Origin of the sequence: Sphingomonas sp. NCPPB 2930, from assembly GCF_042867205.1 — a bacterium.
In the GTDB taxonomy this organism is placed as follows: Bacteria; Pseudomonadota; Alphaproteobacteria; order Sphingomonadales; family Sphingomonadaceae; genus Sphingomonas.
Genome location: NZ_JBHZQU010000022.1, coordinates 1 through 51,249, shown reverse-complemented (window position 1 = coordinate 51,249; position 51,249 = coordinate 1). Strand labels below are relative to the sequence as shown.

General features: G+C 64.0%; 47 protein-coding genes. 18 read left to right on the top strand and 29 right to left on the bottom strand.

Annotation, left to right across the window (positions count from 1 at the left end; genetic code table 11):
* Positions 1–101: 101 nt before the first annotated feature.
* Positions 102–1,145: a DNA replication/repair protein RecF gene (recF, locus tag ACFX59_RS17185; protein ID WP_387434079.1), complete on the bottom strand. Its 1,044-nt coding sequence runs from the start codon at positions 1,143–1,145 to the stop codon at positions 102–104.
* 354 nt (positions 1,146–1,499) lie between these two features.
* Between recF and ACFX59_RS17180 the strand changes: the two genes are divergently transcribed.
* The gene (locus ACFX59_RS17180; protein ID WP_387434076.1) at positions 1,500–2,852 is read left to right on the top strand and encodes a phospholipase D family protein; all 1,353 of its coding nucleotides are present in this window, start codon (positions 1,500–1,502) and stop codon (positions 2,850–2,852) included.
* Positions 2,853–2,886: 34 nt separating this feature from the next.
* On the opposite strand, the gene ACFX59_RS17175 is transcribed toward ACFX59_RS17180, so the two are convergent.
* The 16 genes from ACFX59_RS17175 to ACFX59_RS17100 form a co-directional block, all read right to left on the bottom strand.
* Positions 2,887–3,345 (bottom strand): hypothetical protein, encoded by a 459-nt coding sequence (locus tag ACFX59_RS17175; protein WP_387434073.1) that lies wholly within the window; start codon positions 3,343–3,345, stop codon positions 2,887–2,889.
* Between the two features lie 11 nt (positions 3,346–3,356).
* Positions 3,357–3,890, bottom strand: coding sequence for a hypothetical protein (locus ACFX59_RS17170; RefSeq protein WP_387434070.1), 534 nt, complete (start codon positions 3,888–3,890; stop codon positions 3,357–3,359).
* The gene (locus ACFX59_RS17165; protein ID WP_387434067.1) at positions 3,890–4,717 is read right to left on the bottom strand and encodes a TIGR04255 family protein; all 828 of its coding nucleotides are present in this window, start codon (positions 4,715–4,717) and stop codon (positions 3,890–3,892) included. The genes ACFX59_RS17170 and ACFX59_RS17165 overlap by 1 nt, the downstream gene beginning before the upstream one ends.
* Before the next feature lie 67 nt (positions 4,718–4,784).
* Complete coding sequence (locus tag ACFX59_RS17160) at positions 4,785–6,992, bottom strand: AAA family ATPase (RefSeq protein ID WP_387434064.1); 2,208 nt, start codon at positions 6,990–6,992, stop codon at positions 4,785–4,787.
* Positions 6,989–7,477 carry a hypothetical protein gene (locus ACFX59_RS17155; protein ID WP_387434061.1) on the bottom strand — a complete coding sequence of 163 codons (489 nt, stop codon included), beginning with the start codon at positions 7,475–7,477 and terminating at the stop codon, positions 6,989–6,991. The genes ACFX59_RS17160 and ACFX59_RS17155 overlap by 4 nt, the downstream gene beginning before the upstream one ends.
* Positions 7,474–8,037: a recombinase family protein gene (locus ACFX59_RS17150; protein WP_387434058.1), complete on the bottom strand. Its 564-nt coding sequence runs from the start codon at positions 8,035–8,037 to the stop codon at positions 7,474–7,476. The genes ACFX59_RS17155 and ACFX59_RS17150 overlap by 4 nt, the downstream gene beginning before the upstream one ends.
* A 2-nt stretch (positions 8,038–8,039) precedes the next feature.
* Entirely contained in the window at positions 8,040–8,894 is an 855-nt protein-coding gene (locus ACFX59_RS17145) for a hypothetical protein (RefSeq protein ID WP_387434055.1), read from the bottom strand.
* A gap of 199 nt (positions 8,895–9,093) precedes the next feature.
* Complete coding sequence (locus ACFX59_RS17140) at positions 9,094–10,512, bottom strand: DNA phosphorothioation-associated putative methyltransferase (RefSeq protein ID WP_387434053.1); 1,419 nt, start codon at positions 10,510–10,512, stop codon at positions 9,094–9,096.
* Positions 10,509–10,961 carry a hypothetical protein gene (locus ACFX59_RS17135; protein WP_387434050.1) on the bottom strand — a complete coding sequence of 151 codons (453 nt, stop codon included), beginning with the start codon at positions 10,959–10,961 and terminating at the stop codon, positions 10,509–10,511. The genes ACFX59_RS17140 and ACFX59_RS17135 overlap by 4 nt, the downstream gene beginning before the upstream one ends.
* Positions 10,962–10,964: 3 nt before the next feature.
* Positions 10,965–16,430 carry an FtsK/SpoIIIE domain-containing protein gene (locus tag ACFX59_RS17130; protein WP_387434047.1) on the bottom strand — a complete coding sequence of 1,822 codons (5,466 nt, stop codon included), beginning with the start codon at positions 16,428–16,430 and terminating at the stop codon, positions 10,965–10,967.
* Positions 16,431–18,005: a hypothetical protein gene (locus tag ACFX59_RS17125; protein ID WP_309701298.1), complete on the bottom strand. Its 1,575-nt coding sequence runs from the start codon at positions 18,003–18,005 to the stop codon at positions 16,431–16,433. It lies immediately after the preceding gene.
* Positions 18,002–19,804 carry a hypothetical protein gene (locus ACFX59_RS17120; RefSeq protein ID WP_387434044.1) on the bottom strand — a complete coding sequence of 601 codons (1,803 nt, stop codon included), beginning with the start codon at positions 19,802–19,804 and terminating at the stop codon, positions 18,002–18,004. Before ACFX59_RS17120 ends, ACFX59_RS17125 begins: the two co-directional genes overlap by 4 nt.
* A complete protein-coding gene (locus tag ACFX59_RS17115) occupies positions 19,801–20,619 on the bottom strand; it encodes a phosphoadenosine phosphosulfate reductase family protein (protein ID WP_387434041.1) in 819 nt (272 codons plus the stop codon). Before ACFX59_RS17115 ends, ACFX59_RS17120 begins: the two co-directional genes overlap by 4 nt.
* On the bottom strand, positions 20,616–23,789 hold the full coding sequence (locus ACFX59_RS17110; RefSeq protein WP_387434038.1) for a hypothetical protein: 3,174 nt from the start codon (positions 23,787–23,789) through the stop codon (positions 20,616–20,618). The genes ACFX59_RS17115 and ACFX59_RS17110 overlap by 4 nt, the downstream gene beginning before the upstream one ends.
* The gene (locus ACFX59_RS17105) at positions 23,786–24,688 is read right to left on the bottom strand and encodes a DUF4007 family protein (protein WP_387434035.1); all 903 of its coding nucleotides are present in this window, start codon (positions 24,686–24,688) and stop codon (positions 23,786–23,788) included. Before ACFX59_RS17105 ends, ACFX59_RS17110 begins: the two co-directional genes overlap by 4 nt.
* On the bottom strand, positions 24,685–25,893 hold the full coding sequence (locus ACFX59_RS17100; protein WP_387434033.1) for a cysteine desulfurase family protein: 1,209 nt from the start codon (positions 25,891–25,893) through the stop codon (positions 24,685–24,687). Before ACFX59_RS17100 ends, ACFX59_RS17105 begins: the two co-directional genes overlap by 4 nt.
* Positions 25,894–26,204: 311 nt before the next feature.
* Here ACFX59_RS17100 and ACFX59_RS17095 point away from each other — a divergent pair, with 311 nt between their 5' ends.
* Together ACFX59_RS17095 and ACFX59_RS17090 are read left to right on the top strand one after the other, a co-directional pair.
* A complete protein-coding gene (locus ACFX59_RS17095) occupies positions 26,205–26,651 on the top strand; it encodes a hypothetical protein (RefSeq protein WP_387434031.1) in 447 nt (148 codons plus the stop codon).
* Between the two features lie 376 nt (positions 26,652–27,027).
* A complete protein-coding gene (locus ACFX59_RS17090) occupies positions 27,028–27,195 on the top strand; it encodes a hypothetical protein (RefSeq protein WP_387434028.1) in 168 nt (55 codons plus the stop codon).
* On the opposite strand, the gene ACFX59_RS17085 is transcribed toward ACFX59_RS17090, so the two are convergent.
* Complete coding sequence (locus ACFX59_RS17085; RefSeq protein ID WP_387434025.1) at positions 27,192–28,286, bottom strand: protein kinase; 1,095 nt, start codon at positions 28,284–28,286, stop codon at positions 27,192–27,194. The two genes, ACFX59_RS17090 and ACFX59_RS17085, sit on opposite strands and share 4 nt — an antisense overlap.
* A 219-nt stretch (positions 28,287–28,505) precedes the next feature.
* Here ACFX59_RS17085 and ACFX59_RS17080 point away from each other — a divergent pair, with 219 nt between their 5' ends.
* From ACFX59_RS17080 to ACFX59_RS17065, 4 genes are all read left to right on the top strand, one after another.
* Positions 28,506–28,913 (top strand): hypothetical protein, encoded by a 408-nt coding sequence (locus tag ACFX59_RS17080; protein WP_387434023.1) that lies wholly within the window; start codon positions 28,506–28,508, stop codon positions 28,911–28,913.
* Entirely contained in the window at positions 28,903–29,733 is an 831-nt protein-coding gene (locus tag ACFX59_RS17075; protein ID WP_387434020.1) for an NYN domain-containing protein, read from the top strand. Before ACFX59_RS17080 ends, ACFX59_RS17075 begins: the two co-directional genes overlap by 11 nt.
* A gap of 505 nt (positions 29,734–30,238) precedes the next feature.
* A complete protein-coding gene (locus ACFX59_RS17070; protein ID WP_387434017.1) occupies positions 30,239–30,589 on the top strand; it encodes a hypothetical protein in 351 nt (116 codons plus the stop codon).
* 12 nt (positions 30,590–30,601) lie between these two features.
* Positions 30,602–31,264, top strand: a complete 663-nt coding sequence (locus ACFX59_RS17065; RefSeq protein ID WP_387434014.1) for a hypothetical protein — start codon at positions 30,602–30,604, stop codon at positions 31,262–31,264.
* Between the two features lie 27 nt (positions 31,265–31,291).
* On the opposite strand, the gene ACFX59_RS17060 is transcribed toward ACFX59_RS17065, so the two are convergent.
* The 6 genes from ACFX59_RS17060 to ACFX59_RS17035 form a co-directional block, all read right to left on the bottom strand.
* A complete protein-coding gene (locus tag ACFX59_RS17060; RefSeq protein WP_387434012.1) occupies positions 31,292–31,813 on the bottom strand; it encodes a hypothetical protein in 522 nt (173 codons plus the stop codon).
* Positions 31,814–31,826: 13 nt separating this feature from the next.
* Complete coding sequence (locus ACFX59_RS17055) at positions 31,827–32,624, bottom strand: hypothetical protein (RefSeq protein ID WP_387434010.1); 798 nt, start codon at positions 32,622–32,624, stop codon at positions 31,827–31,829.
* 50 nt (positions 32,625–32,674) lie between these two features.
* Positions 32,675–33,235, bottom strand: coding sequence for a hypothetical protein (locus ACFX59_RS17050; RefSeq protein ID WP_387434007.1), 561 nt, complete (start codon positions 33,233–33,235; stop codon positions 32,675–32,677).
* Positions 33,228–33,461 carry a hypothetical protein gene (locus ACFX59_RS17045; RefSeq protein WP_387434005.1) on the bottom strand — a complete coding sequence of 78 codons (234 nt, stop codon included), beginning with the start codon at positions 33,459–33,461 and terminating at the stop codon, positions 33,228–33,230. The genes ACFX59_RS17050 and ACFX59_RS17045 overlap by 8 nt, the downstream gene beginning before the upstream one ends.
* Entirely contained in the window at positions 33,455–33,976 is a 522-nt protein-coding gene (locus ACFX59_RS17040) for a hypothetical protein (RefSeq protein WP_387434003.1), read from the bottom strand. Before ACFX59_RS17040 ends, ACFX59_RS17045 begins: the two co-directional genes overlap by 7 nt.
* A gap of 122 nt (positions 33,977–34,098) precedes the next feature.
* Complete coding sequence (locus tag ACFX59_RS17035; RefSeq protein ID WP_387434000.1) at positions 34,099–34,731, bottom strand: hypothetical protein; 633 nt, start codon at positions 34,729–34,731, stop codon at positions 34,099–34,101.
* A gap of 95 nt (positions 34,732–34,826) precedes the next feature.
* Between ACFX59_RS17035 and ACFX59_RS17030 the strand changes: the two genes are divergently transcribed.
* From ACFX59_RS17030 to ACFX59_RS17015, 4 genes are all read left to right on the top strand, one after another.
* Positions 34,827–35,348, top strand: coding sequence for a hypothetical protein (locus ACFX59_RS17030; RefSeq protein WP_387433998.1), 522 nt, complete (start codon positions 34,827–34,829; stop codon positions 35,346–35,348).
* A gap of 466 nt (positions 35,349–35,814) precedes the next feature.
* Positions 35,815–37,401 (top strand): hypothetical protein, encoded by a 1,587-nt coding sequence (locus tag ACFX59_RS17025; protein ID WP_387433995.1) that lies wholly within the window; start codon positions 35,815–35,817, stop codon positions 37,399–37,401.
* Positions 37,398–39,503, top strand: coding sequence for a hypothetical protein (locus ACFX59_RS17020; protein WP_387433992.1), 2,106 nt, complete (start codon positions 37,398–37,400; stop codon positions 39,501–39,503). The genes ACFX59_RS17025 and ACFX59_RS17020 overlap by 4 nt, the downstream gene beginning before the upstream one ends.
* Complete coding sequence (locus tag ACFX59_RS17015) at positions 39,500–39,919, top strand: hypothetical protein (protein WP_387433990.1); 420 nt, start codon at positions 39,500–39,502, stop codon at positions 39,917–39,919. The genes ACFX59_RS17020 and ACFX59_RS17015 overlap by 4 nt, the downstream gene beginning before the upstream one ends.
* Positions 39,920–39,948: 29 nt before the next feature.
* Here the strand turns inward: ACFX59_RS17015 and ACFX59_RS17010 are convergent, their stop codons facing one another.
* The 3 genes from ACFX59_RS17010 to ACFX59_RS17000 all read right to left on the bottom strand — a co-directional run bounded on the left by ACFX59_RS17010 (position 39,949) and on the right by ACFX59_RS17000 (position 43,219).
* Positions 39,949–41,166, bottom strand: coding sequence for a tyrosine-type recombinase/integrase (locus ACFX59_RS17010; RefSeq protein WP_387433987.1), 1,218 nt, complete (start codon positions 41,164–41,166; stop codon positions 39,949–39,951).
* 171 nt (positions 41,167–41,337) lie between these two features.
* The gene (gene dnaN / locus ACFX59_RS17005) at positions 41,338–42,453 is read right to left on the bottom strand and encodes a DNA polymerase III subunit beta (RefSeq protein WP_307101139.1); all 1,116 of its coding nucleotides are present in this window, start codon (positions 42,451–42,453) and stop codon (positions 41,338–41,340) included.
* A gap of 151 nt (positions 42,454–42,604) precedes the next feature.
* On the bottom strand, positions 42,605–43,219 hold the full coding sequence (locus ACFX59_RS17000; RefSeq protein ID WP_309697803.1) for an outer membrane beta-barrel protein: 615 nt from the start codon (positions 43,217–43,219) through the stop codon (positions 42,605–42,607).
* Positions 43,220–43,360: 141 nt separating this feature from the next.
* Here ACFX59_RS17000 and ACFX59_RS16995 point away from each other — a divergent pair, with 141 nt between their 5' ends.
* The 4 genes from ACFX59_RS16995 to ACFX59_RS16980 all read left to right on the top strand — a co-directional run bounded on the left by ACFX59_RS16995 (position 43,361) and on the right by ACFX59_RS16980 (position 46,767).
* Positions 43,361–44,020: a histidine phosphatase family protein gene (locus ACFX59_RS16995; RefSeq protein ID WP_387433983.1), complete on the top strand. Its 660-nt coding sequence runs from the start codon at positions 43,361–43,363 to the stop codon at positions 44,018–44,020.
* Positions 44,017–44,487 (top strand): hypothetical protein, encoded by a 471-nt coding sequence (locus tag ACFX59_RS16990; RefSeq protein ID WP_309697807.1) that lies wholly within the window; start codon positions 44,017–44,019, stop codon positions 44,485–44,487. The genes ACFX59_RS16995 and ACFX59_RS16990 overlap by 4 nt, the downstream gene beginning before the upstream one ends.
* An 87-nt stretch (positions 44,488–44,574) precedes the next feature.
* A complete protein-coding gene (rlmN, locus tag ACFX59_RS16985; RefSeq protein ID WP_387433979.1) occupies positions 44,575–45,759 on the top strand; it encodes a 23S rRNA (adenine(2503)-C(2))-methyltransferase RlmN in 1,185 nt (394 codons plus the stop codon).
* Positions 45,760–46,008: 249 nt separating this feature from the next.
* Positions 46,009–46,767: a sulfite exporter TauE/SafE family protein gene (locus tag ACFX59_RS16980; RefSeq protein WP_387433977.1), complete on the top strand. Its 759-nt coding sequence runs from the start codon at positions 46,009–46,011 to the stop codon at positions 46,765–46,767.
* Here the strand turns inward: ACFX59_RS16980 and ACFX59_RS16975 are convergent.
* Positions 46,758–47,156 carry a hypothetical protein gene (locus ACFX59_RS16975; RefSeq protein ID WP_387433975.1) on the bottom strand — a complete coding sequence of 133 codons (399 nt, stop codon included), beginning with the start codon at positions 47,154–47,156 and terminating at the stop codon, positions 46,758–46,760. The two genes, ACFX59_RS16980 and ACFX59_RS16975, sit on opposite strands and share 10 nt — an antisense overlap.
* A 561-nt stretch (positions 47,157–47,717) precedes the next feature.
* Positions 47,718–48,338: a flavin reductase family protein gene (locus ACFX59_RS16970; protein ID WP_307101151.1), complete on the bottom strand. Its 621-nt coding sequence runs from the start codon at positions 48,336–48,338 to the stop codon at positions 47,718–47,720.
* Between the two features lie 25 nt (positions 48,339–48,363).
* Here ACFX59_RS16970 and ACFX59_RS16965 point away from each other — a divergent pair, with 25 nt between their 5' ends.
* Genes ACFX59_RS16965 through ACFX59_RS16955 form a run of 3 tightly spaced genes read left to right on the top strand, consistent with a single transcriptional unit; the run spans position 48,364 to position 51,092 of the window.
* Positions 48,364–49,098 carry a cytochrome b/b6 domain-containing protein gene (locus ACFX59_RS16965; protein WP_387433972.1) on the top strand — a complete coding sequence of 245 codons (735 nt, stop codon included), beginning with the start codon at positions 48,364–48,366 and terminating at the stop codon, positions 49,096–49,098.
* A complete protein-coding gene (locus ACFX59_RS16960) occupies positions 49,095–49,847 on the top strand; it encodes a molybdopterin-dependent oxidoreductase (protein ID WP_387433969.1) in 753 nt (250 codons plus the stop codon). Before ACFX59_RS16965 ends, ACFX59_RS16960 begins: the two co-directional genes overlap by 4 nt.
* A gap of 18 nt (positions 49,848–49,865) precedes the next feature.
* Complete coding sequence (locus ACFX59_RS16955; RefSeq protein ID WP_387433966.1) at positions 49,866–51,092, top strand: class I SAM-dependent methyltransferase; 1,227 nt, start codon at positions 49,866–49,868, stop codon at positions 51,090–51,092.
* Positions 51,093–51,249: the final 157 nt, after the last annotated feature.

Sequence of the window (51,249 nt, the reverse complement as noted above, 5' to 3'; positions counted from 1 at the left end):
CCCTCACCCAAGCTGCGCTAGCCAGCAGGCTGGCAAGCTCCGCTAACCCTCTCCCCTGTCCAGGGGAGAGGGAAGAAAAAGGCATCATGAATGCCGCCCACCTAGAAAACGACCCGAGTCGCCTCCCCCGGCACATCGGCGAACAGCGCGGGCTCGGTCCCGGTCATCCATACCTGCCCCCGCCCGGACAGCCGCTCGAACAGCGCGGCGCGGCGGGACGGGTCGAGATGCGCCGCGACCTCGTCGAGCAGCAGCACCGGCGGCACCCCGCGCCGCTCGGTGACGAGATCGGCATGCGCCAGCACGATGCCCAGCAGCAGCGCCTTCTGCTCGCCGGTCGAACACAGCGCCGCCGCCTGTCCCTTCGCCACATGCGTCACTGCCAGGTCGGCGCGGTGCGGCCCCACCAGCGTCCGCCCCGCCGCCGCATCGCGCCTGCGCCCCATCGCCAGCGCATGGGCGAAGGCGGCCGGGTCCACCGCCTCCCCCTGCAACGCCAGCGCGGCGCGCGCGAACACGCTGTCGGGCACCTCCTCCAGCCGCTGGTCGAGCGCCGCGACCGCCGCCACGCGCGCGGCATCCACCGCCGCGCCATGCTCGACCATCCGCGCCTCCAGCGCGCTCAGCCAGTCGGGATCGATCGGGCCGTCGCTGGCGAGCAAGCGGTTGCGCTCGCGCATCGCCGCGTCATAGCGGGTCGCGTGCATCCCATGCGCCGGGGCCAGCGCCAGCACCAGCCGGTCGAGGAATCGCCGCCGCTCCGATGCGGGCTCGACGAACAGCCGGTCCATCGCCGGGGTCAGCCACAGGACCGACAGCCAGTCGGCCAGCGCATTGGCGCTCGTCCCCGCGCCCTGCACCCGCACCACCCGCCGCTCGGGCGAGGAAGCGAGCGCGCCGGTCGCGATCTCGACATCGCCGTTCAGGGTCGCGGCGACCCCGAACCCGCCCTTGCCGCCCTGCCGCGCCATCGCCGACAGCGCCGCACGCCGCAGCCCCCGGCCCGGCGCGAGCAGCGACACCGCCTCCAGCACATTGGTCTTGCCCGCCCCATTCTCGCCGGTCAGCACGACGAACCCCGCACTGGGGTTCAGCGCGAGGTCGGCATGATTGCGGAAATCGGTGAGGACGAGGCGGGTGAGCATTGCGTCCGCCTTAAACGATCCTCCCCAGCATGGGGAGGTGGCAGGCCGAAGGCCTGACGGAGGGGGGGGTTCCACACGGGACGTCCCCCGCGGCGATCCCCCTCCACCACCCTGCGGGTGGTCCCCCTCCCCGCGAGCGGGGAGGATTTGGGTCTTAGGTCCTTAAACGGCCAGAAATCTGTAAACTGTCAGTCCGACCGACTCGCAGGTGCCTGACTTTGCTAGCTTTTTCGCAATTAAATGCCCCGCCAGCTTTGCAGAGTGTCAAGTTTCCAGATTCCTTGTGGGCGGACGACGGATAGAACTTTACACATTGGTGTGGCCCGTTCAACGATGCTGGCACGGGGGACGCGAATGGCTGCTGATCAAATCTACGTCGGGCGGGCGGACGCCGTTGACCTCGAGATCGACGGCGAGACCGTCATCGATCTGAACGAGGCGCTCTCCGCCGCCGCGACGGACGCCACAGAGATCACAATTCTGGGCGGATATTACCAGGCGGAATGGCTGGTGCAGCTGTTCAGGAACCTCCCGGCACGTCGCCGACGCGCGTGCAAGGTCAGGATCGCGGTTGGATCCGACGCGACCGTGAGCCTGCCACGCACTTTCCGCGAGATGCAGGACGTTCGATCGGAACTGCGTCGGCTGGGGTATCGCGACATCGAAGTCGCGGTAGTCGGTCGCTCTCCCGTCCATTTTCACACCAAGCTGTTCCGGTTTCTTCGCACTACCCGACCCTCCTGGTACGTCGGTTCCGCCAACCCCGGCAGCGAACGGCACGAGCTGATGATCCGTGTGGCAGGGCGGCACCCGGGCCTCTCCAGCTACGTCGATGCCGTCTTCGCCGTCGCACATTCCGTCGAGCACGGCTTCCCGGAACGTCAGTCCGCGACCACCATTCGCGAGTTCCTCCTGGACGGCGTTCTCTGCCATCGGCCGCCGGCGCAGCAGCTCTTCACGTTCGATGCGTACAGGTTGTCGCCCGAAGATCGCAGGCGGATCGATACCCGGCTCGGCGAAGGAAGCGGCGTCATACATGCCAGCCCACGAACCGAGGGGTTCGGATTCGGCCTGCGTAGCGCCTTGGCTCTGCCGGCGGACGAGGATGCGGACGGTGACGGCGTCGAGACGCGCACTCGCTTCCGCTCGCTCGGCATGGATACCCTCTTCGGCCTGTGGATGCCCCGCCTCTATGCGGAGGAAGCCAAGGACTCCGTGAGGCAGCGGGAGGACGTTCGCCGTTCGCGCCTCGCGTCGATAGGGTCGGCCCTCAACGCCGAGGGTGGACAGGATCGCGTGCTCGCCGCCTTCCATGCCTATGTCGCTTCGATGGACCGCTACCTCGGCGACCTCGGAATCGACGCCAGGCCGGTGCGCGATCGGGACGCTGCTTTCAGTCGGTTCGTCACCTCGCGCAGGCGCAGTCTCTCCGACCCCGCGTTCCAGCAGAGGCATGCTCGGCTGATGACGTTCGCGCCGATGTTCGACGTCTGGCAGGATCCGGACGTGGCTAAAAAATTCGAAGCCAGCTTCTTCGAGGACCTCGCCTGGCGCTCGTCGCCGTCCGCAACCCGACGACCTCGCATCGTGAAGTCGATCATCGACGGGATGGACGAAGACGCGATCTGGCAGACATCGGAGGAGCTTCAGGACGCTTTCGCAGCACGACTGGCCTCCGATCCCTGGTCGGACGACGACTGGGAATGACCCGAGCCGCACGGGTGATTTGGGACGCAAGGGATCAGGCCTTTGCCTGAGCATCTTGGACAAATGCGTCGTTTACGCTTTCACCCTTGAGATGGTCCGGGAAGTCAACCGGGTATCTGACCCAAACAGACTTCTTAGCCAGCGCCCGTTTAACTGCTGTTCCCCGCGGCTTCCAGATTTCGCAGTGATTTGGGTCACCGTCCAACGGCATTCGAGCGATGGTCATACCGTGATCTCGCCACGCCTTTACCGGCAAGGACACGAGGCCATACCCTTCATGGCCTCGCAGGACGTTTTCCACATCCTGTTCGCTCTGATAGATGGTCACCGACGTTCCGCGACCAGTCCGGTCAAGGTCGAACGTCGGAGACGAGTTGGGCCGGCCGTCTCCCGCCTTGTACCCATCCGGGGGAACCCGCCGGAGAACAAGCCACTCGTCGGCGATCTCGGGATCGTCGGGAGGAGCTGCCTCCGGCGCATCGGTCACGGCCAACCTGACTCAGTTCAGCCCCGAAGCCTCGACAGAAATTGGCGTGCCTCATCCAGAGACACGGGCTCATCGGGCGCGATCTCGCCGTCCTCATCCTCGTAGACGTAGTCGCATGTACCATCGGTCAGGAGCTCGATCTCGAGTTCCTTGCCCGTGTCACACTCCCAGGACAGGTTCAGCCCACCCGTCGAGGTAAGACTAATTTCCGGATACAGACAGGGACGAAAGCCCTCGACGATAAGGGCAACGGCCGAGCGGACCACACCTCGATCAAGACGCGCGGACCCATAGCTGTCCCAACCGTTCTTGCGTTCGGCAAGCTCGGCAAGACGGGTCAGGCTCTGGCGTACGACCTCCGGCACTTCGCCCCCGCTCCGCGACACGTCGAAGCGAATGTCATTGCCGGCGATCGTCACGGTTTCGAAGCGACGAACAGGGAGAGTCTCGCGAGCCGCGGCAAGGCGGTACTGATCGTCGATCAGCATACCGCTGTCCCGCTGGTCCTCGGCGTATTCCCAGTCCTCGTAAGCCCGTAGCGCGTAGCCCATCACTTCAGTCCCCAGTGCGCGTGAGCGGCGGATGTCGTCGCAGCCACGAATGTGGCGTTGATGGCATCACGCCCCTTGTCGAAGAACGACAGGGAGTCACACAAGTTGCCCGAATCAGGAGTTCCTCGGGCCGTGAGTTCGAACCGGTATGCCTTCTGATCGTCTTCAATTCGTGAAACGGGAACGAGCGCCTGTCGCAAGCGGCCGATCGGCCTCCCGTTGTCATCGTACAGCACATATTGCGCCTGAAACTGGCAGGATTCAAGACCCACCCTATCAACGTCCAAGGACAGCTTGGGCACCTCGAAGAAGCTGCCCACGTCGCCGAAGTCACTTCCGAAATCGCTAACGGGCACGATGTTGACGTTCGCTAGCTCACAATGCGTAATCCTGATCGCTCCCATTTTCCGCTCTGCGACATATTCCGCGAAGCGCACGAACAGCTCTGCGAACCGACGGATCAGCGGTTCCGAGTTGGGATAGGCCTCATCCCCGACCTTCAGCCAGTTGAAGGTGAATAGGTCAGGTTGCACCTGCACCTGCTCGTGTCCAGTGGCACTTCGGAAGATGGCACGTGGAACGGCGTCTTCCGGCATCAGCCGGAACATTGGCGCTTGCTCCACCTGCTCGTCGAAGCGTTCGACCACGGGCTCACGCATGGGCTGCGTGACAGTTCGGGGAAACTCAGATTGGAACCGCCCCCACAGCAATCCGAAATCCACTAGGGAGAATTGCGGCAAGCGATCGAAGATGACGGTAATGGCCTGCTCGGCCAAGGGCGGATTGTCGAACCGTGGACGGGTCGTCGCCACTTTATCTCCTCGCATCGTGAGATGATCCTTAGCCGTAACGCCCGGGCCCTGTCCATCGAATGACGTGCTCCGGGCATACTGTTTATAGAAGAAGGCATTGGCGGCGGGTTGCCGATGAGGGAGGTGAAGCGACAGCTTGCTCCAGCAGCCCCCTGTTTCCGACCAGCACGGCAGTCCCGCGCGCCCTCGTGATCGCAGTGTAGATCATAGTGCGGTCCAGCAGCCGGCTGGGCACGATGGGGATGATCACCCGCTCGAACGCGGAGCCCTGGGCCTTGTGGACCGTGATTGCCCATCCTCGCAGGACGCGCTGGAGATCGACCGGTCGGATCTCGGTCCGCGTGCCTGCCTCGTCGTCGAACAGCACCATGGCCCCCTTGGGCGTGGCGTGCTGCACGATGCCGAGACTGCCGTTCATGATGTCGACCACCTTCGGTCGCCCTTCGTCGTCCATTGATCCCGCGTCGTGATCGTAGCTGTTGCGGGTCCACAGTATCTTGCTGGTCTCGGCGATCCCCCAGTCGTGGATCGGAGGCTGCGCGCCGGCCCAGCGCCGCTCGATGCGATCAGACAGGGCCGTCACGCCAGCGGGACCGCGTAGGGTCATGCCGAGGATCTGGACACGTGCGGCATGAAGGTGCCGCATCGCCGCCCGATCCGGCTTGTCTGCTGGCGCGCCGACGAACGCCTCGAAGATCCCCATGATCGTGTCGGGCACGTCAGCGGTACTGCAGGCTGCTAGGAAAACCCCGTTGCGTCCGGCATTCTCGGCGTCGAAGCATGGCACCTCGAGCATCGTCCCGCTGCGGATGGCGGAAGCGACGACGGGTATCGGGCTATCGCCCGACTGCCGATGAACCTGGCTTAGTGTAGCGCGGGGGACCCGCGTGGTTCCGACAAGTGCAGCGAGTGGATTGCCCGCACCGATGGGCGGCAGCTGTCCCGGATCGCCTACGAGCACCACACCGACCTCGTCGGGGATCCATGACATGATCTGCCACAGGTCCGGCGTGGCGATCATCGACGCCTCGTCGATGACGAGGATGCCGGCACCCATCTTCCGACCGCCGACCGTGATCGCCTTCAGGAAGCGATGCACGGTCATCGCGTCATGGCCCGTCGCTTCTTGGAGACGCTTGGCAGCGCGTCCGCTCAGCGCGATCTGCGTGTATGCCCGATCGAGGTCGTGGGCGAGATGCATGATTGCGCGAGTTACGGTACTTTTACCAGTGCCTGCCGCGCCGTCGACGATACAGAAGCGCGAGGCCGCCACCTGCTTCACGGCCCTGATCTGCGCCGAGTCCATCCGGAAGCCCAGCTCTGCTTCCACGATCGCGATCGCACTCTCGGCCTTCTCCTGCGGGGCGTTGACCTCCCGTAGTCTGATCAAGATTTTCCTCTCGATCTCCGCTTCCATCATCGCAGGCCCGCGTCCCTGCCACATACCGGCACGCTCGACGAGTTCACCGTTGCCGACAGCCAGGTCGAACGCGGCGACGGCGTGACGTTCGCCGACGCGGCCGAGCAACGACCTGAGCCCGGCCAGGATGTCCCGACGCTCCGACGCGGTGTGGCCTCCTGCGCCTCGCTCGTGTCCTCGATACCGTCGTGCGACCACTTCCTCGACCGCCGCGCGCAGACGGCGTGGATCGTCACCGGCGATACCGAGGCGGCGCGCTCGGTCGTCGACCTTCCGCCAAGGCTGCAACGCGGATAAAACGTAAGGATCGCTATCCAGCTTCTCGACGGCAGCACGGCCCCATAGCTGCACTGCCATCATCGAGGTCGCGGCGTCGAAGCCGTAGCGATCGAACCGCTCCAGGACGTGGACCTCGTCGGCGAACATTCGGAATTCGTTAGTCAGCGCGACGCTGGCGACGGGGCCGAGATCGGCAGCGAGGGCTGCTGCGTCGCCCTCCTGAAGAATGCGGTAGAGGTCGGTGCCGTGCACCGTCCATAGCTTGCCCGCGGTGATGCGGCCCACACCAGCGACAGCCCGGTTCGTCGCGATCCAGCGGACGATCGCCTCCCCGCGAGGAACGAGCGGCAGCGCGACGTCCGCCCGGACCTGTCGCCCGTGGTCCCGATCGTCGACCCACACGCCGGTGACGCGCCAGTCCTCGCCCGCCTTCGGCTCGCGCGTCGCTACCTTCGCGCCGATACGAACCCGTTGCGACGCTCCGTCCGCCGTTCTGCCGATCATTATGCCGCCGTTCGTCGGCGAGGGGTGGAACGAGGTGACGGTCAGCTCCATCGTCACCCCGATTGGCGCGGAGCCGTTCGCGATCATGGCAGTCGACCCGTCTCAGCGACGAACCCCCGCAGGAAGCCGAGCTCCTTCCGAAGCCGCTGGTTCTGCGCGCGCAGGAGCAGCAGCTCACCCTCGAGATCGGAGATGCGTCGATTGCTCGGCTCCTGCTCTTCCACCGCCGCGCGAGCAGCCGCGAGCCTCGTCGTCCCAGCGGTTCTCTCCCATTCGTCATAGGTGGCGAGCAGGCGGGCGCACCACTCGTTGGTGGCAAAGTTCTGGCGATTGAAGCGACGTCCGCTGGCGCTGATGGCCTGGGCGACCTTGCCGGCGGACGCCTTGCCGGCATGTCTAGGCAGCGCTTCCTCGCCGAGGCCGCGAAGGTAGTCGGCCACTACGCGCGCGTTCAGCCGGGCGGCCGGTGCCGCTGGGCCGCCGAGCCTGGAGTCCGGCACGGCTTCCAGCTCCTGCATGACGCGGTCGATCAGGTCGCGTACCTCCTGCGCGACGCCGGCATCGGGGCTCATGTGCGCTCCTCCGCTTGGCCGAGCGCCTCGTACAGCGCCGTCTTCCCGACCTTCATTCGCGCCGCCGCCTCGCGGACGGTCAGTCCTGCGGCGATGTGCAGGCGGGCGCGCTTGAGCTTGTCCGGCGTGATCACGGGACGTCGTCCGCCCTTTCTCCCCCGAGCCTCTGCCGCACGAAGACCCGCACTCGTTCTCTCAACGATCAGGTCGCGTTCGAACTGCGCCAGCGCTCCGAAGATGTGGAACAGCAGCCTCCCCCCTGGGGTGGCGGTGTCGACGGCCTCAGTCAGCGATCGCAGGCCGATGCCGCGCTGTTCGAGTTCGCCGACGGTGTCGATGAGGTGCCTGACCGATCGCCCGAGCCGGTCGAACTTCCAGATGACGAGTACATCGCCTTCGCGAAGAAACGACATGGCCGCAGCCAAGCCCGGTCGATCGGCCTTGGTACCGGACGCCTTGTCATCGAAAATTTTGTCGCAGCCGGCCGCCCGAAGCGCATCATGCTGCAGCGATGGATCTTGCTCCGCCGTAGACACGCGCGCGTAGCCGATGAGCGCCATCGTCAGATCAAGTCCCGCGAAGCGCCTGAGACAACCCCCTCGTTCAGCGCATCCGCAGCCGAGCGTAGCGACGACGTCACGTCCTGGACGCCTTCAAGCAGCCACACGGCGTCATCGAGAATGAAGCGCCACCCGTTTACGTGTCGGACGTGAACGGCCCTGGCGAGCACCGTCGCGTGCGGAACCAAGGCAGCCCGCCGTACCGAAAAATCGCGATTGAAAAGGACAGCAGCAAGATAGTCGAAGCCGGCGTCGGGTAGCGCGCGCATCACGCCAAGCTGCCGCTCTCCGGGCGCTTCCGTGCGCAGTCTGCGTGCCTTGATCTGGAAGCGGATGCCATCGCCGTTCTCGGCATCGTAGCTGGTCGCAGAATTCGGCGTCAGCTTCCAATGGAAGGCTCGCGCGAAGAGATGCTCGGCATAGTCCCCAAGAGGCGCGTTGCCGGTTCGTACAACGCCGCGACGGCGTAGTTCCTCGATGGCTGCGGCCTGCATGCGGAGCAGGTCGCTCGTCGTCGCATTGACCATGAACGGCCAATCCGAGGGAGCATGCTCGGTTGCAGCTGGGATCGGCGCGGGAGGCCGTATCAACTGGGCATCCATCTGATTGGAGCCGGGGTCGTACACATGCCGCGGAACAACGCGGCGCAGGCGGTTGCCCACGTTCATCCGCTGCTGGCCGGCATTCAGGTGCGCATACTTCTCCGCATCTACGCCGAATTCGGCGGCCACGCTGCGAAGGCTATCGAGATTGAGGAGACCATCGGGACCGACCGTATGATCCCGCAGCCAGCGATTGAATGGACTGTTTCTGGTGTCGGCATGCCATGCATCACGTTGTTCCTGGGTGAAGTGCATCGTCGCCGTCCGTTCAGCCGCATTGGGTCATACTGAAATGTCCGCCTTCTCGTCCGAAAAACAAGCTGTCCGGATTTCCGTTCCGCTGTGCCATTTACGGACACTGATGACCTCGACCGGCAACTCCCCGTTTTCCGGACCAGCCATCTATCGCTCGGCGATGCACGTGCTCACCGATGCGTAGGGTCAATGAGAATGGTCAGAGCCTGACCAGCACCTTTTCCTTGGCCCAACCTTCGGCGGCGCGGCGGTCGCGCTCCGCACCGCGCTGACGCGATCGATTGGACAGGCCGAAGACGTCCGCTTTTCGCACGAGCATCCTACGTTCGTTCCGTATGATCACGTTCTGGCGCTTCAGATCGACCATTACCGTATCGGTCACGACGGGGAACGGGCTCCGTCGGTCTTCAAGGCGGAAAAGCGAAACCTGCCTGCGCACCGGATCCAGCCTTGCGACATGGTCCTGCCCGAGTTCGCCGACGAAGAATGCGGCACACCCGTAATAGCAGCGTAGCACGCCCTCGAGCTGCTCCACCCTTTCGCCATCGATGACCAGACGCCCATCCTCGTCCAAGGCGCCGAGACCCTTCTCGGCCGACCTTACCATCCCTTCGGCCGTCCGCGACGGGTCTGCCAGCGCGTGGAGGTATTCGAGCGCTTGCTCGGCGAACTGCTGCTGGCTGCCGAAGTGGTGACGGATGTCGCGTACGATCGACGCACTTGGTCGACTTGCCGAACGTGTGCGATTGAGCACGTTCAGCGCTTGATGAACGAGCAGATCCTCGCGCCGCCCCACGGCGGCGGAACGGAAGGCTACCTCGTCGATCACGTCCTTCGCGGCGTCGGTTGCGCGGGACAGGCTCACTCTCTCCTGCGCAAGGCGGTCGTGAACTCCCGATGGAAGCTCGTCGGCATGGGGCATGCGTCCGCGATCGATCGCGAATGCCGTGATCGCCTCAAGCGGAGCCTGAATTCGCTCGATGAGGGGTACGGTCAACTGCGAAGCGCGCGGCCGCGCGCTTGCGTAAGCCGCCGTCGAGGCGCGCCGACCTCTTCGACGCTCGAGCAGGAACTCCTGCTCGTCCTCGGGCTTGCGGAAGGCGACGAAGATGCCGGGCGCCAGCGCTACTGGCTCGCTACCCGTCGCATGCGCGACGATCCCTCGCAGCTCGTTCTGCTGGTAGTATTTTTGGAACGTGCCCCGGGACGTGAGATAGCCGTCGCGGAAGGGCTTCAGGCCATCGACGGGGACTGCACCGACGATCATGACCGAGACGACGAGGGCGCGATTCGCGAGCGCCCAGGCGCGCTCCAGCGCCGTCGATCGTTCGCGCTCGTCCTCGATGACGTTCAGAACGAAGCCCAGGTTGACGATGTCCGCCTGCGTGATCGCAGCGTCAGGCGCGAAGTGGGGATCCCATCCCGATGCCTCGACGCCTGCGGCGGTAAGACCGCGAAGGTCGTCGCCCTGACCGCAACCATAGTCGAAGACGCTGACGCCAGGCCGGATGACGCCTGTCCGGACGAGCAAGGACATGGGCTGGGAGAGATGATAACGCACCATGGCGGTGCGATGACGGGCCACGGCTGGCCCATCAGCAATCCCGTGCGATGTCATGGCCAGCCCTCCACGTGGAGGCCGAGACTGTCGAGGCGCGATGCCCATTGACGCCGCGTTCCGATGCGATGCGCATCCATGAACGCTGATGCGGCGACCAGGCTCGACGTGAGCTCCGCCCATTCGGCGCGCAGTGGGTGGTCGTCGGCGACCAGCAGTTCTTTCCTGTGAAGTATCGGCGGGTTGATCCGATGCGTATAGTCGGTCTCGGCTGCCGTGGTGGATCCTTCGGCAAGGACCCAGGACCGGGCCAGCGCCGGGAAGGGATCGCGATCGAAGTCGCGGTAGAGAAGCAGGCCGATGCGGTGGGCCTCGATGCGAGCCACGTTCCAGTCGCCGTCATATAGAGCTTGGGCACGAAAGACGGCGACTTGTTTGCTTCCGTCGAGAAGGTGCAGCGCCGACCGGTGCACGTAGACGGCTCCGCGCACCGACTTGCCGACTCCCAACGGTCAGGCCTTCGTCGTCCCGAGGGCCACGGCGGACGCCTCCTCGGGGTCAAGGTACGGCGCCTGCGCGTAGATCAGGCCGCCAGGCTGATTGGCCAGGCGGGCGATCATGTGGCCGTGCCCAAGCAGACCTTCAGCTCCTCCCTCGTCGAGGATGATCTGCGAGTTCACCCTGTTCGACACCTTCAGGGCTATTTTGTTGTTCATGTTCGCCTTGATCAGACCGGGCAGAGCATCCTTGTCAGGTCGCTGGGTGATCAGGAACAGGTGGATGCCGGCCGCACGCGCCTTGCCGCTGAGACGCACCACGTATTCGGAAACGGCGTCGCGATACTGTCCGTCCGCCTTGTCCGCCATCCAGTCGGCAAGTTCGTCATGGAAGAAATAGATGCGCGGCAGCCTGTGCTGCTCGTCGACCTTGGCATTGTATGCGTCGAGGTTGGGCGATTTGGATGGGGCTAGGACCTCGGCGTACCGCCGCTCCATCTCTCCCACGAGATCCCTGAGGGCAATGATCGCCTCTTCCGCGGTCACGATAATCGGTCCGTCGAGATGCGGCACCTGTTCGATCCAGCCGTAGTCAATCCCGGCCTTGGGATCGACCAGTCGGATGCGTGCCGCAGTCGGCGAGTTTGTCGCGCAAATGTCGAGGAGGAGGTTGGCGGTGAAGACGCCTTTGCCGCCCCCCGTCTCACCCGCGATGAGCGTGTGCGGTCCGTGTTGCGGCTGACCCGCGAAGGGGCCGCCCAGATTTAGGTACAGGATTTCACCCGTATCCTCCCGCTCGCCCAGTACGAAGCTGGTGTTCCGGAACGGCGCCGTTGCAGGGAGTGCCCGGCGCTTCCAGACGTCGAGGGTTGGAAGAGTGATGCGGTCGTCGCGCGCGACCATAACCACCACCTCGCCCTTGGCTGGCCGCACCGCGACGATTTCGAGACCATGCGAGGTGAGCAGCGTCGAAGTCCGCTTCTGTACGAGATCGGTGGTCATCTCGTCGCTTCCGCGAAAGCGGATCAACGCTGAATTCGGCGTCAGACGTGACCCGACCACTTCGGTCGTAAGGCCATACCCCTTCAGCGCCTTCTTCAGTTTTCTTTCAGTCGCCTGCAGCCATTCCTGACCCGCAATTTCCGCCGGGGGTATCGGGCGCTCCGCGAGTAGCTTTGCGACGCCGCTGCGGAACGCTCCGTTCGGAACGACATTTCCAGCGGGCTGCGATGCAGGTTCGCCACTCGCTGCGTCGTTGGAGGAGGTTAGGATTTCTTCCAGCAGGATGTCCGGAGACGGTCGCTCTGCCCCCGTCGATGGCGCGGCTGCCAGCGTCGACAGGACCATGCCGTCGTCAATTTCGACCGAACCCTGTTGGGCGTCGGCGGGTGAGCTTCCGGCCACCGTGAACGAAGAAGTGGGCGGCGGACCGTGAGACATCCAATCATCGCCTTCGTCGCCGTCTGGCGCCGAGGGCGGCCCCTGCGGCGACGGAGGACTCGGCAGCGGAGGGGAACCCCCGCTGCCGCGTACGTCCTCCAGAAGCGAAGCGATGGCCGGTCGATTGAAGAACATCTGTAAGAAGCCGTCGTCCATGACGGGAGGATCGACGGGACCATCCTCGTCGTGCACGAAGACTAGGGATGCTCCTGTCACCTCGATCTCGACGTCAAGCGCCCGTATCTGCGCGATCCGTTCGAGCAGCCTATCCCCGTCCTCGCGTTCCTCGAAGCTGCCGTGCTCGACGAGCAGGTCGGCGAGCTGCGCGGCGTGAGCTGCCGCATTCAGCCGGTCCGCGCCGTTGCCGTAGCGGGCACGCAGGCGATTCATGGACGACTCGGTCTGCTGACGCGACTTGCTTCGGGCTGGGATCAGGCCGTCGGCGCTGACGTACTTCGATTCGACGACCGTCAGCGTAACGACGTCTTTGCCATCGACCTCGCGCGAGCTGACGAGAAGCAGGTCCGCGACCGGATCGCTCAGCAGATGCCCGAAGCGCGTCTTGAAGTCGTCGAGGAAGAACCAGGCAAGCATCTGCCCATGCTCGGCGACCGAGCTCCGGATCAGCTGCTCGCTGAGGCTGAGGCCGATAAGCTCCAGTGCCGCCGTGTCCCGGTTGGCCGCCCGTAGCACGATCTGGCCCGACAAATCCGCCGCACGATCGATCAGAGTTCTGGCGAGATCGATCTCGTCGTGCGGTACGCGAGCCGTGACGTCCGCGAGCATCTCGGCAAGCCGCTTCGACAGCGATCGCCTGTGAGCGCAGGTCGACACGACGAGGTTGTGACGCACCTCCTCGATGGGCACCGAACGGATGACGCTGATTCCATTCTGCCGGAACAGCCTGCGGTCCGCGATGGTGTCGAACGTGACGACCCAATCGGCGATGTCGTGTGCGCGGCGAATTATCTTGGCGTTCTCGTCGTGATCAAACGAAATCTCACGCACGGGCTCCCAGTGGTCGCTCCGACCGGGGTCGTCCGTCTCCCTCGATGCAAGCTCCATCGCCAGATCGAGATAGCGCTGGACGCATTCAGGGCGTGTCGGCGATGCCAGAAGCATGCGCGTCCGGTTCTCCCCTGCTCCGTGCACGAGGCGGCGGGACGGCGCCGCACGGGTCGACAGATCGACGTCCGGCCACCCGGCGCGGGTGGCGCAGCGTCTCCAGTGAGTGCCCGCGTTTCGAGCGAACACGTCCTGAAGGAAGGCGATGTCGAGGGGCTTGTTGTCATGCTCCGATGTGGCGAGCTGCTCAACGTCCCCGATGCCGACGCGCAGGTTCGACAGGAACTCCTTGGTGAGGTCGGCACCGCCGCTTGAATCGAGCTCACGTCCGATTGAGACGTTCTGCTCGGCGTACAGCTGCCGTAATCTCTTGCGGTCATCGCTGGCGATGATGAGGTCGCAGCGCAACCGCGTGTCCTCGTCCACCCGGCGCGCGAGGCGCTCCGCGACAGCCGAGGGAAGGTCACGACTCTCGGAATTGTACAGCACCACCGAGAAGTTGGCTGCGTTGTGGGGGTGTAGATCGAGATGCTCTGACAGCACCTTCATCAGGTTGTCCGCAGCCTGCTTCGTATGCGCGCCCTGCTCCTCGCCTGCCGTTCCGGGGGCTGCAGCGGGTTCGACGTACGAATAGTCGGCTAGGAACTGATTCTCCGTCATCGCCACGAAGACGCTCTCGCCAGTCTGCAGCACGGCGAAGTCGCTGAACCAGCTGCGCTGCAGGTCGGCCTCTGCCCGCAAGACGAAGGAGCGCAGGCCCTTGTCGTCGAGACCCGACGCCACCGTATCGAGGCTGTCCTTCAGCGTGCGCGCGCGAAGGCCGATCTCGGCGAGGCGGAAGGGGGCTAGCGGCGTGACGATGGCGCCTGGGGAATTGCGCGACAGCGCGATCCCGATCGTCATGACAGGCATCCAGAGTACGCGCTTGCACGCGTCCCTATAAGCATGCGTACGCAGGGCGTGGAGAAGCTGCCCGTATCGCCGCGCCTGCTCGATCACGGCGTCTGCCATCGCGCCCTTGCCGCCGATGAACGCCTTTACGGCTTCGCCATAGCTTTCGGAGAACGCCGCGTATGATGTCTCGATGGCCGAGCGGCCGGATGGCGAGACGATGTTCTTCGCGCACAGGTCCGCAAGCCCACTGGTGAAGTTCGCTCCCATGTCGGACGTCGGATCGTTCGGATCGAACAGCTGCCCTCCGTCGGTCGCGTTGACGTCGCTGATGGTCTCCCGGTCGGCGAGCTTCAGCGAGGCAGGCCCCGACACGGTGTCCTTGGCGGTCCGCGAGAACCGGCCGCAGAGCAGCTGAACCTTTCCCGTATCCGGCGGTGCAACCGCACGAAGGTGGTCGGGAAAGTTGACCCCGAGACCGCGCACGGTCGGGGTCCAGATCATCTGCGTCTTGACCGCATGGTCCAGCTTCGTCGGGTCGACGGCGCCGTCCGGCAGGAAGTCGCCCTTACCGAGCAGGTAGACCTCGAATCGGAACTCGGCGTCCTTGCCCTGGTGATCGCTGACCGCGTCGATCTCGCCCGCCCAGTCGCGCGTCCAGCAGATGCCGCAGTCGATCCTTATGAAGTCCGGAGTAATCCCGTCGAGCCCCCGGTAGCGGTCGCGGAGCGTGACGGATGCCTCCAGGACGTGCTGACGCCAGAAATCGAGCTCGTTCGCCTTATCAAGGCGGAACAGGACGATCCTATCCGCCATGTCCACGGCGGCCGTTGACAGGAGTTCGTATGTCGAGCGCAGCAGCCCGACCTCAAGATCCGCGTGGGCGCGCACCTCGCGGAAGATGAATTGCTCCCAGCGTCTCGCGAGCTTGCGGTCCTTCTCCAGCCGCGTGCGGTGGCGGCCGTACAGGGCCGTCTCCGCCGCGTCGGCCGGGCGACTCTCGTCCAGGCGCTCCAGGATGTCGCGGTCGACCGCACTTAGCGAGCCTGTGGCCTCACGATCGACATAGTCCATCGTGGCCTGACCCAGGCGCGCCTCCTTGTTCGTCTTGCGGGTCTTAATCACCTTCTGGATCGTCGACCACTTCAGGGTGACGAAACCCTCCTGGCTTTCCGTCCAGACTCCGGGCTCAATGTCGCCATCATCCAGAAGCGCCTGGAACTTCGCAGCGTCGTCGGGCTGGATTTCGCTTTCCTGTATGAGCTTGTCCAACCGCGACTGCAGCACCGGGCGTTCGAGCGGCGATCCCTTGTCGTTCCTGAGGTAGGCGACGTCTGATACTCGATTGTAGAGTTCGCTCAGCTGGGTCGCCCAGGACTCTGGAGAAGTGAGTCGCCCGCGGTCACCTGGCGGCGCGAAGCTCGGAGCCTCGGGCGGCATACGCAGCACCGTCAGCGCCCGATTGAGCGCCTTATGGGATGCCTGCTTGTCTACCCCGTCGTCAAGTTCGAGCATGAACTTCGCGAACGTCCCGACGCCCGTCGGGATGTCGGTGCGCAGCAGCCCCCTGATGGCGCGGTGGAGATAGTCCTGATGCCGCGGTTCCAGAGACCTCAGGTGGAGGCTGGCATCGAACCACGCGTCCACGTCCGCCTTCAGGTGGTCGGGAGAGATGCGATAGATGGTGGCCGCAGTCTCGCCCAATCGGTTGAGCGCCTCGTTGCCGACTGCCGACACCACCGCACGGTCGGAGTCGGTCCGCTCGACGTTGCGCCAGTGGGTGAGCGGCTCGTCCGAAATCCATTCCTTGCGGACGCTTCCACTCACCAGATCGGGATGGATGGCGATTCGAGCCGCGGGTTCCAGCGCGTGGATCGCCTCGAGGATTCGGCGGATCTGGTCCTTATCGAAGTCGAACACCGCGAACAGGACCGGTTCGTCGGGACTTGCGAGCAGCGCCCGCCGCACGCGCTGCGCCGCCACCTTCGCGACGAGGATCGCGTCGTCACGCGCCTCAAGGATGGTTGAAGGCGACGACTGAATCTCGTCGGTGGTAGCGGGGGCGTGTGCGCTCTGCGTGGTCATCTACTTGCCGTCGGCCTGATGGTATGGATTGCGCACAAAGGCGCAGTCGTCGGAAAGGCGCTCGAGGAAGCCGAGCATGCGCAGGCGTTCCTCGAAGACCCGCTGGTTCACGCGGAGTTGTTCGAACGGGGCGTCGGTGCCGAGTTCGCGCTGGCCGATGGCAGGTCCGATGACCAGTCGGTAGCGCGCCCAGATCGTCTCGAGGTAGCGCTCCAGTTCGACAGGCGCCGTCACGTTGGCCAGGACGAGTGCTTCCAGGAAGCCGTTGTTCGCGGCGTACCATCGTCCCTGTCCGACCCTGCTCACTGCGAGCCCGATTCGCTCCGCCTGAACCCCGAGCATCTGCCCGAGGTGGTTCGCGTGCTTGGCGAGGGCCTCCTCGCGAAGCTCCTCGATCATGCGTGTGGGATCGGTCGTCTTCTGGTCGACCTTGAACGACAGTACCTCCGACAGCAGCTGCTTCCGCCTGGCCGTCGGATCGCCTGCTGCCCCGGCCTGCTGCCATGGATCGCTGGCCGCGAAGTCGTCCACGGTCTTCGAGATCGCCAGCCGTGAGAGCTCCCGGTGCAGCTGGAAGCGCTCTCGGGACACCCGTCGCAGGCCGCCCGCGCTGGTCATGGCCATGTCGACGGGCATCGGCTGATCCTGGCGTCGGCCGAGCACCTCGGCGGAGCGCTCGACTATATAGCGCGCCACATGGAGGCCGGTGACGCGCATCAGAGGTTCGGCGAGCTGATCGTCCGGCAGCTGCTCGAGGCTCAGAATGGCCGCCCAGTCCTCGGCGAGTCGATCGTAGACGAAGTGGTGCGGGAGCGGGAGATAGCCCACCCTGTACTGGATCGCGTCCACCTCCTCGGTCGGCTCGCTCGGCTTCTGAAGCAGCTTCGCAACCCGGTTCCATCGCCCCGTGTCGACGAGCAGCCTCCTCCTGACCAGTTCCTCTACGCGCTCCGCAAGGCTGCTGCGGTTCAGCATCAGGAAGACGATTTCGCCGCCACGCGCGAAGAACTTGCGATCGCTGGTGACCTTGCCCGTCTTCTTGCTGATGCCGTAGTCGGCAGTCAGCATGTCAGTTCCGCCTGGTATCAGGTGCCGCGAGGTGGCGCGGCGACCGCGCTCTGGTTCGACTACCGCGGCTCGCAGCAGATCGACCGCGTCGTGGAAGGACGAGAACTTGTCGAAGCGCTCGCGAAGATGAGCGACTTCCGCTGGGCTACGTTTGCCGCGCCACTTCTCCCACTTGGCCTCGTCAGACAGCGTGTCGCCGTCGGCGGCGATCCTGTCGAGGACGGGATCTTGGAAGAGGAGACTGCGCAGGTCCGCACGCATCGGCACGTCGTACGAGAACTTCTCGTGCTTGCCAGACAATGGCAGGAATATGCTTCCCTTGTTCTTATCGCTGGCCCGCGCAGCCATGATGGCGATCGTCTCGAGCAGCAGAAGCCAAGGTGACTGATCGTTGATGAGGCGATGCCCCCAGATCATCTGCTCGATGTTTACGCCCCACGAGTCACGCTGAGCCGTTTCGGGGACGTCGAGTGCACCCTCGACCTTGAAATGAGCAATATCGGTCATGCGGCACCGAGGGGCAGCGGGGCGAGCGCCAGCCGACCGTTCGAAGGAAGACGCACCAGGGTGACCTCGGTGGGTTCCGGCGGGAGCAGCCGCTCCTTAGCCAGCCGGGCGACGGACCGGAGACGGAACTGCCGCAGCTCCTCGAAGCACTGGCGGGAGAAGCTGGAGGGGAGACTGCCGTTCCGAATCCGCACGAGGTACTCGAACAGTAGGGGAGTTAGGTCGATCGCGGTGAGTTCGGCGCCATCGCGCCGTATCACCATGCGGGGACGTTCATTCGTCCCCTTGGCATCGAAGTCGACGCTGAGCCGCTCCTGCGGCGAAGCCCCGAGCCTGATCGGCGCCGCCGTGTCGAGTACTCTGCCTTGCCGGCTCTGCGTGTAGCCTGCAGGTCCAGTCAGCCAGAGCTTGTCGTCGTCGTCGGCCATTAGCCCGGTGTAGACCCTGTTTAGGCCTGTGATCAGGTGACGCTGCATGCGCCCCGTGTCGGCACCGCTGGCAAGACTGTCAGCGAACCGCAGATAGTCGCCGCCGCCCGTAAAGATCGTCAGGAGCCACGGGTTCAAGCGTTCGTCTCCTTCCGGCAGCACGAAGAAGAGCCGCCTGCGCTGGTCGGCCAGTGCATCGTGCAGCACGGCCATGTCCACTTCCGCGGGCGCAGCACGATATCGGATCCGGTGCGTCGCAAGCAGCACGTCGCCATGATGTCCGTCGGCCGCCATGAATTCAACGAAGGCCTGGGCGGGTTCCATCTCGATCATCAGCTCGTCAAACGCGTTTAGGGTTTCGCGTCCGAGCCCAAAGCTATCGAATACGGTGAACGCCCTGAACTGCTGGCGGGTGGCCGCATCGAAATTTAGACCGAGAAGATTACGGAAGGGGTTTACCCGCCTCGCCGTCTCGCCACCGGGCGCAAGGTGGTGCGCATCGGTGCAGCGTATGAGGCCTGCCGCGCCGCTATCACCCAGTAGGATGTTGGAACACAGCAGCAGCAGTTGGCGGACGGGTAGATGGGTGTCGTTTAGAGCCGCCAGGCGGATCAGCTTACCCAGACGAACACGCAGACCTGGATCCGAGGAGTCGGCTAGCACTGCAAGGTTCCGCCGGATCGGACACGTCGAGTTTTCGTACAGTGTACATCCCGAGCACCGCTCCCAGTCCGGATGCTCCACGATGGCCCTGACGACCTCGTCGAACAGCAGGTCATGAGGCTGCCTGCTGAGGTTGAATAGACGGAGCGCCAGGCCGGGGGAGTCCGGCCGTTCCCGGACGAGCATGGTCCGGATGGCCTCGTCCAGCTGGTCGCCCTGCGGATGTAGATGGGCGAACTGCCTTACAAAAGCGACAAGCTGTCCGTCATTGGACGCAATCAGCAGGGGAATGTTGGAAGTGCCGAACACGGACGCCGCGAAGACCTTGTAGATTTCAGCCTTCTCGTCGTCGACCAGTTCGGCGAGATCCTTGACGACCCTGACCGTTCCACCGGTTGGCAGAGAGACATCGAGCACCTTCGCGGTACCCCAATCGCTCATATCTGCCCCGACCTTCTCGAGAGCAGAGCGGCAAGTGTAGGTCTTCCCGTCTCCGGCCGTTCCTGTCAGGACGATGCTCGGCGGAGAAGCCGATTGCCAGGCCGTTAGCACCTCTTCCACTCGAGGGGCGGTCACGGTGATGGGCTGAACGTTCTTGCGCTTGGCCGTGCGCTGCACGTGCTCGTCGAACTGCGCGTTCGACGAGGGGAGCGGCCCGTAAGAGCGCAGGAAGTCGACCAGTGGGTTCTGCTTCAGCTCAAGCGTCACAGGTGGCACACGGCGCAGCCGTCCTCCGCCTTCGCCGAGACGGCCCGCCTCGGCATCCTCTCGACGTCGTCGAGGGACCGCCCGTCAACCCACGTGTACTTGCGCCCGCGCTTCATGCCCTCATAGGCCTTGGCCTTCTGATAAAGTTCGGGATGGCGTTCCTTCAGGCCCTGCCATTCCCCGATCTGTTGGTAGAAGCAGAAGTAGCACCCCGACCGGCTCCGCCATTCATAGTATTCGGGCAAGCCAAGCCCGGCGCTGTCGAGGATCCGATTCACCTCGGCGATGTCGATCGCATCGTCGCGATATGGATACACTGGCGTGATGTTCGGCTGTTCGGAGATCACGACGGGCTTAGCCCCAGCTGTGCCGTTACCAAGATATCCCGAGCGGTTTTCGTCGGCACGAATGCCGATGTACGAATACGCCCGGTCGGTGCCGACGAAGCGCTCGAACGGCGCGATCTTCATGATGCGGGTGCACCAGCGCGCGCGCGGGCTCGGGAGGAAGCCCGCAAAATGCTCGTAGAGGGCGATGTCGAACGCCGTGCGCCCCGGCTTCTCGGCGATGTCGAACAGATCCATCGCAGACACCCGATGGATCTTCCCGTCCAGAACGTGTTCGAGCCGATCAAGATAGTCGTAGGTCTCAGGTAGCTCTACTCCGGTGTCGGAAAAGACGTACTCAAACCGAACATCCGGATTGCGCTCCTTCAGGTACACCGCAAGCGCAGACGAATCCTTGCCCCCAGAGACAGGCACGATATGCCGTGCTTCTCTATCACGTACGGCATCGTCTACACTTGCGACGTTCATTTCCTGCTCCCAGCAGCTACGCGGCTCTTCGAACCCTTGTCGTCACCTCCGTCGATTCTGACAAGTAGTTCATTCAGCTCGCGGACTTTTGCTTCCACGATGGGGCGAAGCCCAGCGGCTGGCCTCTCGACATCGAGCGCCGCGGCCTCGATGCGCGCCCGCGCTTCCCGCAACGCCGCTCGGAACTGTGATGAGGTACGGTCATCCCATTTATCGAGGCTGCGCTGCAGCAGTATCGAGCTCAGCGCATTCGCCAGCGATTTTGGCGAGAAGCGCCCTTCCGCGGTCTCCACCGCCTTGCGCAGCACAGAGCGATCGACAATTCTGAGATCGCCGCGGCGTTCTAGCGTCGCAACGTCGAAACAGTCCGCCCAAGTCTTCACGGTTAGAACCGGCTCGCCCGCCTCAGAGCCTGTCCGGAACCCCTCTTGGAGAAGTGCTACCGCCTCGTCGGCAAATGCCTCCCGCAAGTGGTCGATCTCATTTCTCACCCGCTCCACACGAGCAATGACGTCAGGCCCGATCTTCTTCGCCCCGAAGGCGGCCGGGATGTGCTGGAGCAGCATGTCGATTGGATCGGCAGGTGCCGTCGTCACGCGCAGCAGCGCGCGCGCCACATCGGTCAGCCGCTTCGAACGCCGCGTGCCGTCCGACACGGTGGCAAGCCACTTCTGCACCGCGTCCTGAGCCGCCCGGATCAGCTCGGCGTCCGGCGCAGGGCGCTCGTGCACCAGTACGTAGCAGAGGGCGGAGAGATACTCGCGCAACGCATCGGTCGGCTCCTCGACGCGCATCGTCACGCCCTCAGGATAGGCGACCATCGCGTCGAAGCCGAAACCCATGATGTCCGGAACGTACGTGCCGTCGCGGTATATCGCGACGGAGCGGGCGAAGTGGCTGTATCCTGCCGCCACGAGGATCGGCATGACGGCGCGCGGGACGCCGGTGGTGACGTCCTCGAGATCCGCGACCAGCTCCGACATGCCCCGGTAGCAGCCCGGCTTGGTGGGCACACGAAAGAATTCCATGATCTGCATCCAGACCTCGCGCAGACCCGGATCCTTGATCTCCATCGGGTCTGCAAACCGGGTTGCCCCCGCCAGGCGCAGACCCGTGTTCTCGATCACGGTGCGGTATATCGAACCCTCGGCGCTTCGGTCGCCATCCTCGTACCCGAGGCGTTCGCGATCCCCGCGCTCTAGGATGGCTTGTACGACGCGCACCCGCGCCGTCTGCATGGTGCGCGATGCGGTGGCCCGCATCAGCTGCTCGTTGGCTATCCGGGGCGTCTGGTTGTACCATCCGCCGAGCAGCCGCGAGGCCGCCATCGTGCCCGGCTTTTCCTCGGTGACGTCGAGCACCTTACCGTCCGCAATCCACGTCGATGCCAGACCGCGGGGATCGAGAAGACCGCGGAGCAGGACCGCCAGCTGGCCGAAGGCGACCGACTGGAGTTCGTCGATCTCCGTCACGACCATCGGATCGGAAGCGATGAACTCCTCGTCCTGGCGGAGGGCCTCGATGGCGACGAGCTCACGCGCCGCGCTTTCGAGTTCGAGCGGTCGGTCGGGCACGACGACAATGGTGCGCCCCGGACGCTGGCGCTTCGCTTCGTCGACTGCCTCCTCGATCGCCCTCCGATCCTCGGCGAGGACGTAGGCGATGGCGCCGGCCTCGGTCGGGACGGACAGACCCTGACGCAGCTCGTTCGGCGAGACGTACCGGCCTGCGAGGAACCGGTTGACGCCGAATTCTGCGTTGTGGCCGGGTGCGCGCAGATGCGGTGCCGGGAAGCGCTGCTCCAGGAAGGTGCGGATGTCGAAGTCGGCGGAGCGGCGTTCGCGTTCTTCCCGTACCCGGTGCGCGACGTCGATGTCGGCTCCGTGCCATACGGCGACGTCGTCGTTGTGCCGCCGCCATAGCAGTAGACGCGCCGCCACGAGGTCGTCGATCGCTTCCGTCACCTGCGCGGCGGGCATCGTGCCGTCGCCGACGGCAAGCTCTAGGACGGCGCGCGGCAGCCGCCGCCGCTCGCCGCTTGCCCCCAGCTGAAGAAGGCACGCTGCTGCCAGGATCTCCCGCTGGATGGGTTCGCGGGCACGGGACCGAGCGCTCTCGGTTTCTATCCAACGACGATAGGTTCCGCCAATGCCGACGTCCGTCCGCATCGCGTCGGAAAAGGCCTCGTAGACGGCCTCGATGCCAACCGTCTCGGCGAGGTTCATCTCGCGCAGGAAAGAGAACAGACTTCTTTCGTTCTGGCCGACCCGGGCGACGAGGGTGGGAAGGACCTGAAGCGCGCCCGCCGTCAGCGGTCGCGCCGTCTCCAGTATCTCGCGGGCGGTTGCGACGTCGTCGACGCCGTCGAACCACCGTGCGGCGATTACGGCCGCGACCGTCTCGTCGGCAACAGCGGCGACCGGCACATCCTCCGGTCGCAAGCCTTCCACGACCGAACCCACCAGCCGGTAGAATTCCTGACTGTCCTCGACCATGCGGATGGACCGGAACCGGCCTTCCACCTTGCGCCACTCGGTGCGAGAGGTTTCGTTCAGCCTGGTCGCGTACGCCAGCAGGTTCTGGTGGAGCAGAAGCGTCAGGCTCATCGTCGGCGCGGAAGCACGCGACACCCGTTCTGCCAGCCGCTGCAGCAGATCGAGCTCGCTGGACCGTCCCTCGGCCACAAGCCCTTCCAAATGGCGCCCGAACTCGTCCCAAACGATCGCGACATGATCCCAGCCGCCCTCGCGCATAGCCTTGCTGAAGCCCTCCACGGACTTTGGCGCATGGCTCATGCCGAGCTGAGTCGCGATCTCTGCCAGCGGCTCGGACACCAGGCCGGAGAGAACGACGACGGCACCGCACGAGGCCGATCGCGAACGCCCGACGACGGCGTTCGCTAGGTTCGCGTCGAGGTCACTGATGCGTGCCGCTATCGCCTCGACTACGGGACGGCCGCTCGCGTCGTTCCTGACTTGAAGCGCGCCGACGCCTGCGGCAAGGCTCTTGCCGCTGCCGTACGGCGCTATCACCATGGTGGCGGAACCGGGCGTGACGACCGCCTCGACGATGGGCAGCGCCCGCCGAGTAGGCCGGTAGTGGGCGAAACGCTCGGGGCGGGCGAGATCCTCGACGAGGTTGAGCGAGCGGAAGAAGTCGGCGTCGATCACGAGGCGGCTCCCCCTACGCGGCGGTAGAAGTCACCAAGCCATTCGGTGACACTGCGCGACGGCACCTCGAGCCGACGCTCACCCGCCGACGTGTCGACGGTCACGCCGCGGAAGGCCTTGCCCCCGACCCTGCCGGTCATTTCCTCGACGAAGTCTAGACCAGCGCACAGGATTCTGCCCGGACCACGGCGCAAGGTCGCGAGTTCGCGTAGGCTCAGCGCGTCCTTCTCAGTCTCTTCGGACAGCAGAGACACGCAGGCGAGGAATACCTCGGGCGGCACGCCAATCGGGGCACGGCTCCGCTCGAAGCGCGCTACCGCCTCATGTCTGATCACGAGGCCTAGTTCCCGCAGCGGACAGGCTCCGACGTCGCCCGGGTCGACGGTGTCGACGCCAGGCCGCGACGCGTAGGCACTGAGAAGACAAGATACGTCCTTGGTCGCCATTGCCTGGCTGGCGGGACGCAGCGCCTTGGCCTTTGTATGCTGAACGAACGAGTCGGTACAGCCGATGCGATCGAATATCCGCTCGGAATAGTCGTTGAAGAACCAGGACCAGACCGTCCCCTCCCGGCGCGCAAGGGCGAGGTGCAGGAACCACCACGTTCCGGGAAGCTCGCAGTAGGGGTCGTTTGCGGAAATTAGCTTCGCCATCCCGGTCGCACTCTTGCCCGCACGCTTGGCGTCGTCGCCCGGAACATCCGAAAGCCCCATAGCGGATAGCCAGAACGCGAGGGATTCGACCATCTTCGAGCCGAGCCCAAGACTATCCGCGACGTCCGTCGAGGGCGCGAAGGTGCCCTCACGGGCCATCTGCGACAGCCCCTTGGGCAGCCAGCCGTACCGAACGGGAAAAGTGACGTGACCGCCGTATTGGAAGCGGACGGACGGCTGGTTCACAGGCCGCCCCTCAGGCGGGTCGCTGCGGCGACAATTATCTGCACGGCGTGGTCGATCTCTTCCAGGGTGTTGAGTGGTGATACGGAGAAGCGGACGCTGGAGAAGGCGTCCGCCTCCGACAGCCCCATCGCGGTCAGGACGTGAGAGGGTTCCGGACGTCGACTGGAGCAGGCCGACCCCTGCGACGCAAGTATGCCCTCTGCATCAAGGTTGGCCACCAGCGCCATGCCGTCAACCCCGACGAACCGGATGTTCGAAGCGTTGGGCAGCCGAGGTGACGCCACCCCGTTCACCACTGTCCAGGGCAGCAGGGTACGGATACCGAACTCAAGCCGGTCCCGCAGCATCGACATCATTGCGACGTCCGCGTCTAAGGTACAGCCCCTCTGCTCGCAGGCCGCCGCGAGGCCGGCCAGCAGCGGCACGCTCTGGGTGCCCGCTCGACGGCCATGCTCCTGGTCACCACCGACGATCAGGGGAGCATACTCGATCTCGGCGTCGGCACTCACGATGGCGCCCGTACCAGCGGGGGCGTGCAGCTTGTGGCCCGACAGGGTGATCACGTCGGGCCCATGCCCACGGCCAAGTATGGTTCGGATCTTGCCGAACGACTGAGCCGCATCGGCGTGGTAGATCGCGCCGTACCGGCGGGCAAGGTCGGCGATGGCAGCGACAGGCTGGAGGACCCCGGTTTCGCTGTTCGCGGTCTGGATGGAGATCAGGCTCCGATCGGGACTGCCCTGCAGACCCACCTCGAGTTCGCCGAGGTCTATGACACCATCCGCATCGACACGCACGAAGCGAACCTCGGCAAACTCGACGGCGAGACGCTGGGCGACCTTCAGGACGGAGGCGTGCTCGACTGTGGATACGAATAGAGTCTGAGCTGTATGGCCGACCATACCGCGAAGCACCGTGTTATTGCCCTCGGTGCAGCCCGACGTGAAGACAACGCCGTCCTCGAAAGCGCCTTCGAGCAGGGCGACGACGGAGTCGCGGGTCCGCTCGACGATACCGCGCGCGAGATCGCCAGCGAGATGGCCGCTGGACGGATTGCCGGCGCCGTTAGTCATAGCTTCGACGACGGCAGAAAGAACCGCCGCCGTGGGAGCGGCGTTCGCGTTGGCGTCCAGATTGACGACAGTATGATCGCCGCCGGGCGCGAAAGAAACAGGGCTACACGACGTTTCTGCCAATGTTGCCATGCACTTCCTCCTTTCCTTTCAGGGTCGTCGACCGGCTATAGGAGGATTGCCGAATCCGGGCAAAGCGATTGACCGCCGACTCGGAGGTTACGTCCTTGACCGATGCGATCGCCCCGTGAGGGCATCTGACAGTCTCACTGCGGGAACATAATTCGAACATCCACACTGGCGCAAGGTGCGATCTCGAGCATCGATGAATGTGCCTCGTCACGCAGGCATCGGGCAGGAGCTGGAGCAAGCGATCAATCACGAGGTGACAGTTGATCTTGGAACCACGTCGGGGCACTGATGAAAGCCTAAAGAAAGGCGCGATGATGCGTGCGAAGACTGTTCTGTTCGGGCTGATTGGCATCACGCTTATCGCCCCTTTTGCGGCTACTCGAGCGTACGCACAACGAGTGTCGGCAATTCCCCTCGAGACCATGAGCTTTGAAGAGATGGCGGCGGCACGGGCAGCCGGTAGTGGCTGCACCTGGCTTGGGGGCAAGGGGTTCACGCGGCGGGTCGCGATGAAGGAGGACCGAGGGGCTGTAAAGCGTGACGGCAGGATCGTCATGTTGCGTCCCGCAGCCGACGCCAGCGAGGTGTTCCCGTATACCTTTCATCATTGGGTCGGCGGGGGCATGGACATTTTGATAAAGAACAGTGGGAAAGAGGTTGGGAGGGGGCCAGAACACGTCGAAACCTTGGCGACGCTGACGTTGACCGAAGAAGGACGCAGCCGGTCTTGGCGAGGCCGACTTAACTGCGGATCGTGAAGCCGTTTAAGGGAACCGATGATCAGATGCTCGCAACGTCGACGCTACGAGATTTGACTGTCACAGCGCCATCTGTAGGCGAGGGCCATTACGCGATTATCCCCGCGGGTGTCGCCCGCCCCGATCAATGAGCCTTGACGGACATCAGGCTTTCAGCGCTTCCATCACACGCCGCTTGGATGACGCTCATATCGTCATTCTCCGAGACGACGGGGCTCTCGAGGTATTTCACGGGCTAAATCTTGGCATAGAGGAAGGTCGTGATGAGGTCTTCCCAGAGTCCGATTGCGGGCCGCAGGCATCCGAACTCCGCTACCACTGCACCGTTCGACCATGCCGAACGCCAGAGCCAGACGTATGGATCGGATCCGATGCGATGATCACTATCATCGGCGTTGAACCGACAGGTGCAACGGTGACCATGACCGGTCGCGGCATCTACGACCGGACCGGCGATGGTGCGTTTCATATCGAGTTCGAGACGCCGCCGGCGTTGTCGACCTGGAATTCGCCCGAGGCTGCTTCGAGGAATGCGGGACGCTAGATCGTCGATGTTCCCCCAGCTTTGTCATTGCGCTTCAAGAGGGCATGTGCTGCTTCAACTTTGGCCACCGCCCTGCTCACCGCTTCGAGCCGGGCATCGCGGTAGGGCCATGCGCCGTCTTCGATACCATGATCTGCATGGCAAGCCTGAAATGATGCCTGATCGGCGGCGCTAGCGTCGACGGCCCTAAGGGCGGCAAGTAGCTTCGCCTGAATGTCGTCGAGCGTTGGCCGATCGGCAGGTACTGGGCTCATGCATCGCCGAGCGATCTCCTCGACGCCATCGACCAGAAAAGACGCGGAAACGATTGGATTACCCGCCTTCGCCCACTTTTCCCACGTCTCTGGCCTCAGCCACTTCCTCGACCGCCCCTCCATAGGTTCCGGCCACCATTCATGCGTCGCACCTCCGTAAGGATGCATGCCCCGCGTCATCACCTCGAATATGATTACCCCCAGCGAGAAAATGTCCGACTCCGCCGTCACAATCCGATCAAGCCACTGTTCAGGCGCCATGTACGGGCGTGCGCCCTCTGCATTCTGAAAATCGCGACCGGCGTTAGCGAGTCCGAAGTCGGCGAGAAGTGGAAACTCGAAGACGTCTGATACTGCGGCATCGCGGAGCTCTGTCACGAACTTGCTCATGAGAATGTTCTGCGGCTTGAGGTCCTGATGGCACTCGACGCCGCGCAACCTGCAATGGCGGAGGGCGGAACATAGATACACGAGAACGGCGAGGCGACTGACGGGACTGAATTCCGGCCGTGGGATCCATTCCGCCAGGTCACCGTCGTACGCCCGGAACAGCGCCACCGGTGTATCATGTACCATCTGATAGTCGAACGGCCAGCAGACGAACCGATGATAATAGGTTTGATGCTGTATCTTGATTTCACGCAGGAAACGGCGATTTCGCTCATCGCGATCACCTGACGGGCTTCTCGGCACCTTGGCTACGACGTATCGCGGCCGCACAGTCTCCCCTTGATCGAAGAAATATACTGAACCGCACATGCCACCGCCGCGCTCCGTGATGCTGCCGTGCTTGCTAAACGCACCCTCGATTACGAGCTGAATCTCGTCCTCGGTCATCGTTCCTTCGAGTAGCGAATACACCGTGCTCTCCCCTTGATATTGAACAGCATCACCTCCGAAAGGTTAAGATACCGTGGCTCAGGGAACGTGATGCTTACCCTTCGTGAACTACGCCCAGGTGAAAATGGTCTGCCACTTAGGTTGAGTGGGATGATTGACGGTCGCACTCGCGGATCATAGCCTCGCTTCTTGATATCCAGTGAGGGCGGGAACTGAATGTACGATCAAATAATGCTCGAGCCGCGCCGCGGCGATGACCAGTGGAATAAAGATTATGATACGCTTGTAGCTGCTTGGAGAGAGGTACAGGTCTGCCCCGCCCCAATAGCACGATTCTCGACAACGGCTGATCACATTGGCCATTTCTATTTTACCGCTGGGCCTGCCGGAGCTGCTGCATTCTACCTGACGAAAAGAGCATTCGATGTGCTTAACATCTGGATGCAGGGCCGTGCGGGTCGCAAGGTTCACGTTCGGCTTGCAGATGGCACTGAGCTATCAGCCACTACGTCAGACGAATTGATCAAGATCGCGAGCGTCGTGGATAAATTCCGTACGCCTGTCGGCGCGGTCCCTGACAGAGCGAAGACTGAAATCGAGCAAGGTTCCGCCCATGACGCATGATGCAGACGGGTCCTTCAGGACGCCGGATCGACGAATTGCGCTGCTGATAGATGCAGATAACGTATCGCACGTGAACATTGCAGCCATTCTTGCCGAGCTATCGAGGTACGGCACGGCGAACGTCAGGCGCGCTTATGGTGACTGGGCAAGTGCAGGCCTCAAGGGGTGGAAGGACAAGCTCCACGACTTCGCTATAAGGCCGATCCAACAATTCAGCTATTCCGCGGGCAAGAACGCCACGGACATCGCACTCGTCATTGACGCAATGGAATTACTGTACACGCAGAAGCCGGAAGCATTCTGCCTCGTCTCCAGCGACGCCGATTTTACCCCGCTTGTGATGCAGCTGAAGGCGAATGGACATGAGGTTTACGGGTTTGGGGAGCGCAAGACACCGTCGCCATTCGTCAACTCCTGCACGACTTTCCTCTACCTAGATACGCTGGACGGTGGCGTCGACCGACCGGCTGCAGCGGAAGCATCGTCCGCCGTCGCCAGCAGCGATGCCACTCCCATACCGGACATGATCGACGATCAACCGCCAGCGGGTCGACGACCTCTATCGCAGGACACCAAGCTCGTCACGATCCTACGCGGTGCAATCGAGGCGTCCGCCCATGAAGACGGCTGGGCGGCGATGTCCGCCGCTGGCAGCGCGGCTAAGCGACAGGCGTCGATCGACCCTCGCAACTATGGCGTCAAAAACTTCGCCGCGCTCTTCGCTGCCACCGGGCTGTTCGAGATTATCAAGGTTGAAAACGGGCAGCCGTTCGTCGCGGACAGGCGAAATCGGGATCGATCGCCGAAGCCGATTCGTTGACCGGCTGGAGTATCAATTAGCAACTGCAATGGAAGCGGTTGCCGTGGTTGCGGATCGCGCGGCCGATGATTTCGGCTCGACTTCCGGTCCACTTCGCCATTCATGCCGCTCATAACCTTAGAAGTCCGGGTCCATCCGAAAAATCCGTCGCCATCCTGAAATTGGTGACCTATATTCCACGATGCACGGGAAGCGGTTCCCGAGCCGGGGCGTGGAAACCCTGAACGAGAGTCGGTCGAAAGACCAATGACGGTCGAAGAGCTTCTTCGGCCGGGTGGCGGACACGTATGTCCAGACCACCCGGTTAAAGGTGCCCGCGCCAGCTCGTTCTGGTTTCCAACACCCGGCTCAGGGGGCCGGCATCCCGTTTCACGGGATGCCGCCGACTGAGGTGGTGTCCTTCACTTCGGAGGGCGACGATGATTGGGAATCAAGCCGGATACATGAAGACGCTGGTCAAGACGGCCATCACGACGGGTTCAACGCTGACCAAAGGGGTCTGAGCGTGCCGGTCCAGACCGTACCGTTCGTCCCGATCTTCATACTCGGTGGCATCTTTCTGATCGCTCCGGGCATGATCGTGACGCTCTTCACCAATTCTGATCCGCTCGGCTTCGCCGTCGTGATGGCGACCGCCATTGCCGCGCTTATCCGCCCGACAGCGTCCTGGATGCTGTTCGCCGTACTGTGCTCGATGCGCACCGTGCCGTTCATCGTCGCCGCGCTGACGGCCGTCGCGATGAAGATCGGGCTGGCAAAGCACGGCCTGCCCTACCTGATCGCATATATCGTCATCGGCGGCGTGGCGCAGCTGCGCATCCGCTCGCTGCGGCGATCGGGCGAAATCGACATCTGAAAAGGAAGCATCATGAAGCATGTGATGGCGCTTGTCCTCATGGCGGCGCAGCCGGTGGTGGCCGGTCAGATCGGCGTGGACGCCGCCGCGACACAGACTGCCAAAGGAACTCCCGCCACCTTCGACCTTGCTGGCTTCCGGCTCGGAATGACCGAGGCGGACGTCGAAAGGGTCATGAGGGAACGCGGATTGATCGTGAAGCGGCGGACGCGGACTGACACGTTCGAGGATCGCGTCCGCAAGGCAGTCAATCTTTGGGGCGGGCGGCTACCGCTGAAGGGCGGCAGCGTCCTGGACAGCGCCGAATTCGACGACGGCAAGGGCGGGAAGGTGATGATCAGCACGTTCGTCTGGTCGGATGGCGCGCGTGTGCGCAACGTCGCCTATCTGCCGCCAGCGGGAACGGATCCCGCAGCTTGGCGCACACTGCTGGTCAGCAAGTACGGCGCGCCGTCCAAGGACAGCGACGGCATCGATGGCGAGGGGCTGCATGCGATGTGGTGCGGTCGAGCCGCATGTCTGGGACACGGTGAAGCGTTCCGGCTCGCTGCCGACGTAGGATCGCAAGGCGGCCAGATCACGCTGGCGCAACCGGAGGGGACATCGAGCAGGATGATGGCACTGATCGAGCAGGAAGCGTCGAGGCGTGGTACGGGTGGCAGGCCGGCGCTTTAAGGCAGAGAGGGCGCCGCGCGTTCGTCACTATCGAGCGTGCGGCAGCCACACCGTGATGGTCGGCATATGAAGAAGCATCGCCGTGCCCATTGCCGGTGCAACACAGTCCAGAGGTTTCATCCCGCGTATAATGATGTCCTTACCCTGAAATAGCGGGTGGCCGAGAATCAAGAAGGCATCGAGATTAGAGACCGACATGACCGTCGCTGGCAGCACGACGTCGACCAAGTTCAGCACGCTTGTCGAACAGTGATAGAAGGCCTTTTCTCCCATCTGGATCACGCACCGCAGGCCATCCGCTGCCAGGCTGGCCTGTATCACGACGCGACGGTCGACCGACCTGATCGCATCGTCCTGCCACAGCGATTGCTTCAGGATACGTTCGACGAACTTGGCGAGAGGTACTTCGCACTCGACGAGCGCGGCGAGGAGGATAACTGGCAACTGGATCGTGTCCAGGGCGGGCCGCAGTCGGTTCTGAGAGGTTGGAACGCGCGTGACCGCCGCGACGATGGCGTCGCGGCGGTCGTCGAAGTGCGGCGTGTCCATCGAACCGCGCGCGTCAGCTGCGGGCGTCGAGATCGATCGCGACCGAGGGCGCGGGATTTTCATCAGCGCCACGACCGAACGCAGGGTCGGATGCGATCAGCGCGAGCAGATGCTGCGTGAGCGCCTGCGATCCGGACTTCTTCGCCATCTCGCCCCATGCGCTCCATCGGTACATGCGGCCGTAGAGCCAGTGATACAGACGATCTCGCGTCGCGCGGTCGGGGCAGGTAACGGTCCAAGTGGTGCGCGCCATCGGGATCACGTCGTCGGGATCGCGGTGCAGCATCGCGATCCGATGCTGGCGCCACCGGTCCTCGCGCACGATGGCGTATGGGTATGCTGCGCAGGGGCCGTCAGTCGCCTCGTAGGTGTCGCGATCGCATTCCGTGGGCGAGTCCGGCGGACCGAAGGCTTGAAGGGCTTCGGCCCCGACCGGAATGGCGGCGAGTTCGGGCGGACGGGTGGCGAGGAGCAGGCGCACCACTGATGCGCCTTCATTTGTGGCGCCCGCGCCGAATGGACCGGGGGCCGGCTTGAGCAGACCTACCGCCTGCAGCCAGTAGGTGTGCCACCGATAGAATTTGTCATTGCCACCATACAGACCGACCACGTCTTCGCCGAACGGCACGATAGGGCCGATCTTCGACGCCATGATCGCGAGGATCAGCTCTAGCCCCTCGTCGACGATCTTCGAATTCTCGGTGCTCATCTGAAGGCGACCGCGCCAGAGCGCCTCCCGCAGCGTGCGCCATTCCTGCTCGTGCTCGTCGACGATAACGATGCCCTGATATCGGGGCTTTACGGTCCGCATCCAATGGCCCCAAGGGAGCCTCGGATCGTGCTGGATGTCAGCGCCGGGGATCATCGGTCGCTCTCCAGGGCCTTTAGTTCCGCAGCGAGATCGGTGCAGATGCCGTACAGCGTCTGCGCATCACGATAAGTCTGGCGGATGCCGAGACGCTGCGCCTCTGCAGCGTGCTTCGCGTCGTCAGGGACCAGATCGGTCAGGCGATTGCAGACGGTCCCGACCCACCACAGGTCGTCATGATGGTGGGTGTTGCCCCGGACGTGGCAGATCGATCTGCTCGCTGGGCCACGCTGGTCGCAGGGCGCTGCATAGTCGAGTCCACCAGGGACGGAGACGACATCCGGGGGAATGGCGTCCGCCTCGTAGCCAAAGAGCATATGTCGCCTGGGCAGGCCGACGTACGCGCCGAGATGCCCGCCGCGTTCGCGTCGGATGATGCAGCAGTATCCAGTCGCCCGGTCGGTCCACGCGATCTTGTCAGGCTCGACGCGCCACGGTCCCGCGTTGGTCGGCTGTATCGCCGGCTCATGATAGGCGATGTCCATGCGCTGGCCGCCGATCACGACGTCGCTTCTGGTCGATGCCGCCGGAGCGAACTTCTTGCGCTTAGCCATGGGTCCCTCCCGCGACGGCGAGGGCAACCCAGAGCCCGCCGGCGACGATGCCGCAGCCGACTAGCAGCATGAAGATCACGGCCGCGAGCAACACCGTGGCGCTCATTGCCCCGGGACCCTGAGGGATCGTCAGGATTTCACGACAGGCGTTGAAAGTGGTGCCGATCGAGCCGCAGCCCGCGAGGGCCACGCCGATGCCGAAGACGAAGAGCGGATCGCTTACCACTGAACCTCTCCTGAAACGAAGGGCTGCTGGTGGCCACGCGCGGACTGCCACCAGTCGATGCTCGACAGCGTCGTCTGGTTGAGCAGCGCACCGCGCTCCGCCAGCCACGTGCTGCCGACCCAGATGCGGCATTCGGGGTCGAGGGAGACGAAGGGCTCGCTCAGCGCCTTGAGCAGCATGATCGACCCAAGAGGGTCGCCCTGACGAGCGGAAAGCGCAGCGCAGCTGCCACCAATCTCATAAGCCAGGCCGAGCATCATGCCGTCGAGCTGGAAGTATGCCGCCGCGAGATCATTCCAGGTGGGGGCAAGCTCGTCCCCGGCCAGAGTCGTGAGCTCGGCGATGAGCGCCGGCGGCGCCAAGCGGCTGACCGAGATGATGGAGATGACCGCAGTCTCTACGATCTTCGCTTCCACAAGGAAGCCCTCGCAGGAGAGGGTGCGCCACCAGCTTAGGGGGCCGCTGCCCCTAGAGCCGAGCGCATCGAGCTGGTCTTCGAGTGCGATGTTCCTCATGTCGTCGAACTCCGTTCGCGGCGCGGCAGTCGGGCGCCGTCGTTTCAGGATGGATCGATGTCTCATCCAGAAAACGCAGAACGTAGAGGGAACGGTTTGGACTCATGGGTGAAGGAAAAATTTTAGGACTCCATGCCTTCCTTCGGGACGGTCCACTGCTGGCCGACGTGGATCACGGCTCCGCCCCTGTCACGCATCTTGGCGAGCAGTGGCGACACGACGGTACGCGGAACCTTCAGGTGGAAGCGTTCTTCGATCGCCTTCACGATCGACGACACTCCCAGGGGGACTGGCGATGATCGGAGCACCTCCAGAACCATGTGGCGATCGGTAGGGGCGCCGATCGCCGCCTTGCCCTGCCGTCGATTGGGGCGTCCCAGACCTGGTCGATATATGCCAGCGCTCAGCCTGATGTCCCCGGCCGTGAGGAATGCGCTCAGCGCGGCTTCCATCTTTCCGGCTGTGACTGAAATGCCGGTGGTCTTATCCACCTCGGTCGCGAGGTCGCTCGCCGAAATCCCATCGTCGCCAGCCTGTGCGATGATGGCCAGTGCCGTGTTGATCGGGAGCCGACCGTAGGGGACGCCTTCGCCTATGTCGGCTCCCACGAGCCTGGCCAGGCTGATGCCGGTCTCCTTGCGGCGAAGGTCGAGATCGTCGAGCGCCTTGCGCCGAACATTCATCTCGACGGTAAGCTCAATGATGCGCTTCGCTTCCGCGACGATCAGCGCGGAACGCTCGTCTTCATTTTTCATGGCGGGCTTCCTTTCCCTCGGACTTCTAGAGGATTAAATTATATGGTCACTAAAGTCTGATTGACGGATGATCGTGCGATCGTCATGGTCACGGCATGAGCGAATCGCACAAGCACCGGTCCCGACAGGTCACTTTCGACCTCGACGATCTCTATCGGCAGCGCGCCGAGACGGCGGAGCGCGCGGCAGACCTGCAGCGGCAGCTGAACGAGGCCGTCCTGCAGGGCGCTGGCCTGGACGCGCTCATCAGGCTGTCGGAGGAGAAGCTGGGACTAGCTCCAGCTAGGTCACCGGCTTCCGGGGTGGTGCCCATGAGGTCGACGAAGAGGCGTCCCACGCATCGCGCAATGCTGATGACAGCGATGAGTCAGGCCCAAGGTCCGCTCGGCGTCCGCGGGCTAATTGACGCGGTGCAGGATCAATTCGGCGAGACAATACCGCGCACAAGCGTGTCGCCGCTGCTGCGGAAGCTCGCGGCGAAGGGGGAGGTCGTCCACCATCCCGATGATGCCACCTGGTCGCTTGGCGATGTCGATCTGGCATTGCTTGGGAGGGAGGCGAACGGCGAAGTCGTCAGGTTCCGCGGTCCCAAGACCGCGAAGCGCAGGACGGCGTGATCGAACTTACACCGGAGGGAAGGTGCGGGGCCGCCGTTAGCGGCGGCGGCCCCGCGGACCGCTTCTTTCGGGGTTTCTCAGACCTGCTAGGAGACTGAAGATGAACCCGACCTAGAGGAAGTCCTCCAGACCACACCCGAGGCAAAGCGGCGGAGATTTGCGTCGCATGTAAGCCTCGTAGGGTCAAGGAGCATGCTGCTAGTCCGAGAAGGCGATTTCTGGATGGGACGAGGTCTCACCCGGAACCGTTCACCCTGCGTTCCGTTTAGAGGGGCGATTAGGTCTCCGAAGGAACTGGTGGCCCTGATTTGGTCCTTCGACCTACGTTGCTATTGGATTGGGTAGGTCGAAGCACTTTGCTGGCGACGAGGCAGGCACTCGCCCTCCTTGTCGCCGCTTTAACTTATCTGATGTCGCCGCACGCGAGTGCGACGCAAGGACAAATCACGTCAGGAGATGCACGCGGATGAAACTGCGACTTGCTGACCAGTCATCATCTTCACCGAGATCGACACCCTACCCCGCCCGCTTCGTCCGTAGCAAGGCTGGCGTAGAGTTTAATGTCACTGAATCTTCGTGGCGTATTTCCCCCGATCACGTGGTGGATCTGGAGATCTTCGCATATCACGACCTCATAGACGAGGGTGTAAGGGCCTTTCTTGAGCATCATCTTCGCGTGAACTCTGCTTCCTATGTCGCCAGTCAGCGGGCGATGCTTCGACCTCTGGGCGAGGCAGGCGTTCAAAGCGCCGTGCATAGTTCGATGGAGCGACTGGGCCATCTGGACCGAGGCGTCCTGGAGGCTTTCAGCGACGCAGTGGATCTGACAGTCGCCAAGCACATAAAGCCCAACTACATCGGCGCGTTCGTACGCATGTACCTTATGGCGAACGATCTCGGGATTGACGGTTTCGATGATGATGTAGCCGCTGAACTCGACGAAATGGTCATTGGCAACAATCCGATAGGCCAGGCTGTCTTGTCCAACGACCCGCAATCGGGCCCGATACCACGTCGTGAAATGGACGCTCTGCTGGTGAAGCTCCGGGACGCGACGGAGCGTCGCCTGATCCCCACCACTCACCTGGCGGTGACTTGGCTATTCATCTGCTTCGGCTGCAACAGCAAGAATCTGCGGCTTATCCATGAGAGCGACTGTTCCGTCGTCGACGTGCCCGATGGCGAGCCCATTTATCAGGTGCAGGTTCCGCGCATCAAGAAGCGCACCAGGGGGGAGCGAGATCAGTTCAGAACGAGGCAGGTGCCCCCGGTGGTCGGCGACGTCCTGGACCAGCTAGTTACTGACAACCGCCACCAAGCTCTATACCGCGACAAAATCGACCGTCAGCGGTTCGATTGGCCCCTCTTTCGTGCCCCCAAGGCACGGGAAGATCTGCTTCACGGCGCCTTCGACGCCAGTGCCTTCCGGGTTGAGGCCAACTGGCCCGGTATGGTTCTCAAGGAAGTCGCGGAGCTTCTCGACCTCAAGGCGTCCAACGGAAGCCGGCTTCGCCTGACCCCCAGGCGTCTTCGTTACACTTTCGCTGCAAGACTGGTGGCCGATGGTGCCGCTCCACGTGATGTTGCGGATGCGCTCGACCATAGCTCGCTCCATTATGTCATGGTGTACTTCAACGCCCGGCTGGATGCGGTGGAGCAGATCGACAAGGCGGTCGACAGCTTCCTAAGCCCGGTAGCGGATGCGTTCATGGGTCGGATTGCGCTGGACGAGGCTGATGCTAGCGGAACGGGACGTCCGCTACGTCGCATTTCCCATGTGAGCCCCACGATGAACGCGATGCGCGCCGTCGGGTCGTGCGGCGAACTGGGCGACTGCGAGAAGCATGCGCCCACGGCCTGCTATGATTGCCGGGTCTTCATTCCCTTCGTAGATGCGGACCATCAGGCGGTCCTTGACGACCTTCTCCTACAGCGTGAGCGGAGGCTCGCGAACGGCGACGACCCTCGCTGGACCCAGATCAACGACCGCGCGATCGCTAATACGAAAGCGATCATCAGGCGGTGTGCGGAAATGAAGGATGCTCGCGAATGAGCGACACGTCCAATCCGCACATTTCCAGGCGCTCCTCCGTCGCCGTGGTTCGCCCGTTCGCCAGCGCGGCGGAGCGTAGCTGCAGCGAGAACCTGTCTCGTCTGATCAAGAAGGCAAAGCAGGCGAACGTACTCAAGGCAGAAAGCTGGGACAGCCCCCGTTGGGATCTGCGACGAAAGAGCAGAGCCTCGTCAGCGGGTGACGGCGGCCTGTGCTTCACCATCGACCCATCGACCAAGGGCAACCTCGCAGCGCCCTTTCCGCCCCGCTACATGGATTTCGTCAAGGCTCTCGTCTGCCGATATGAGCAGAAGGAAGTCGGCGGGTACGCAGCCTCGAACCTCCAGCAGGTGATCAGGGCCGCCTCGTTCCTATTCCTGCAGCTTTCGCCGGACCGCGACGACGCCGACGTGACCCTCGTCACCGCAGGCCACCTCGAGCGTGCCGCCGTCCGAGCGTCAGAGAGCATGGGCGCCGGATACAAGAACATCAGAACGAAGCTGATATTCATAGCGAACCTGCTCGTGCGGGACGGCATCGTACCGCTGGCGCTTTCCTGGAAGTGTCCTCCAGTGTCGTATAACGACCGCCGCGCGGTGGCACCCGACGAAGATCGACTGCGCAACGACCACATGCCCTCGCCCGACGTGCTGGACGCGATCGCCGATCTCTCGTTGCGGACCGATCTCGACGATCGCGATCTGCTGCTGGTCCGGATCGTCGACCTGCTTGTCTGCGCGGGCTTCCGAATCAACGAGGCGCTGACCCTTCCGAACGACTGCCTAGTGGAAGAGGCCGCGCTGGATGAAGACGGCATCCAGCTGCTTGACCGCACAGGCGCCCCGCTGGTCCGCATGGCGCTTCGATATTGGCCGGAAAAGGAGGGTCATTTCGAGGTCAGGCTGAAGCCGATCCCGACCGTCATGCAGCCAATCGTGCGGCGAGCCCTAGCGGATATCCGCAGGATCACGGATCCCCATCGAGCAGTGGCATCGTACCAGCGTCGTCATCCTGGCCGTACGCTACTCGGCGAGCCCTGGGACAGCCTTCCAGCGGACTCCGTGCTGTCGACGTACGAACTTGGACTGGTTCTCCAGCTCGGCCGCGGAAAGACCGAGTTGCCGCGGCAGCGAGTTCAGAGCCTAGCCAATCAGTACCTCGAAAATCACGCCAGCACTCTGCCGAAGGCAAGAGGTGCTCGAAGTTTCGAGGTCAGCAAGCTCGGTTTGGAAGCTCATCTGCGTGGCAGGTCGCTTGCCGGAAACATTCTTCGCGCCGGCGAGGGCGTTCAGGACATAGCCGATAGCCTGTGCGTGGTTTCGCACCGATTCGTCCATCGTCACCACAAGACCGGCACGCCAGGGACAGCTCAGCTGGTGACCGACGCCATGATCGATGTCTTCCTTGGAGGACTGAAGAGCAAGACGCAGAAGTCGATCTTCGACCGCCTCGGGTACTCTGGCTCGAACGGAGCCAAGCTGTCGGTAGATACACATGACTTCCGACACTGGCTCAACACGCTCGCCGAGGAGGGTGGACTGTCGGAGATGGAGGTGGCGCGATGGTTCGGCCGTGCCGACATCGGTCACAACCCCGCCTATCAACACATGCTGCAGTCGGAACGCGTCCGGCGCATGCGGAAGTACATGGAGGACGGCAAGGCGGAAGGACCGATCGCCGACGCCGTAGCCCGCATCAACGATCCGATACGCCGAGCCGACTTTATCGCGAGCACCACGGCATCCGCCCATGTGACCGACTTCGGGATCTGCGTTCACCCCTGGAATGTTTATCCTTGCGCCAAGCATGGTGCCTGCGCCGGATGCGGCGATCTACGCGTCATCAAGGGTGACGAGCAGTCGCAGCAGCGTACTTCCCAGCGCTTGACCGCCGTCGAGGAGCAGCTCGCGATCGCGCGTGAGGCGATGACGGCCGAGGAATGGGGTGCCGACCGTTGGGTTGCCGCCCATGAACGGGAGCGGGACAGCCTGAAGCGCATCATGGCTGTTCACGACGGGCATCTGGACCCTGGCACTATCGTGCACATGCCGAGTGGCTCATCGGCTGCCAAGCCTAGCCCAACCGCTGGTAGATCAAGGTGAGCGGAACGCCTCTGTCGAAGGTCGAGGTGTCGCGCATCCGTAGCGCGGTCGACCGACTGTCCGCCACTACTCGACCAACGTGGGCGATCGTCGTCGAGATCGCCAAGGAGATCACAGGCCGCGACTTTACGAGACAGGCGCTGTGCGACCACAAAAGCATCGAAAACTCCTACCACAAGCGACTCAAATCCTTCCGCGAATCTAGAAGGACAGGGCGATGCAAGAAGGGTGACGATGTTGAAAGTCCCGCCGATCGGAGCAATCGTCTGCTCAAGGAGGAAAATGAAATCCTACGGAAGACCATTGCCGAGTATGATCGCCGATGGAACGCCATCTTCGCTCATCTGCACCTCAAGGGAATCGATGTTCGAAGTCTGCCGACATCGCTCCCGCCGATTAGCCGTGAGGGCCGATAATCATTGTCGGGGTATCCAATAGGTGGGTCTCAACGCTTGGCCGCTATCAAGCTATCATTCGACCGGCGAATGAAGGCTTGGGTCTGTTGGCTCAACATGAAGCCTGCATAGTGCTCAATCATTCTCGACCTCTGCGACCAGCCCTTCTTTTCCCTGTGAGCCCGATCGCTCTCGACCTTGTCCCTATTCTCTGCCTTGTCGAGTTCCACCCATCGTTCGCTGTCGTCAGCACGGAGAACGTGCTGAGTGATGTTCGCCAGCTGGGGGAACGATGCGCCGAGCGTCGCATAGATGTCACGCAGACGACGGCCCGACAGGGGGGTCCCGCCGGTCGAAATGAATATGAAGCCGGTTCGCCGGGCCGAAGCCGGAAAATTCGCCCTGCCCTTCGTCTTTCCGTCCCTGTGCCGCATCCATGCGGCAAGCGAATCTGCCACTTGGTCCATCAACGGGATCGTGCGGCCGAGCGTCTTCACCAAGGCAGGTTCCGATCGCGGGTCCTCGGCATCGAATGGGCGACGCTCAATCGTGACGGTCCTGTCGGCGCTCCGATCGTCGAATTGCGGGCGCTTCAGGCTCAGCGTCTCGCCCGCTCTAGGACCGAGATAGTACGCGAGCATAAGGATGGCATAATTACGGATCCGCAGCTTCGGCGTGAATGGGTTCTGCGCGTGGTCAGGGTGGATCACCTCCAAGAAGAGTTCCCGCTGCGCGGGCGTGAGTCCCTTACGTATGCTGCTGTTCGCTGCAGGACCTGTTTCCCGGGGACGCCGCTCCTCGACCAGCCGATCGAAGTCCCTCCTTTCGTCCACAAGCAGACCTCGGGTCTGCTTGTCCGCTCGCTGCTGGAACGGCTCCTGAAGCCAATAGAGATAATCCATGAAGGCGGTGAAATAGCTTCCCGCCACAGCCGCTCCTATCTGTCCCTTACCGTCAAGCCGCTCCTCACAGGCCCTTGCGAGCTTGTCGAGCTCGAGGCGATCAAAGATCATGCCGGTGGTGGCAAGGCGCCGATCGATGTCGATATGCGACTCCGCAATGAATGCGACACCCCGGGCAATGCCCCGGACGTGGTTCTCCATCGTAGCGTAGGCACGTCCTTGGGGACGCAACCATGTCGTGACGTAAGCCGATACACGAGCGTCTGGAACACCAGCAGCATCGACAAGCTGCGGGACGCGCTCGCCGTCGTCGTACCGGCACTCCCGGATGACGCTACGGTGCAGGGAAGGGTGATGGTCGGACATGGTAACCATCAACCCTGGACAGTAGAAAAGGTGCCGTCGCCACGCCTAAGTTTACAAAAGCCAATTATGGCCGTCTATTTCCACAGGAACTTTACATTCTACGCTATCAGGAATGGTCTATTCCACGATTGTCCAAGGCGTGGCAACTTTACACTTCTCAATTATGGCCGTCTACACCCGCATCGGCATCAGCACGTAGAGCGCAGGCGCCTTGTCATTCTCGCGGATCAGGGTCGGCGCGGCGGCGTCGGCCAGGTGGACTTCGACCAGGTCGCTGTCGATCTGCGCCAGGATGTCGAGGAGGTAGCGGCTGTTGAAACCGATCTCGAAGCCCGGCGCGGTATATTCGCCCGGCACCTCTTCCGATGCGGTGCCGTTTTCGGGGCTGGTCACCGACAGGGTGATCCGGTCGCGGTCCAGCGCCATCTTCACCGCCCGGGTCTTCTCCGTCGCGATGGTCGAGACGCGGTCGACGCCCTGCATGAACGCCTTGGGATCCAGCTTCAGGATCTTGTCGTTGGCGGTCGGGATGACGCGGCTGTAATCGGGGAAGGTGCCGTCGATCAGCTTGGAGGTCAGGATCGCCTGGCCCAGGTCGAAGCGGATCTTGGTGCCCGACAGCGACACGCCGACCGAGCCGTCCACCTCGTCGAGCAGCTTGCGCAGCTCGGCGACGCATTTGCGGGGCACGATCACGTCGGGCATCCCCTCGGCGCCCTGCGGACGCTCGATGGTGACGCGCGCCAGGCGGTGGCCGTCGGTCGCGGCGGCCTTCAGCACGGGGGCGCCGTTATCCTCGGCGACGTGCAGGAAGATGCCGTTCAGATAATAGCGCGTCTCTTCGGTCGAGATGGCGAAGCGGGTCTTGTCGATGATCTGCTTGAGGAGTTCGACCGACAGCTCGAACTGGGTGGGCAGTTCGCCCTCGGCGATCACCGGGAAGTCGTCGCGCGGCAGGGTGCCCAGCGAGAAGCGCGCGCGGCCCGCGACGATGGTCATGCGCCCCTCGGCGGCGGTCAGCTGGACCTGCGCGCCCTCGGGCAGCTTGCGCGCGATGTCGAACAGCGTGTGCGCCGACACGGTGGTCGAACCCGGCTGGTCGACGGCGGCGGCGACGCTGTCGTTGATCTGGAGGTCGAGGTCGGTCGCCATCATGCGCAGCTGGCCCTCGGCCGTCGCCTCCAGCAGCACGTTGGAGAGGATCGGAATCGTGTTCCGCCGCTCCACCACCGACTGGACATGGCTCAATCCCTTGAGCAGCGTTGCGCGTTCGATCGTCGCCTTCATCTCGAAATCCCCCGCCGGAACGACCGCATGGTCCGATTCCGATAGTGATAAATGGCCTTGGTTCCTACCCGCGAAGAAGGGGCCGGAGCAAGGCTCCGACCCCTCCAACATTGGGGTAAAACCACCGTTAATGTGGAAAACCCGCGATCCTTTAGAAACGCAGGCCCAGCCCGGCCATCAACTGGTGGCGGTTCGGGTTGATGCCGACGCCGTCCAGCTCGTCATAATGCGAGTAGCGATATTCGCCCTTCACGAAGGTGTTCGGGCTGATCGCATATTCCAGGCCCGCGCCCAGGCGATAGCCGCCGACTTCCTGCGAATTGACGGTGGTGACGCCCGCCGTGGTGTAGCGCGCATCGAACTTGGCGTTGGTGTAACCGGCCTTCAGATAGCCCAGCGCGACCGGCGAGATCACATAGCCGACGCGCGCACCGGCATAGAGATCGCGTCCCGCGCCCAGGCGGAATTCGTCGCCCGCGACGCGGATGCCGTTGCTGCGCGTGTCCGAGCTGCTGCCCGAAATCTCGCCCTCGGCACCCAGGATCACCGGGCCCGCCGGAATGTCATAGCCGATGCCGGCGCCGTAGAGCACGCCGTCGCTCGAACTCTTGTCCTGTCCCTGACGGTCGTTCAGGCTGTCATAGCCGATCAGCCCTTCGACGCGGAAACCCGTGAAGGGCTGGCCCGTGGTCGTCTGGGCGGCGGCGGGGGCCGCGGCGGCGATGGCGGCCGAGGTCGCCAGGGCGGCGAGCATGAGCTTACGCATAACTTACTCCGTTACTGTACAGGCCGCCGTTACAGGTGGCGGTCGCACGCTCAATGACGGGAAAGCGCCTGCGTTGCATGAACCTCAGCTAAACAGGAAAAAGCGTTGCATACGCGCAACAGCCGCGACAGGGATGCGGCCATGGCGACCCCCGATGCCCTGCCCGCCCGACGCGGCCGCGACTATATCGCCCGGCATGGCGAAACCGTCTTCAACCGGATTGGACGCATCCAGGGCGACCGGGTCGACCTGCACACCCCGCTGACCCGCAAGGGCTTTGCCCAGGCCGAGGCGATCGGCGCGATGCTGCGCGAACGGTTGGGCGAAGGTCCCGTGGGCGAAGGTCCCGCGCTGACCCTCTGGTCCTCGCCCGCCGGCCGCGCGTTGCAGACGCTGGCGGTCATCGCCGAGCATCTGGGGCTGGACTGGCACCGGACGCATCAGGATGTCCGGCTGATCGAACTGGGGTTCGGCAGCTGGGGCGGCCGCACCCTGGCCGAGCTGACCGCGATCCATGGCCCCGTCGTCCATCCGCACGGCATGGCGGTGGGCGCCCCCGATGGCGAGACCTATGCGGCGATGGCCCAACGGCTGGGGCGATGGATGGCCGATACGCACGACCATGACGGCGATCGCCTGATCCTGATGCACGGCCTGTCCAGCCGGGTGCTGCGCGGGCTGCTGCTGGGCCTGGCCGACGACGTGCATTGCGGCGTGCCGGTCGCCGAGCGCTTGCCGCAGGGATCGATCGTGATGATCGAGCGGGCGCGCGAGACGCTGGTCCACCGGCCTTCGGCATGAGACGGCTGGCGCTGATCCTGCTGCTCGCCGCCATGCCCGCCTCCGCGCGCGAGACGATCGGCATCTACAAGGGCTGGGGCGCGTTTCGCGATCCGGGTCGCTGCTATGCCATCGCCCGGCCGGTGCTGGCCAACGGACGGACGGGCGGTTTCGCCAGCGTCGGCACCTGGCCCGCCAAGCGCCTCCGCGCCTCCTTCGCGCTGCGGCTCAGCCTGCCGCGCGACCGCGAGACGCCGGTGACGCTGTCGATCGGCGAGCGGCGCTTTCCGCTGGTCGGCACCGACCGGCTGCTCTGGGCGCCCGATGCCGCGACCGACCATGCGCTGGTCATGGCGATGCGGTCAGGGCGCAGCATGAGCGTCTCGGCGGTCGATCCCGGCCGCCGCCCCTTTGCCGACACCTATGCGCTGGCGGGCGCGGCGGCGGCGATCGATGCCGCGACTCTGTCCTGCGTGACGCGTCCTTAGCCATCCATCGGGCGCGTCCTCGTACCAGTGGAAATGGATGCGATTTTGCGCTATGGCCACGCGATGCAGACAGTTTCGGCCGCCCCCATGCCCATCCCCGGGCACATCGATCCCGTGCCCGTGCCGCGCGGCGTGCAACCGCGCCCCGATGGCCGAGCCGACCTGATCGGGCTGACCAAGGACCAGTTGCGCGAGGCGCTGCTGTCCGGCGGCATGGAGCTGAAACAGGCCAAGCTGCGCTCCAAGCAGATCTGGCACTGGCTCTACAATCGCGGCGCGACCCGCTTCGCCGACATGACCGACATCGCCAAGGCACAGCATCCCTGGCTGGAGGAACGCTTCGTCATCGGCCGTCCCGACGTGGTCGAGGCGCAGGTGTCGAGCGACGGCACGCGCAAATGGCTGCTCCGTTCGCCCGACGGGCAGGATTACGAGATGGTGTTCATCCCCGATGCGGATCGGGGTACGCTGTGCGTGTCGAGCCAGGTCGGCTGCACGCTCAACTGCCGTTTCTGCCACACCGGCACGATGCGCCTGGTCCGCAACCTGACCGCGGGCGAGATCGTCGGGCAGGTGATGCTGGCGCGCGACTCGCTGGGCGAATGGCCCAGCCAGCCCGAGGGCCGCATGCTGACCAACATCGTGATGATGGGCATGGGCGAGCCGCTCTATAATTTCGATGCGGTGCGCGATGCGCTGAAGCTGGTGATGGACGGCGACGGCCTGGCGCTGTCCAAGCGTCGCATCACCCTGTCGACCAGCGGCGTCGTCCCGATGATGGCGCGCGCGGGCGAAGAGATCGGCGTGAACCTGGCCGTCTCGCTCCACGCCGTGACCAAGGACGTGCGCGACGAGATCGTGCCGCTCAACAAGAAATACGGCATCGAGGAACTGCTTCAGGCGTGTGCCGACTATCCGGGCGCCAACAACGCCCGGCGCATCACGTTCGAATATGTGATGCTGAAGGACAAGAACGACTCGGACGCCGATGCGCACGAGCTGGTCCGGTTGCTCCGCCACTATAAGCTGCCCGCCAAGGTGAACCTGATCCCGTTCAACCCCTGGCCCGGCGCCGATTACGAATGCTCGACCCCGGAGCGGATCCGCCGCTTCTCCGACATCGTGTTCGAGGGCGGCATCTCCGCGCCGGTGCGCACCCCGCGCGGGCGCGACATCGATGCGGCGTGCGGCCAGTTGAAGACCGCCGCCGAGAAGAAGAGCCGCGCACAGCTCGACCGCGAGGCGGAAGAGAAGTTCGCGGCTTTGGGCTGATCTTTTCCTCCCCTGCAAGGGGAGGTGGCAGGCCGAAGGCCTGACGGAGGGGTGTCCCGCTATCGAGAGGGAGTGGCACGCTGGATTGCCCCCGGCAATCCTCAAACCCGCGGGGCGGGTTTGACCTGCCACTCCCCTCCGCCATGCGGCGCATGGTCCCCCTCCCCTTGCAGGGGAGGGATGCCCAATTGCTTGCCGCCCGCCCTCGGTTGAGGCACGGAAGCCCCGCACCATGCGTTACCCGCCCCGATGATCGACTGGACCTTTCTCGCGCTCGCCGCCGCTGGGGGCTTTGTCGGGGGTGCGATGAACGCGCTGGCGGGTGGCGGCAGTTTCTCGACCATGCCGACGCTGATCGCGCTCGGCCTGCCCTCCACCATCGCCAACGCCACCTCCAACGTCGCGCTGCAACCCGCCGCGATGGCCAGCGTCTGGGCCTATCGCCATGGGCTGGAGCCGGTGATGGGCGTGTCGATGCGCCGGATGGCGGCGATCACCTTCTGCTTCGCGCTGCTGGGCAGCGTGCTGCTGTTCCTGACGCCGCCGCGCGCCTTCGACCTGATCGTGCCATGGCTGTTGCTGACCGCGACGATCGCCATCGCCGCCGGGCGCCATGCCTCGGACTGGCTGGCGCGCATCGCCCGGCCCGGCCCCCGCGCGCTGATCGGCGCGCAGGCGGTGCTGGGCATTTACGGCGGCTATTTCGGCGGCGGCATCGGCATGATGCTGACCGCCGCCTGGGGCCTGTTGTCGGGCCGCAGCCCGGCGCAACTGGCCGCGCCGCGCACGCTGATGCTGGCGACCGCCAACGCGGCCGCCACGCTGGTGTTCGTCGTCACCGGCATGGTCGCCTGGGCCCAGTGCCTGCCGATGCTGGCGGGCGGGATAGCGGGCGGGTGGAGCGGTGCGCTGATCGGGCGCAAGCTGCCCCCCGGCCTGATCCGTGGCTGGACGCTGCTCCTGACGACGGTGACGACGGCGGTGTTCTTCTGGCGCGGCTATGCCTGACCGGCTTTGAGCGGCAGCGCGGCGGGCATCGACTCCATCTCCGCCACCAGCGCCCGCATCGCGGCCTCTTCCTTGCGGAGCCACTGCGCGATCTCGAAGCGTATCTCGGCGGTGGCGTGGCGATAGCCGACCCAGTCCTTGACGATCGCCTCGATCGGCCAGCGCGATACGAAGCCCGAGATGCGCTGGCGATAGGCGGGGATATGCGCCTGCAAGGCCAGCCAGCCAGCACCGCCGGGCGTATGAGCCAGCCGCTCGGCGGCGGGCAGCGCCGTGCCGGTCAGCCAGGTCGCACGCTGGCGACTGACATTGGAGATCAGCCAGCGGTTGCGACTCAGCGCAACGGGATCGGGCGCGGACGCGCCGCACAGGGCGCGATGTTGGGTCATAACGCGCGTCAATTCTTCGCGCATGTGCAGCCATTCGGACAGCATAAGGGGTGCCTCGACACAATCGGGACCGCATGGCGCCCTGCCCTGGTCGAGCCCCACCCCGGCCCGGACCGCCGCAAGGAACATGCGGTGAGAAATAGAGTTCGCGCCAGGATCGACCCACCCCCGGTCATCCCGCGCCATCGCACCAGCATATTATCGAATCATCGCATGCCTCCCATTGGGCAGGCATTTTGGGCTCTATAATCTAAATCAACGTTTAATGGCCGCGCCGGCCGCCTCCCCTGCGGGTCGATGGTGAAGCCAGTCGCGGTGCAGCCAGCCTTCTTCCCTCTCCCCTGGACAGGGGAGAGGGTTAGCGAAGCTTGCCAGCCTGCTGGCTAGCGCAGCTCGGGTGAGGGGTTGAGCGAGCCTAAAGGCTCGCGCGCTCGCTAAGCGAGCGCCACCCCTCACCCAGCTCCGACTAGGCCTTTGCTTTCGCAAAGACCAAGTCTGCGCAACCCTCTCCCCTTTGCGAGGGGCGAGGGACGGACTGGCATCGCCGAATATCGATCCGCCTTAGTCGGGCCGCCGCATCTCGAAGCGGGCCGCCTCGGTCACCTCGAAATAATCGACCGGGCCGCCGCCGCGCAGGATCGGGCGGGCGCGGGCGGTCTGGTAGATTCCGTTTTCGATCAGATCGGCGGCGATATGGATGCCCACCGCCTCGCCGATGACCAGCCACTGGTCGAGCGCGCGCCCTTCCTTGGTCTCCAGCCGGACGAGCTGGGTCAGGCGGCATTCGAACGACACCGGGCTCTGGGCGACGCGCGGTGCGGCGACCAGCCGCCCGTCCTCCGCCGCCACGCCCGCCAGCGCGAATTCGTCCACCTCCGCCGGGACATGCGATGCACTGGCATTCATCGCATCGGCCAGCGTCATGGTGGCCAGGTTCCAGGTGAAGACCTTGGTCTCCGCGATATTGGCGACCGAGTCCTTCCACCCCTGCGACGAAAAGCCGATCAGCGGCGGACGGTAGTTGAAGACGTTGAAAAAGCTGTAGGGTGCCAGATTGTTGACCCCCGCCGACGAGCGGCTGCCGATCCAGCCGATGGGCCGGGGGGCGACGATCGCGTTCAGGGGATCATGGGCCAGCCCATGGCCGTTGACGGGTTCGTAGAAATGCCAGTTGTCGATCATGGATGGTCACCGAAAGGGAGTGCGAATGGAAGCCGGAACGCCGACCGAGCCGGAAAGACCCCGGAAGGGGCCCGGAACCGTCATCCGTCGTCATGGATGGGTGACGCGGGTCTGGCACTGGGTCAATGCGGTCGCGGTGCTGATCCTGCTGGGATCGGGGCTGGGCATCTCCAACGCGCATCCCCGGCTCTATTGGGGACGCTATGGCGCGAATTTCGATCACGCCTGGGCCAGCCTGCCGCATTTCCCCGGCTGGATCACGATTCCCGCGCGCTACAACCTGGCGATCTCGCGCCGCTGGCACCTGTTCTTCGCGCTGGTGCTGGGGTTCGGACTCCTCGTCTATATGATCGGGGGGCTGGCGACCCGGCATTTCCAGCGCGACCTGCGCATCCGGGCGCGCGAGCTACGCGCCGCCGCGATCCGGGCGGACCTGGGGCGGCACCTGGCCTTTCGCTTTCATGACGAAAAGGACCCCCGCGCGTACAACCTGTTCCAGAAGCTCAGCTATGTGCTGGTCCTGTTCGTCGCATTGCCGCTCGCCATCCTGACCGGGATCGCACTGTCGCCGGGCATGAACGCCGCCTGGCCCTGGGTGCTGGAGATATTGGGAGGGCGGCAATCGGCGCGCTCGATCCATTTCATCACCGCCAGCGTGCTGGCGCTGTTCACCATCGTCCATCTCGTGCTGGTCATCCTGGCAGGTGCGGGCAACGAGATGCGTTCGATGATTACCGGCCACTGGAGGGTTCCCGAATGAGCGCACTGATTCGTCGCCGGGCGATCCTGACCGGCGGGGCCGGGCTGTTGCTGGCCGGATGCGACCGGATCATCGAGCAGCCGACCGCGCGCAAGATCCTGTTCGCGGGCGAGGATATGCAAAAGGGGTTGCAGCGGGCGCTGATGGACCGGGGCGCGCTGGCGCCGGAATATCGCCGCGACCAGATGTCGCCCTATTTCCGCACCAACGGCACGCGCGATCCGGGGACGCCCGAATATGCCGCGCTGGTGGCGAATCGCTTTCAGGACTGGCGGCTGAAGGTCGGCGGACTGGTCGGCACCCCCCTCTCGCTCTCGCTGCGCCAGATCGGCGAGTTTCCGGCCCGCCGCCAGATCACCCGCCATGATTGCGTCGAGGGCTGGAGCGCGATCGGCGAGTGGATGGGGCCGATGCTGGGCAATGTGCTGAAGGCGGCGAATATCAGCGACCGGGCGCGCTACGTCGTCTTCACCTGCGCCGATCTCTATGGCGGCCAGCCCTATTACGAATCGCTCGACCTGATCGACGCCTTTCACCCGCAGACCATCCTGGCCTGGGGCATGAACGGGCGGATGCTGGACGTCGGGCACGGCGCGCCCTTGCGCCTGCGGGTCGAGCGGCAGCTGGGCTACAAGCACGCCAAATATCTCATGGCGGTCGATGCGGTCGAAAACCTGTCCAACATAGGTTTGGGCAAGGGCGGCTATTGGGAAGACCATGTCGATTATGACTGGTACGCCGGAATTTAAGGCACTAGTCGGTGCCATATGGCGCTGATCGATCTCTTTCTGTCGCGCGCGGTCCGCAAGGGCCGCCTGTCCCTCACCCATCATGACGGCACCGTCCGCGAATTCGGTACGCCCGATCCCGGTTATCCCGACGTCGCGATCCGCTTCACGGACTCGCGGGTGGCGGGGCAGATCGTCCGCAACCCCGCGCTGGCGGCGGGCGAATGTTTCATGGACGGTCGCCTGCTGGTCGAGAAGGGCGATGTCCGCGACCTGGTCGAACTGCTGACCGCCAACGACAAATGGGAAGCGGGCCGGGCCAATCTCAACCCGTCCTGGCTGGTGCGGGCGGCAGGCGCGGTCAAGCACCGGGTCGACCGGATCAATATGGAGCGGCGGTCGAAGAAGAACGTCGCGCATCATTATGACCTGTCGGGCACGCTGTACGAGCTCTTCCTCGACACCGACAAGCAATATAGCTGCGCCTATTTCACCGACCCGCAGAACGACCTGGAGCGGGCCCAGCGCGACAAGAAGGCGCATATCGCCGCCAAGCTGGCGATCGAGCCGGGGATGAAGGTCCTCGACATCGGCTGCGGCTGGGGCGGCATGGCGTTGTACCTGCACCAGAAATGCGGCGCCGAGGTGCTGGGCGTCACCTTGTCCGAGGAACAGCTGAAGGTCGCGCGCGCGCGCGCCGAGGCGCTGGGCGTGTCGGACAAGGTGAAGTTCGAGCTGATCGACTATCGCCGGGTGGAGGGGCGGTTCGACCGCATCGTCTCGGTCGGCATGTTCGAGCATGTCGGCCCGCCGCAATACCTGACTTTCTTCCGCAAGTGCCGCGACCTGCTGACCGAGGACGGGGTGATGCTGCTCCACACCATCGGGCGCTTGAGCGGACCGGGCGTCACCGACGACTGGACGACCAAATATATCTTCCCCGGCGGCTATAATCCGGCCCTGTCCGAGATCGTGCGCGCGCAGGAGGGGATGCGCATGTTCCTGACCGATGTGGAGGTGCTGCGCTGTCATTATGGCTGGACGCTCGACATCTGGTACGAGCGGACGGTGGCGGCGAAGGACCGGATCGTCGATCTGTATGACGAGCGTTTCTACCGCATGTGGCTCTTCTACCTGGCGGGCGCGGGCGCGGCGTTCCGCAACGGGGGCCTGTGCAACTATCAGGTCCAGCTGACGCGCGGCCGCCTGTCGGTGCCGGTCACGCGCGACTACATGTTCGAGGGCGAACGCGCGCTGCGGGACTGAAATCTGGGCGCCCGCCCCCTTCCCAGAAGGGTGTTCGCGTTTTCAAGTGTTAGGTCGAATCGACGTTCAGAATGCGTCTTCTTCCCTCGCCCCTCGCAGAGGGGAGAGGGTTGCGCAGACTTGGCCTTTGCGAGAGCAAAGGCTTAGTCGGAGCTGG

Coding starts and splice junctions, on each gene's coding strand:
- recF (WP_387434079.1), bottom strand. CDS start 1,145: ATGCTCACCCGCCTCGTCCTCACCGATTTCCGCAATCATGCCGACCTC.
- ACFX59_RS17180 (WP_387434076.1), top strand. CDS start 1,500: ATGGCTGCTGATCAAATCTACGTCGGGCGGGCGGACGCCGTTGACCTC.
- ACFX59_RS17170 (WP_387434070.1), bottom strand. CDS start 3,890: ATGGGCTACGCGCTACGGGCTTACGAGGACTGGGAATACGCCGAGGAC.
- ACFX59_RS17165 (WP_387434067.1), bottom strand. CDS start 4,717: ATGCGAGGAGATAAAGTGGCGACGACCCGTCCACGGTTCGACAATCCG.
- ACFX59_RS17160 (WP_387434064.1), bottom strand. CDS start 6,992: ATGATCGCGAACGGCTCCGCGCCAATCGGGGTGACGATGGAGCTGACC.
- ACFX59_RS17155 (WP_387434061.1), bottom strand. CDS start 7,477: ATGAGCCCCGATGCCGGCGTCGCGCAGGAGGTACGCGACCTGATCGAC.
- ACFX59_RS17150 (WP_387434058.1), bottom strand. CDS start 8,037: ATGGCGCTCATCGGCTACGCGCGCGTGTCTACGGCGGAGCAAGATCCA.
- ACFX59_RS17145 (WP_387434055.1), bottom strand. CDS start 8,894: ATGCACTTCACCCAGGAACAACGTGATGCATGGCATGCCGACACCAGA.
- ACFX59_RS17140 (WP_387434053.1), bottom strand. CDS start 10,512: ATGACATCGCACGGGATTGCTGATGGGCCAGCCGTGGCCCGTCATCGC.
- ACFX59_RS17130 (WP_387434047.1), bottom strand. CDS start 16,430: ATGACCACGCAGAGCGCACACGCCCCCGCTACCACCGACGAGATTCAG.
- ACFX59_RS17125 (WP_309701298.1), bottom strand. CDS start 18,005: ATGACCGATATTGCTCATTTCAAGGTCGAGGGTGCACTCGACGTCCCC.
- ACFX59_RS17115 (WP_387434041.1), bottom strand. CDS start 20,619: ATGAACGTCGCAAGTGTAGACGATGCCGTACGTGATAGAGAAGCACGG.
- ACFX59_RS17100 (WP_387434033.1), bottom strand. CDS start 25,893: ATGGCAACATTGGCAGAAACGTCGTGTAGCCCTGTTTCTTTCGCGCCC.
- ACFX59_RS17095 (WP_387434031.1), top strand. CDS start 26,205: ATGATGCGTGCGAAGACTGTTCTGTTCGGGCTGATTGGCATCACGCTT.
- ACFX59_RS17090 (WP_387434028.1), top strand. CDS start 27,028: ATGATCACTATCATCGGCGTTGAACCGACAGGTGCAACGGTGACCATG.
- ACFX59_RS17085 (WP_387434025.1), bottom strand. CDS start 28,286: ATGACCGAGGACGAGATTCAGCTCGTAATCGAGGGTGCGTTTAGCAAG.
- ACFX59_RS17080 (WP_387434023.1), top strand. CDS start 28,506: ATGTACGATCAAATAATGCTCGAGCCGCGCCGCGGCGATGACCAGTGG.
- ACFX59_RS17075 (WP_387434020.1), top strand. CDS start 28,903: ATGACGCATGATGCAGACGGGTCCTTCAGGACGCCGGATCGACGAATT.
- ACFX59_RS17065 (WP_387434014.1), top strand. CDS start 30,602: ATGAAGCATGTGATGGCGCTTGTCCTCATGGCGGCGCAGCCGGTGGTG.
- ACFX59_RS17060 (WP_387434012.1), bottom strand. CDS start 31,813: ATGGACACGCCGCACTTCGACGACCGCCGCGACGCCATCGTCGCGGCG.
- ACFX59_RS17055 (WP_387434010.1), bottom strand. CDS start 32,624: ATGCGGACCGTAAAGCCCCGATATCAGGGCATCGTTATCGTCGACGAG.
- ACFX59_RS17050 (WP_387434007.1), bottom strand. CDS start 33,235: ATGGCTAAGCGCAAGAAGTTCGCTCCGGCGGCATCGACCAGAAGCGAC.
- ACFX59_RS17040 (WP_387434003.1), bottom strand. CDS start 33,976: ATGAGGAACATCGCACTCGAAGACCAGCTCGATGCGCTCGGCTCTAGG.
- ACFX59_RS17035 (WP_387434000.1), bottom strand. CDS start 34,731: ATGAAAAATGAAGACGAGCGTTCCGCGCTGATCGTCGCGGAAGCGAAG.
- ACFX59_RS17030 (WP_387433998.1), top strand. CDS start 34,827: ATGAGCGAATCGCACAAGCACCGGTCCCGACAGGTCACTTTCGACCTC.
- ACFX59_RS17025 (WP_387433995.1), top strand. CDS start 35,815: ATGAAACTGCGACTTGCTGACCAGTCATCATCTTCACCGAGATCGACA.
- ACFX59_RS17020 (WP_387433992.1), top strand. CDS start 37,398: ATGAGCGACACGTCCAATCCGCACATTTCCAGGCGCTCCTCCGTCGCC.
- ACFX59_RS17010 (WP_387433987.1), bottom strand. CDS start 41,166: ATGTCCGACCATCACCCTTCCCTGCACCGTAGCGTCATCCGGGAGTGC.
- dnaN (WP_307101139.1), bottom strand. CDS start 42,453: ATGAAGGCGACGATCGAACGCGCAACGCTGCTCAAGGGATTGAGCCAT.
- ACFX59_RS17000 (WP_309697803.1), bottom strand. CDS start 43,219: ATGCGTAAGCTCATGCTCGCCGCCCTGGCGACCTCGGCCGCCATCGCC.
- ACFX59_RS16995 (WP_387433983.1), top strand. CDS start 43,361: ATGGCGACCCCCGATGCCCTGCCCGCCCGACGCGGCCGCGACTATATC.
- ACFX59_RS16990 (WP_309697807.1), top strand. CDS start 44,017: ATGAGACGGCTGGCGCTGATCCTGCTGCTCGCCGCCATGCCCGCCTCC.
- rlmN (WP_387433979.1), top strand. CDS start 44,575: ATGCCCATCCCCGGGCACATCGATCCCGTGCCCGTGCCGCGCGGCGTG.
- ACFX59_RS16980 (WP_387433977.1), top strand. CDS start 46,009: ATGATCGACTGGACCTTTCTCGCGCTCGCCGCCGCTGGGGGCTTTGTC.
- ACFX59_RS16975 (WP_387433975.1), bottom strand. CDS start 47,156: ATGACCCAACATCGCGCCCTGTGCGGCGCGTCCGCGCCCGATCCCGTT.
- ACFX59_RS16970 (WP_307101151.1), bottom strand. CDS start 48,338: ATGATCGACAACTGGCATTTCTACGAACCCGTCAACGGCCATGGGCTG.
- ACFX59_RS16965 (WP_387433972.1), top strand. CDS start 48,364: ATGGAAGCCGGAACGCCGACCGAGCCGGAAAGACCCCGGAAGGGGCCC.
- ACFX59_RS16960 (WP_387433969.1), top strand. CDS start 49,095: ATGAGCGCACTGATTCGTCGCCGGGCGATCCTGACCGGCGGGGCCGGG.
- ACFX59_RS16955 (WP_387433966.1), top strand. CDS start 49,866: ATGGCGCTGATCGATCTCTTTCTGTCGCGCGCGGTCCGCAAGGGCCGC.